Genomic DNA, 56,751 nt, shown 5'->3' with positions numbered 1-56,751 from the left:
GCGCCGTCTACAAGGTGATGGTGGGCCCCTTCAACGGCAAGGCGGCGGCCGACGCGGCCAACCGCAAGCTGCAGGGCTCCGGCATCAGCGGCTGCATCCCCAAGAAGGGGTGATCGCCGCTTGCCAGGCACAGGGCCGGGTGAACAACACCCGGCCCTGTTTCTTTCGACCCCCTTCCTGAGCCCCCCTCGTCCCTCCCCCGATCCGGTCACTGAACAGGCTTGAAAAGCCGGTTGGCCATCCCCATCTTTGTTGCCATGCACAGTCAGGCCGTCATTCGGCTCAAGCGAGGTAAATGAAGTGACTACCATAGTTTCAGTTCGCCGCAACGGTCAGGTCGTCATCGGTGGCGATGGCCAGGTCTCCCTTGGCAACACCGTCATGAAGGGCAATGCCCGCAAGGTTCATCGCCTCTACAACGGCAAGGTGCTGGCAGGTTTCGCCGGCGGCACCGCCGACGCCTTCACCCTGCTCGAACGCTTCGAAGCCAAGCTGCAGGCCCACCAGGGCAACCTGGAGCGCGCCGCCGTGGCGCTGGCCAAGGACTGGCGCACCGACCGCGCCCTGCGCCGCCTCGAGGCCCTGCTGGCGGTCGCGGACGAGCACAAGTCCTTCATCATCACCGGCAACGGTGACGTGGTGCAGCCGGAGCACGATCTCATCGCCATCGGCAGCGGCGGCAACTTCGCCCAGTCCGCCGCCATCGCCCTGCTGGAGAACACGGACCTCGACGCCAAGAGCATCGTCGAGAAGGCCCTCAAGATCGCGGGCGACATCTGCGTGTTCACCAACCAGCATCACACAGTGGAAGTGCTGGACTACAGCGCCAAGTAAGCGCCCCCTCTTCTTAGGGGCGGCCAGGCCGCCCCCGACACAGGAATCCCATCATGTCCGAGATGACCCCGAGAGAAATCGTCCACGAGCTGGACAGGCACATCATTGGTCAGGCCGATGCCAAACGCGCGGTCGCCGTCGCCCTGCGCAACCGCTGGCGCCGGATGCAACTCAATGAGGAGATGCGCCACGAGGTGACCCCGAAGAACATCCTGATGATAGGCCCGACCGGCGTCGGCAAGACCGAGATCGCCCGCCGCCTGGCCAAGCTGGCCAACGCCCCCTTCATCAAGGTGGAGGCGACCAAGTTCACCGAGGTGGGCTATGTGGGCAAGGAAGTGGACAGCATCATCCGCGATCTGACCGACGTCGCCATCAAGCTGGTGCGCGAGACCGAGATGGAGAAGATGAAATACCGCGCCGAGGAGGCCGCCGAGGAGCGCATCCTCGACGCCCTGCTGCCAAACCCGCGCAACAGCTGGGGCGAGGAGGAGAAAGCCGACAACTCCAACACCCGCCAGATCTTCCGCAAGAAGCTGCGGGAAGGCCAGCTGGATGACAAGGAGATCGAGCTGGATCTGGCCGCCACCCCCATGGGCGTCGAGATCATGACCCCGCCGGGCATGGAAGAGATGGCGAACCAGCTGCAGGGGCTGTTCCAGAACCTGGGCCAGGGCCAGAAGAAGAAGCGCAAGGTCAAGGTCAAGGAGGCCATGAAGGCGCTGATCGAAGAGGAAGCAGCCCGCCTGGTCAACCCGGAAGAGCTCAAGCAGAAGGCCATCGCCTCCGTCGAGAACAACGGCATCGTCTTCCTCGACGAGATCGACAAGATCTGCAAGCGCGGCGAGAGTTCGGGCCCGGACGTTTCCCGTGAAGGGGTTCAGCGCGACCTGCTGCCCCTGGTCGAGGGCTGCACCGTCAACACCAAGCATGGCATGGTCAAGACAGACCACATCCTGTTCGTCGCCTCCGGCGCCTTCCAGATCGCCAAGCCGTCCGACCTCATCCCCGAGCTGCAGGGGCGCCTGCCGATCCGGGTCGAGCTGACAGCGCTGACCACCGAAGACTTCGAGCGCATCCTGACCGAGCCGAACGCCTCCCTGACCGATCAGTACCAGGCGCTGATGGCCACCGAAGGGGTCAAGATCGAGTTCACCCAGGACGGCATCCGCCGTCTGGCCGAGGCGGCCTGGCAGGTCAACGAGCGCACCGAGAACATAGGTGCCCGCCGTCTGCACACCGTGATGGAGCGCCTGATGGAGGACATATCCTTCGATGCCTCCGAGCAGTCCGGCGCGACCTTCGTCATCGACACCGACTACGTCAACGCCCACCTCGGCAAGCTGATTGAAGACGAGGACCTGAGCCGCTTTATCCTGTAACAGGTTGAGCGAAGGCGAGGATCCGAGCTGTTTCATCCTGTCACGGGTTGAGCGAAGACGAGGATCCGAGCTGTTTCACCCTGTCACGTGTTGAGCGAAGACGAGGATCCGAGCTGCTTCACCCTGTCACGGGTTGAGCGAAGACGAGAGTCCTGAATCTTTGCGTGCCAGAGACAACAACGCCTCCCCAGTGGAGGCGTTTTCTTTCGTGGCTCCGGGCTCAGGCCGTGGTCAACCTCTCGCGGTGCCAGGCACCGGCCAGCCCGATCGCCGTCACCAGCAGCAAGGCCGTCAGGGCAAAGGTGACCCGGGTGGCAAACACCAGTTCGTCCGCCGCGGCCGTGGCGAGATCGGGCCGCCCCACCAGGGTGGCGAACAGGGCACCCAGCCCCGCCGCCCCCGTCAGCTGGCCCAGATTGCGCGACAGGGTCAGCAGGCCGGCCACGGCCCCCCTGCTCCGCTCATCCACACCACCCACCACGGCGCTGTTGTTGGCGGTCTGGAACAGGGCGTAGCCGGCGGTCAGCAGCAGGATGGGCAGCAGGTAGCCGAGGGGGCCGAGGGCCGATCCCGGGAGGACGAGACAGGTCACGGCCCCCAGCATGAGCAGCAGCCCCAGCCGCACCACAAAGGTCGCGCCGACCCTGTCCACCAGCCAGCCGGCGGGCATGCCGGACAGCGCCGCCAGCAGGGGGCCGCCCGAGATCATTAGGCCCACGGTGCCCATGTCGAGGGCGAAGACCCCGTGCAGGTAGAAGGGGCCGATGAGCAGGGTCACCACCATGACGCTGGCCACCAGGGCGCTGGCGACGATGCCGTTGCGCCGCCCGGCATCCCCCGGCAGCCCAGGCGGCAACAGGGGCGCGTGGGAGCGCGCCTCGAGGCGCACAAACAGCGTGGTCGCCAACAGGGCCCCCAGCCCAGGCCAGATCCCGGCCAGGCTACCCCACGTCAGCGCCAGCCCGTAGCAGAGCAGCGCAACCACCAGCGCCAGCAGGCCGGGGAGAGGGAGCCCGTCCCGGGACGGATGCCCGTCATCCGGCGGCAGACCGCCCCAGAGACACCCTGACGCCAGCAGCCCGAGGGGGAGCAGCAGCAGGAAGGGGGCCTGCCAGCCAAATCCGTCGATCAGCAGACCGCCAAACGAGGGGCCGAGCGCCGTGCCGCAGGCCGACAGGGTGCCGAGCAACCCCATGCCCCAGCCGCGCCGGGTCGGCGGCACCAGCTGCCCCACCATGGCCAGCGAGAGCACCAGCATGCAGGCCGCTCCCGCCCCTTGCAGTACACGGGCCGCGATCAGCCAGCCGATGGAGGGCGCCAGGGCGCACAGCAGGGAGGCCAGCACGAACACCCCGGAGCCCCAGAGCAGCAGGCGACGGCGGCCGAGACGATCGCCGAGCCGACCTGCCACCACCGTCAGGCAGGTGATCCCCAGCAGATAGGCCACCAGCACCCACTGCAGGCTGGCAAAGGGCACCGCAAATACCGGCCCCAGGGCAGGCAGCACCAGGTTGGCCATGCTCCCCGCCAGCATGGGCAGCAGGGTGGCGAGCCCGAGCCCCGCGAGCCCCAGGCGGTGCGTCACGGGAGGGGAAACGAGAGGCTTTGTGGACATGGCAGTATCTCCGGCAAGTGATGATGCCGACAAGGCTAGTGGGCACGCTGACAAGGCGGAAGACGCACGGCTTGCAGCGTATAGCTGCACCAGACGCCATATCAAAGAGCCGCAGCTCGCGTATGATGGGAAGACTCAGAAGTACCGGCTGCGAGGGCAAGACCATGACCACACCCGATCTCAACCTGCTGCTCACCCTGGAGGCCCTGCTGGAGGAAGGCAGCGTGGCCGGCGCCGCCAGACGCCTCTCCCTGAGCCCCTCCGCCATGAGCCGGGCCCTGGCCAGGCTGCGGGAGACCACGGGGGATCCCCTGCTGGTGCGGGCCGGCCGTGGCCTGGTACCGACCCCCAGGGCGCGGGAGTTGGGCGAACGAGTCGGCCGGCTGGTGCAGGAGGCCCGAAGCGTGCTGCGTCCCCAGCAAGCGGTGGATCCGGCGAGCCTGGTGCGCACCTTTCGCCTGAGATCCAGCGACGGCTTCGTGGAGGCGGTCGGTCCCGCCCTGCTGGCCCGCCTCGCTGCCGAGGCCCCCGGAGTGCGACTCCATTTTCTGGCCAAGCCCGACAAGGAGAGCGGCCCCTTGCGCCGCGGCGAGCTGGACTTCGAGACCGGGGTGATAGGCGCACAGACGGCGCCCGAGCTGCGTACCCAGGCCCTGTTTCAGGACCACTTCGTCGCCGTGGTACGCCCGGATCACCCGCTCTGCGACGGCCCCCTGACCGCGGCCCGCTATGCCGCCGCTCGCCACGTACTGGTGTCCCGCCGGGGTCAACTCCACGGCCCCGTCGACGAGGTGCTCGCCACGCAGGGACTGACGCGGACCATTGCGACCCTGGTGCCCGGTTTTGCCACGGCGCTGGCCCTGGTGCGCGGCAGCGATCTGGTGGCGACCGTGCCCAGATTGCACTGCGCCAGCCTGCTCGGCGACCTGGTCACCCTGCCCCTGCCCTTCTCGCTGCCCGGGATCCGGGTCGCCCTGCTCTGGCACCCCAGCCAGGATGCGGACCCAGCCCACCGCTGGCTGCGCACCTTGATACGCGAGACCTGCGCCCGTCCGCCTTATCGAACAAGGGTCGCCGACACGCCATAACACCGGCAGCGCGGCCTGAATCGGAGAGACCTGAGCCCGCCCTCCTTCTTATCGGACCGAGATCGCCGATACCCCATAGCGCCGGCTGCGCGGCCTGGATCGGTGAGCCCCCTCTTCCTTCTTATCGGACGGCGATCGCCGACCTCCCATAGCGCTCGCGGATCACACTGCTGAAAAAAATCCCGTCACCCGCTTCCGCTATTTTTATACGCACGTATAATTACGTGCAAAGTTTGTACACCAGGAGCGATCGCAGGATGCACCCGACCCGTCAGAAACTGCTCGATACCGGCCTTGCCATCGCCACCGACAAGGGGCTGCGCGGCCTCACGGTGCGCGAGCTGGCGACGGCGGCCGAGGTCAATCTCGGCACCTTCGTCTATCACTTCGGCAACCGCGATGCCTATATCGACGAGCTGGTGGAGCTCTGGTACGCCCCCCTCTACGACGAGCTCAAGGCGGTGGCGGCCCGCGGCGCCTACCCCTCTGCCCTGGCAACCTTCGAGGCCACCATGCAGGCGCTGATCACCCTGGTGGCCCGCCAGCGTGGCTTCATCAACCACCTGTTTGGTGATGCTCTGGCCGGCGAGAACGCGGCCCAGCGCTTTCTGCTGAGCCTGCCGCGCCGCCACCCCCTGCTGCTGCTCGAACAGGTGCAAAAAGCGCAGGCGGAAGGATCCCTGGTGGCGGCCAACCCCTTGCAGCTGATGATCTTCATCATGGGTTCCGTGGGCCTGCCCCTGGTGATCGCCGGTGGCGGGCGCCAACTCGGCTGGCTGCCCAGGGAAGCCGCGCCCTTCCTCGCCCAGATCGACAACCCCGAGGCTGCCCGGCAGCGGCTGGCGTGGGCCCTGCGTGGCCTGCGCCCCACCGAAGGAGAACGGGTATGAAACAACGCATTGCGCTGGTGGCCCTCCTACTGGCCCTGATCGGCGGCTACCTCTGGTGGCAGGGGCGGCCCGCCGACGGCTCCATCCTCTACGGCAACGTCGACATCCGCGACGTCAATCTGGCCTTTCGGGTCGGGGGGCGCGTCGAACGGGTGCTGGTGGATGAGGGGGACGGGGTGAAAGCCGGCCAGCCACTGGCACGCCTGGATCCGGCGCCCCTCACCCACAGCCGCGACAGTGCCCGCGCCAATCTGGTCGCGATTAGTGCCGCCAACGCCTTGATGCACAAGGGGTATCGCAGCGAGGAGACGGACCGTGCCCGGGCCGAGCTGGCGGCCGCCGAGGCCGCCGCGCTGGAGGCCGACAAGCAGTGGCGCCGCCAGAGCGCCCTGGCGGCCACCGGTGCCATCTCCCGCGGCCAGCTCGACAGCGCACGCTCCCAGCGGGATCAGACCCAGGCCAGGGTGCGCGCCGCCCGCGAGCAGCTCGCCCAGCTCGAAACCGGCTATCGCCCCGAGGAGATCGCCCAGTCCGACGCCCAACTGGACGGCGCCAAGGCGGCGCTGGCCAGCGCCGAGCTGGCGCTCGCCGACGCCGTGCTGACCGCCCCGAGCGACGGCATCATTCTGACCCGCGCCATCGAGCCAGGCACCCTGGTGCAGGCGGGGGCCACCGCCTTCAACCTCTCCCTGACCGCGCCGGTCTGGGTGCGCGCCTATGTGGAAGAGCCCTGGCTTGGCCACTTCCCGAGCGGCGCCAGGGTGCAGCTCACCACCGACTCGCGGCCGGACAAGCCCTATCAGGGGGTGGTGGGCTTTGTCTCGCCCACCGCCGAGTTCACCCCGAAATCGGTGGAGACGCCGGATCTTCGCACCCATCTGGTCTACCGGCTGCGCATCGTGGTGCAGGATCCCGACCCGGCCCTGCGCCAGGGGATGCCGGTCACCGTCAGGCTGGCCCCATGAGCGCCGCCATCCGGCTCGAGGGGTTGACCAAGCGCTTTGGCGAGCGCGTGGCGCTGGATGCCGTCTCGGCCACCATACCGAGCGGCGGCATCACGGGCCTGGTGGGACCGGACGGGGCGGGCAAGAGCACCCTGCTGCGCCTGCTCGCCGGCCTGCTGGTGCCGGAGGCGGGGCAGAGCCGGGTGCTGGGGCTGGATCCGGTGCAGGAAGGCGATGCCTTGCGCCAGCGCCTCGGCTACATGCCCCAGCAGTTCGGCCTCTATGAAGATCTCAGCGTGCTGGAGAACCTCGCCCTCTACGCCGACCTGCGCGGCGTGGTGGAGCCCGAGCGCAGCACGACGTTTGCCCGGCTGCTCGCCTTCACCGATCTCGCCCGCTTCACCGCCAGGCCGGCGGGCAAGCTCTCGGGGGGCATGAAGCAGAAACTCGGGCTGGCCTGCGCCCTGCTCGGCACCCCGGATGTGCTGCTGCTGGACGAGCCCGGGGTCGGGGTCGACCCCATCTCCCGCCGCGCCCTGTGGAAGATGGTGCGCGAGCTCGCCCAGGGAGGCATGACGGTGCTCTGGAGCACCGCCTATCTCGATGAAGCTGAGCTCTGCGATCACGTGCTGCTGATGGCGGACGGCGAGCTGCGCACCAGCGGCACCCCGGCGGAACTCATGGGGGCCATGGCGCACCGCTGCTGGCTGCTGGAGGCGGGTCAGCTGGATGGCCGGGAGCGGCGCGCCCTGCTGCGCCGGGCGCTGGCCCATCCTGCCGTGATGGATGGCGCCGTGGCCGGAGAGCGGGTGCGCCTGCTGCTGCACGCCGGCGTGGCAACCCCCTCGCTGGCGGAGCTGGGGCTCTCTGAGGGGGCCTTCGTACCGACCCCGGCCCGACTGGAGGACGCCTTCATCGACCTGCTCGGCGGCGGCCCCGGCGGAGAGTCGAGCCTGGCGGCCGGGATGCGCGAGGCCGCGCTGCCGGCAGGGGTCTCCCCCGAAGCGGTGATCGAGGCGCGCCACCTCACCAAGCGTTTCGGCGACTTCGCGGCCACCGACGACGTCAGCTTCGCGGTGCGCCGGGGCGAGATCTTCGGCCTGCTCGGCCCCAACGGCGCCGGCAAGTCCACCACCTTCAAGATGGAGTGCGGCCTGCTGCGCCCAAGCGGTGGCCAGGCCCTGGTGACCGGCATCGATCTGGCCCGCAGCCCCTCGGCGGCGCGCCAGCACCTCGGCTACATGGCCCAGAAGTTCTCCCTCTACAAGCAGCTCACCGTGGCCCAGAACCTCGCCTTCTTCGCCGGCATCTACGGCCTGTTCGGTCGTGCCCAGCAGGCACGCATCGACGCCATGGTGACGGCCTTCGCCCTCGCCCCCTGGCTCGATCAGAAGGCGGAGTCCCTGCCGCTGGGGCTGCGCCAGCGCTTATCGCTGGCCTGCGCCCTGCTGCACGCGCCGCCGCTGCTGTTTCTCGACGAGCCCACCTCCGGGGTCGACCCTGTCACCCGGCGCGAGTTCTGGTCCCACATCAACGCCCTGGCCGATCACGGGGTGACCGTGCTGGTCACCACCCACTTCATGGACGAGGCGGAGTATTGCGACCGCATCGCCCTCATCTACCGCGGCAAGCTGCTGGCCCTCGGCACCCCGGACGAGCTCAAGGGGCTGGCCGCCAAGGACACAAGCACCGCCTTGCCAACCATGGAAGAGGCCTTTATCACTTTGGTCGAGCGGGCCGACGAGGAAACCCCATGAGCATCAGCCGTCGCCGCCTGCTGGCCCTCTGCCGCAAGGAGTCGCTGCAGATAGTGCGCGACCCGAGCAGCATACTGGTCGCCTTCATCATGCCGGTGGTGCTGCTGGTGGTGATGGGGTACGCCATCAACCTGGACGTGGACCACCTGCGCCTCGGGGTCTGGCGTGCCGACGGCGGGGCGCCGGCGATCCGCTTAGAGCAGGCTCTGCGCGGCTCCACCGCCCTGGAGGTGCAGGGTGGCCCGAGCAAGGAGGCACTGCTGGGGAGCCTTGAGCACGGCAAGATCCGGGGGCTGCTGGTGATCGACGAGGGCTTCTCCCGCGCCCTGGCCGGCCAGGGAGGGGGGGCTGCGTCCATCGTCCTGCTCACCGACGGCACCGAGCCCAACACGGCGAACTTCGTCACCAACTACGTGCAGGGGATCTGGCAAGGCTGGCTTCTCGGTGAGGGCAAGCCCCAGAGCCAGCCGGTGGAGCTGCGCACCCGGGCCTGGTTCAATCCGGCGCTGGTGAGCCGCAACTTCTTGGTGCCGGGCTCCATCGCCGTGGTGATGACCATCATAGGCGCCCTGCTCACCTCCATGGTGGTTGCCAGGGAGTGGGAGCGCGGCACCATGGAGGCCCTGCTCGCCACCCCGGTGACCAGGACCGAGCTGCTGCTCTCCAAGCTCTTGCCCTATTACGGGCTCGGCATCGCCGCCATGCTCATCTGCCTGCTCTTCTCCGTGGTGGTGATGGGGGTACCCTGGCGCGGCTCCCTGGTCGTCCTGTTCTTGGTCACCAGCCTGTTTCTCGGCAGCGCCCTGGGGCTGGGGCTGTTTCTCTCCACCCTGATGCGCAGCCAGTTCAACGCCGCCCAGGCGGCCCTGACGGCGGCCTTCCTGCCGGCCATGATGCTCTCGGGCTTCGTGTTCGAGATCGCCAGCATGCCGCCTTGGCTTCGGGCCATCACTCACCTCATTCCGGCCCGCTACTTTGCCAGCTCGTTGCAGACCCTCTATCAGGCGGGCAACGTGCTGTCGATCCTGCTGGTCAACGCCCTCAGCCTGCTGCTGCTGGCGCTCTTCTGGCTCATCCTCACCGCCCGCAAGACGCGGCGCACCCTGGAGTAAGCATGCTGACTCGACTCTGGTGGCTGGTGCGAAAAGAGCTCGCCATCCTGCTGGGTAACACCCAGGGGCGCTTCCTGCTGATCATGCCGGTGCTGCTGCAGACCGCCCTCTTCCCCTTCGCCGCCACCCTGGAGGTGACCGGCAACATGCTGGCCGTCTACAACCAGGACGGCGGCGCCGAGAGCCGCGAGCTGATCGAGCGCCTCACCCATATGCCCGCCTTCACCACCATCATTCCGGTGCAAGGCGAGGCGGGCATGACCGAGGCCGTCACCGGGCAGCAGGCGCTGCTCGGGCTGATCATCCCCCCCGACTTCTCCCACCGGCTGGCCCGCGGCGACACAGCCCCGCTGCAGCTTGTCATCGATGGGCGTCGCTCCAACGGCGGCCAGGTGGCGGCGGGCTACATCAACCAGGTGATCGCCCGCTGGCAGAGCGAGGGGCGCGGCGCCCCCGAGCTGCCGGTGCGCCACCTCTACAACCCCAACATCGAGTTTCGTTGGCACGTGCTCCCCTCCCTGGTGGCCATCATCACCACCATAGGCTGCCTCATCGTCACCGCACTCTCGGTGGCGCGGGAGCGGGAGGAGGGCACCTTCGACCAGCTGCTGGTCTCCCCCCTCACCCCGGGCTGGATCATGGCGGGCAAGGCGGTGCCCGGCATCCTAGTGGCGGTGGGACAGGGCACCATAGTCGCGCTGGCTGCCCGCTTCGTCTATCAGGTGCCCTTTTCCGGCAGCCTGACCCTGCTGCTGGCCGGCATGGTCTGCTACGGCCTGGCGCTCGCCGGGATCGGTCTCTTCATCTCCTCCCTCTGCACCACCCAGCAGCAGGCGTTTCTCGGGGTCTTCTGCTTCATGGTGCCGGCGGTGATCCTCTCTGGCTATGTCTCGCCGGTGGAGAACATGCCGGCCCTGTTCCAGTGGCTGGCCGCCATCGACCCCCTCACCCACTTCATCGTGCTGCTCAAGGGGGTCTTCCTGAAGGGGCTGGGCTGGTCGGCCGCCTGGCCCCTGCTCTGGCCCCTGATCGCCATCGGCGGCATCAGCCTGTCCCTCGCGCTCGCCCTGTTCCGTCGCCATATTGCCTGACGCGCCACCTTGTTCAGCTGATGCCCATTGATACCGGTCTCGCCCAGTGCGAGACCGGCCTTTTTCCGACATAAGTTTTCACTCCCCGGCAGTTGGTAAACCAGGCTTTCCCTCCACCATCCCTCACCCCGAGCCAGCCCAGAAATCATTAACTGGTATACCTATTTTTGTATAGTGTTGAATTTTCTCGAATTACCCCTGAGGAGATATATAAATAGACACTTGATTTGCATCAATTGGCCGCCCCCTCCGACTGGGTAGCCTTGCCTCAGAATGATGTTTTATTACTCCAAACTTGAGGCAACTATGAGCAAAGTCAGACTGGTCGTTGTGGGCAACGGCATGGTGGGGCACCGCTTCATCGAAGAGCTGATCGAGCGGGCCGACCCGGGCCGCTACGAGATCACCGTCTTCGGTGCAGAACCCCGTCCCGCCTACGATCGCGTCCATCTCTCCTCCTACTTCTCCCATCACACCAGCGAAGATCTCTCCCTCGTCAAACCCGGTTTCTACGACAAGCACGGCATCCGCCTGCTGCTCGGCGAAGCGGTGAAAAAAATCGACAGGGCCAACCGCGAAGTGCTCTCCAACAAGGGCACAGTGGTCGAGTACGACAAGCTGGTGCTGGCCACCGGCTCCTACCCCTGGGTGCCGCCCATCCAGGGCAGCCAGCACCACGAGTGCTTCGTCTATCGCACCATCGAGGATCTGAAAGCCATCCGCAGCGCCGCCAAGAGCGGCAAGAGCGGGGTGGTGATCGGGGGCGGCCTGCTTGGCCTGGAAGCCGCCGGCGCCCTCAAGGCGCTGGGCCTCGAGACCCACGTGGTGGAGTTTGCTCCTGTGCTGATGGCCGAGCAGCTCGACGGTCAGGGCGGCCAGCTGCTGCGCCGCAAGATTGAATCCATGGGTGTGCAGGTGCACACCAGCAAGAGCACCAGCGAGATCCTGATGCACGGCGGTGAGCAGGCGAAACACCGCCTCGCCTTCGCCGACGGCAGTCAGCTGGAAGTGGACGTGGTGGTCTTCTCCACCGGCATCCGCCCGCAGGATACCCTGGGCCGTTACGGCGATCTGGCCATCGCCGAGCGCGGCGGCATCGTCATCGACGATCACTGCCTCACCTCCGACCCCGACATCTACGCCATCGGCGAGTGCGCCGCCTGGCAGGGCCGCTTCTTCGGGCTGGTGGCGCCGGGCTACAAGATGGCCCAGATCACCGTCGACCATCTGCTCGGCGGCAACAGCCGCTTCGAGGGGGCGGACATGAGCGCCAAGCTCAAGCTGCTCGGCGTCTCCGTCGGCTCCATCGGCGATGCCCACGGCCGCACCCCGGGCAGCCACAGCTATGTGTTCCAGGACGACCAGGCCGGCGTCTACAAGAAGATCGTGGTGAGCGAAGACAACAGCCGATTGCTCGGCGCCGTGCTGGTCGGTGACGTGGAAGATTACGGCAACCTGCTGCAGATGATGCTCAATGCCCTGCCCCTGCCGAGCCACCCGGACACCCTGATCCTGCCGGCCTACGCCGGTGCCAAGCCGACGCTGGGGGTGGATGCCCTGCCGGAGAGCGCCCAGATCTGCTCCTGCTTCGACGTCTCCAAGGGCGACATCGCCCAGGCCGTCGCCGAGGGTCACACCACCCTGGCCGCCATCAAGCAGCACACCAAGGCCGGTACCGGCTGCGGCGGCTGCGTGCCGCTCATCAGTCAGGTGCTCAACGCCGAGCTGGTGAAGCAGGGCATCGAGGTCAACAACCATCTCTGCGGCCACTTCCCCTACTCCCGTCAGGAGCTGTTCCACCTGGTCAAGGTGGAGGGGATCAAGAGCTTCGACGAGCTGCTGGCCAGGCACGGTCACGGCCATGGCTGCGAGGTGTGCAAACCGACCGTCGGCTCCATCCTCGCCTCCTGCTGGAACGACTATGTGCTGAGCCCGCTCAACACCCAGCTGCAGGACACCAACGACATCTTCCTCGGCAACATGCAGAAGGACGGCACCTACTCCGTCATCCCGCGCATGGCCGGCGGCGAGGTGACCCCGGAAGGGCTGCTGGCGGTGGCCGAAGTGGCCCGCGACTACAAGCTCTACACCAAGATCACCGGTGCCCAGCGCATCGGCCTGTTCGGTGCCCAGAAAGACGATCTGCCCGCCATCTGGCGCAAGTTGCTGGCGGCCGGCTTCGAGACCGGTCAGGCCTACGCCAAGGCGCTGCGCATGGCCAAGACCTGCGTCGGCAGCACCTGGTGCCGCTTCGGCGTGCAGGACAGCGTCGGCCTCGGGGTCTTCCTCGAGAACCGCTACAAGGGCATCCGCACCCCGCACAAGATGAAGTTCGGTGTCTCCGGCTGTACCCGCGAATGCGCGGAAGCGCAGGGCAAGGACGTCGGCATCATCGCCACGGACGCGGGCTGGAACCTCTATGTGGGCGGCAACGGCGGCATGAAGCCGCGCCACGCCGACCTGCTCGCCTCCGATCTGGACCGCGAGAGCCTGATCAAGCTGATCGACCGCTTTATGATGTTCTACGTCACCAGCGCCGACAAACTGCAACGGACCTCGGTCTGGCTCGGCAACCTGGAAGGGGGCGTCGACTACCTGCGCGAGGTGATCGTCGACGACAAGCTGGGACTGAATGCCACCCTGGAGCACGACATCCAGGTGCTGATCGACAGCTACGAGTGCGAGTGGTCCCGCACCCTGAATGAAGAGGAGCAACTCAAGCGCTTCAGCCACTTCATCAACAGCGGCAAGCGCGATCCGGACGTTCAGTTCGTCGCCGAGCGCGACCAGCACAGACCGGCTACCCCGGCCGAGCGCATCCCCGTCTACCAGATCGACATGGAGGCAAAGTGATGAAACTCGCATGCCAACTCAATGACATATTCCCTGGCACCGGCGTCTGTGCCCTGATCGAGGGTCGCCAGAATATGCCTGTTTCGCTCGATGTGGAGGTTCAATCATGAAATTCGCCTGCCAACTGAACGACATACTCCCTGGCACCGGCGTCTGTGCTCTGCTGGAAGGTCGTCAGATCGCCCTGTTCCGCCCGAGCGCGGCGGCCGAGGTGTTCGCCATCGACAATCGGGACCCCTTCTTCGCCGCCAACGTACTGTCGCGGGGCATCATCTGCGAACACGAGGGCGAGCTCTGGGTCGCCAGTCCGCTCAAGAAGCAGCACTTCCGTCTGAGCGACGGCCACTGCCTCGAAAATGCAGCCATGTCGGTGCAGGGCTACCCCGTCGAAGTGCGTGACCAGCAGGTCTGGGTCGCCGTCTAACAGCAGACCCCACCCCGGCCCTCCCCTTCGCAAGGGGAGGGAGCAAAAAGCCCCTCCCCCTTGACAAGGGGGAGGCTGGGAGGGGGTTCAAAAAACAGTCAGGGCTGCCCGCAGGCGGCCCTCTTGAAGGAACCAAAGATGTATACCGAAACCATCAACAAGTGCGCCGCCAACGCGGCCCGCATCAACCGCTTCGAGCGCAGCGACAAGCTCGGCTTCTGGCTCAGCTCCGCCATGGCGGGGGCCTATGTGGGCCTCGGCATCATACTCATCTTCACCCTGGGCAACCTGGTGGATCCCAGCGTGCGTCCGCTGGTGATGGGGGCCACCTTCGGCATCGCCCTGACCCTGGTGATCATCGCCGGCTCCGAGCTGTTCACCGGCCACACCATGTTCCTCACCTTCGGGGTGAAGACGGGCAAGATCGCCATGGGGGATCTGCTGCGCATCCTGCCGCAGACCTGGGCCGGCAACCTGATTGGCTCCGTCGTGGTGGCGCTCATCTACTCCTACGGCGGCAGCCTGCTGCCGGACGCAGGCAGCCTGGCCCACAAGGTGGCGCTGGCCAAGACCCAGGCACCGGCGCTGACCCTGTTCATGAAGGGCTTGCTGTGCAACTGGCTGGTCTGCCTCGCCATCTGGATGGCGCTGCGCACCGAAGGGGCCGCCCGCTTCATCGCCATCTGGTGGTGCCTGCTGGCCTTCATCGCCTCCGGCTACGAGCACTCGGTCGCCAACATGACCCTGTTCGCCCTCTCCTGGTTCGGTGCCCATTCCGAGGCCTACACCCTGGGCGGCATCGGCCACAACCTGCTGTGGGTGACCCTGGGCAACACCGTCTCCGGCGCCCTCTTCATGGGCCTCGGCTACTGGTATGCCACCCCCAAGGCTGAGCGCCCGGTCGCGGTGAGCGATGCCACCACCACTGCCAGCCAGACCCAAACCGCCTGATCAGGAGGCCCCATGGACTACTTGCCCATCTTTTGCCGACTCGACAACAAACCCGTGCTGCTGGTCGGCGGCGGCGAGGTAGCACAGCGCAAGGCGCGCCTGCTGCTGGATGCCGGTGCCCAGCTCACAGTAGTCGCGCCCGAGCTCGACCCCGAGCTGGCGGAACTGGCTGCCAACGGGAGCATCGAGTGGCTGGCCGGTGAATTCGCGCCGGCACAACTGACGGGCAAGTGGCTGGTGGTGGCCGCCACCGATCGGCGCGAGGTGAATGCACTGGTTTACCAGTGCGCCAACCGGGTGCGGATCTTTGCCAACGTGGTGGACGACCCGAAACGCTCCAGCTTCATCATGCCGTCGATCATCGACCGCTCGCCGCTGATGGTGGCCATCTCCTCCGGCGGCAAGGCCCCGGTGCTGGCCCGGCTGCTGCGGGAAAAACTGGAAGCACTGCTGCCCCAGCATCTGGGCGCCGTCACCGCCTTCGCCGGCAGCCTGCGGGATCGGGTCAAGGCGCGCTTCGCCACCATGGGGGAGCGGCGCCGCTTCTGGGAGCGGCTGCTCGGGGCGGACCGGCTCGGGCAGGCGCTGGCACGGGGGGATAGCGCCTCTGCCAATCGGCTGGCCGACAGCCTGTTTGCCGACGAGAGCCAGAGTGTTGGCGAGGTGGTACTGGTGGGGGCAGGCCCCGGCGATCCGGGCCTGCTCACCCTGCACGCCCTGCGCCAGATGCAGCAGGCGGACGTGGTGGTCTATGACCGGCTGGTCTCGGACGAGGTGATGGCGCTGGTGCGCCGGGATGCCAAGCGCATCTTCGTCGGCAAGCAGGCGGGCAACCACTGCGTGCCCCAGGAGGGGATCAACCAGCTGTTGCTGGAGGAGGCGAAGAAGGGCCAGCGGGTGGTGCGGTTGAAGGGAGGCGACCCCTTTATCTTCGGCCGTGGCGGCGAGGAGCTGGAGACGCTGGTCGGCAGCGGCATCGGTTTTCAGGTGGTGCCGGGGATCACCGCGGCCAGCGGCTGTGCGGCCTACGCCGGCATTCCGCTGACCCACCGGGATCACGCCCAGAGCGTGCGCTTCGTCACCGCCCACGGCAAGGGTGGGGCCCGGGATCTCGACTGGCCGCTGCTGGCCAAAGATCGGCAAACGCTGGTCTTCTATATGGGGCTTTCATCCTGCGGGGTAATCCGCGATCAGCTGCTGGCCCACGGCAAGGCGGGCGACACCCCGGTGGCGCTGATTGAGCGCGGCACCCAGCCAAGCCAGCGGGTCATTCGCGGCACCCTCGATCAGCTGCCCGAGCTGGCAGTGGGGGTCGAGAGTCCGGCCCTGATCATGGTGGGATCCGTCGTCACACTGGCCGACCAGCTTGCCTGGTTTGGCGAAGCACCACAGGTTCAGCGAGCCCTCGCCTGAGCCTTTTTCGTCACCGGATCCCGGCTGAGGGGATCCGGGGATGAATGGCCCAAAAACCCCGCCGAGACGGGCTGCCGAGAGCCACACCGTCAACATAAGTAAAAATATGGGCATTAACGGAAAATCCATAAAATAGATTTATACCGAACTATTGTCCCCCTCACTCCACCCTGCCCGCCTGTGCAGCGCCCCCGGCCGAATAAATGTCCGCACCGCTGCGCACCGTCATAACCTGTTGTTTTAAGTCTGGTATCCTATGGGGTGTGTCAGCCGGACCACCGAATTCAGGAATTCTGCTTCATGTCCCTCCCCGCCAAGAACAGCGCCAAACAGCGTGAACAAGACAGAGCCCGCATTCTCACCCTGCTGCTGGCCGACGATGCCCTCACCGACAGCCTGCTCGACCCGCAAGGGGTGCAGGACGCCGAGCTGCGGGATCAGGCTGGCGAACTCACAGCTCTGGTCAACGGGCTACCCGCCGCCGACGTCGCCGATGCGCTGGAGTCGCTGCCGCCCGATGAGCGTCATGCCCTGTGGGCACTGGTGGAGGAGGAGAAACGCGGCCAGATCCTGGTCGAGGCGTCGGAGACGGTATGGGACAGCCTCATCAGCGGCATGAGCGACAAGGAGCTGCTGCACGCCCTGCGCACCCTGGAGATCGACGATCAGATCTATCTGGGCCAGTACCTGCCTCGCAACCTGATGGGGCGGCTGCTCACCTCCATGGCCCCCGATCAGCGCGACCGGGTGCGGGAGGTGATCCGCTACGGCAAGCACACGGTCGGCGCCATGATGGACTTCGAGCTCATCACGGTGCGGGCCGAGGTGAGCCTGGCCACGGTGCAGCGCTACCTGCGCCTGCGCGGCAAGATCCCCGCCAACACCGACAAGCTGTTCGTCACCGACAGGCGCAACCGGCTGCAGGGGGAGCTGCCCCTCACCGCCGTGCTGCTGCACAAGCCGGAGACTCGAGTGGGGGACGTGATGGAGAAGAACCCCGTCACCTTCGATCCGGAAGACAACGACGAGGCGGCGGCCCGTACCTTCGAGCGGGACGATCTCGTCTCCGCCGCCGTGGTGGATGCCAGGGGCAAGCTGATGGGCCGGCTCACCGTCGCCGAGGTGGTGGATCTGGTCTATGAGGAGAGCGACACCGACCTGCGCCGCATGGGGGGGATCAGCGAAGAAGAAGACGTGTTCGCGCCCGTCTCCAAGGCGGTCAAGACCCGCTGGGCCTGGCTCGCCCTCAACCTCTGCACCGCCTTCGTGGCCTCCCGGGTCATAGGCCTGTTCGAGCACAGCATCTCGCAACTGGTGGCGCTGGCGGCCCTGATGCCCATAGTCGCGGGGATCGGCGGCAACACAGGCAACCAGACCATCACCATGATAGTGCGGGCCCTGGCGCTGCAGCACATCCAGACCGGCAACGTCTCCTTCCTGCTGTGGCGCGAGCTGGGGGTGGCCCTGATCAACGGCCTGGTGTGGGGCGGCACCATGGGGGTCGCCACCTACTTCCTCTATCAGGATGCGGCGCTCGGCGCCGTGATGACGCTCGCCATGATGCTCAACCTGCTGGTGGCGGCCCTGATGGGGGTCATCATCCCCATGACCATGAGCCGGCTAGGGCGCGACCCTGCGGTGGGGGCCAGCGTGATGATCACCGCCATCACGGACACCGGCGGCTTCTTCATCTTCCTCGGCCTGGCCACCCTGTTCCTGCTCTGAATCCGGTCTGCGATAAAAAGGGAGCCGCTATGGCTCCCTTTTTCCATCAGAAGGTCAGTCACACCCGGTACGGCTCCACCGCCCGATTCAGCAGCCTGGCCTGCTCGCTCAAGCCCTGGCTGGAGCTGGCGTTGTCTTCCGCCATCTGGCTCGACGCCTGGGCGATGTCGCGGATACTGCTGACGTTGCGGTTCACCTCGTTGGCCACCAGGCTCTGCTGCTCGATGGCGGCGGCGATCTGGGTGCTCATATCCATGATACGGGTGACATCTTCCGTTATCTGGCCGAGCAGCCCGCCGGCCACCCTCGCCTGCTGCGCGCTCTGGTCGCCCTGCTCCCGGCAGAGCGCCATCCTGGCCACTATGCTGTCGGTCTGCTGCTGCAGGGAGTGGATGATGACGGCGATCTCCTGGGTCGACTGCTGGGTACGGATGGCGAGGCTGCGCACCTCGTCCGCCACCACGGCGAAACCGCGACCCTGCTCCCCCGCCCGCGCCGCCTCGATGGCCGCATTGAGGGCCAGCAGGTTCGTCTGATCGGCGATGCCGCGGATCACCCCCAGCACCGAGCCTATGGTCTCGCTCTCCTGCTGCAACCGGGCCACCTCGCCGGACGCCTGCTCCAGCTGGATCGCCAGAGCGTGGATCTGGTTGACGGTCTGCTCGACCGCGCCACGCCCCTCGCTGGCCTTGTGGTTGGTGGCCGCGGCATCGCTGGCGGCCTGTTCGGTGTTGCGGGCTATCTCCTCTATGGTGGAACCCATCTCGGTGGAGGCGGTCGCCACCTGATCCGTCTCCAGCAGCTGGCGCTGGGCCCCCTCGCTGGTGCGGCGCACATTGTCAGAGAGGTGATCCGCCGCCCCGGTCAGGGTGTTCACGCTCTGTTTCACGTCCCCTATCAGATGGCGGAAGCCATCCAGCATCACATCGAGATTGCCCGCCAGCTGCGCCATCTCGTCATCCCCCTTCAGGGCGATGCGCAGGCGCAGGTCGTTGTCCCGGCGGATGCGGTTGACGGTGTCATTGACCCGCGCGATGGGCCTGTCGATGCTGCGGCCCAGCAGCACGCTCATAAAACCGATGGCCAGGATGATCAGGGCGCCACAGGCCAGCATCAGCCGGTTGAAGCCCTTGGTCTGGCGGGCCAGCTCATCGGCGACCTGCTGGCTGGCGCCCTTGAGGGCCTGCTCGGCCTGCTGCACCAGGGTGTGCATTTGGCCGCGCAGTCCGGACGTCTCCTTCAGCCCCAGCACCTGCATGCCCTGCACCAGGGCGACGAAATCCTGCCGGTACTGCTCGCTGGCCTGCTCCAGCTCGTTGCGCTGCGCCTGTGGCAGGCCGCCGAGCCCCTGCTGGAAGGCGGCATGCAGGGTCTGGAAACGCTCGAGGTACTGGATGTCCGAGCGCAGCATGAAGTCCTTCTCCGCGCGCCTCAGCTGCAGCATGGTGATGAGCAGAGTCTGCTGATCCTGCGCCTTGAGTGCCTCTTCCACCTTGTGCACCGCCGCCCTCAACCGGCCATAGAGGCCATCCTCCGGCCCCAGCCCTATCTTCTGCTGCTGGGCCACCAGCTCGTTGAAGGCCTTGCCATAGGCACCGAACTGGCGATCCAGGCCCGTCAACCCGGCCCGGGCGTTGCCCAGGCGATCGTCCGCCTCCAGGGTCTGCTCCAGGGAGTGCACATCCGCCAGCACGGCGTTGAACCGGTCGACGTCGGCCGGATCCTTGTGCAGCAAGAAGTCCTGCTCGGCCCCCCTCAGTTGCAACATGGCGCGTTCGAATGCATCGACGCTGCGCTGCGCCTCCATCATGTGCCGACTCTCCTGGCTGGCGTAGAAGAAGAGCCCGCTCAGGGTCAGCATGGCCGTGGCAACCAGGGCGGTATTCAATATCAACTTGTGGCGGATCAGCACGATAAACCTCTGGGGATCTGGGGGTGGACTGCATCGATCGCGGGCAGAATACGTTATCCATATGTCCGTTCAAGGAATATTCATTGAAATGCCAACCCCACTCCTTATACTGGATCCACCTGTTTCCAGCGGTGGATCTGACACAATGGAATACAACACTTCAGAACTGTGCGACATCTATCAGGACATGGTGGATGTGCTCGAACCCATGCTCTGCTCCTTCGGCGGCCGCGCCTCTTTCGGCGGCGTCATCACCACGGTCAAATGCTTCGAATCAAACGGCCTGATCCGTGAACTGGTCAAGGAGAACGGCGCCGGTCGCGTGCTGCTGATCGACGGCGGCGGCTCCATGCGCCGCGCCCTGATCGACAGCGAGATCGCCACCACGGCGGCGGAGAACGAGTGGGAAGGGATCGTCTGCTACGGCTGCGTGCGTGAGGTCGACATTCTGGAAGACTTGGATATCGGCATTCAGGCGCTGGCTGCCATTCCGGTGGGTGCCGACAGCAAGGATATCGGGGAGACCGACCTGCCGGTCAACTTCGGCGGCGTTACCTTCCTGCCAGACGATCACCTCTACGCCGATACCACAGGGGTAATCCTCTCCCCCGATGCCCTCGACATCGAGTAAGCGGACACAGACTGAAGATGGGAGCCCTGGCTCCCATTTTTTATGGCCGAGCTCAGTCTGCAAGGGTCTGAAAAAGAACAAAAAAGAGGGCCAGTAAACTACTGGCCCCTTAACTGGAAGCAATGTGAGCAATGTCGTGCCTTCACAAGAAGTCCATCACGTTGGAACAAATGAAGTCTTTCCCGGAAAACAAGGTAACAATAATCATTCTCATTTAACTGTGCAAGCCTTATTTGCAAGAAATGCGAAAAAAATGACCACCCCAGGGTGGTCATCCTCCATCAGGCTTGACGGGCCGCGGTTTGCAGGCCGGCCAATCCGGCCTCGCCCACCAGCTTGCGGCTGAGATAACGCAGCAGCACGCCGTAGAGCGGCACAAACAACCCCAGGCTTATCAGCAGCTTGAACACGTAGTCCACGGTCGCTATCTCGACCCAGTGCTCGGCCATGAAGGGATCCGTGCTGCGCCAGAAGGCGATGCTGAAGAAGGCGATGGTGTCCACCAGGTTGCCGAACAGGGTGGAAGCCGCTGGCGCCACCCACCAGGCTTTCAGCAGGCGCAGGCGGTTGAATACCACCACGTCCATGAACTGGCCCACCAGATAGGCCATAAAGCTGGCTAACGCGATCCGGGCAACAAAGAGATTGAACTCCGCCAGGTTGCCCACCCCCTGGAAACTGCCCTCGAAGAAGAGCACCGAGAGCACGTAGGATACGGTCAATGCCGGCAGCATCACGGTCTGGATGATCCTGCGCGCCAGGCCGGCGCCGAAGATCCGCACCGTCAGATCCGTGGCCAGGAAGATGAACGGGAAGCTGAAGGCGCCCCAGGTGGTGTGGAAGCCAAAGATGGTGATCGGCAGCTGCACCAGGTAGTTGCTGCCGGCGATGATCAGGATGTGGAACAACGAGAGACGCATCAGTGCCGTCTGGTACTGAGCCGGAGTCAGGTTCATATTGTGACCTTTTTGGTTAATGGGGTTAGGGAACCCATATCGCCACCATGGCGATAATCGAGGGGCGCGATTATACGCCCCAATACCGATAGTTCAATCTTTATGCTGTCGCGCTGGCTCGCCACGGCAGTCGCCAAAGGACGACGTCATGGGCTCCGCCAGCCACGGCTCACCCTTTATGCCGTCGGCCCAGCCAGAGCACGACCTCGCCATCGGCGGGGTGCACAGCCGTCAGCCAGCAGCCGCTGTGATGTTCATACTCCAGCCGCAGCCGGCTGCCTTCGAACTCCAGCAGCCAGCCGTGGCGATCGGCGCCCCACTCCCGCTCGATCGCCGCCAGCTCCCACTCCCGCAGCAGCCCCTCGGCCAGGGCCGGAAAGTTGTCCCAGTCAAGGCCCGGGCAATCCAGCATCAGCACGCCAGCGCCCTCATCAATGCCCACCACTTGCCAGTTCATCTCTTTCATCCGGGTCCTCAACTGCTGCAAGAGAGCTCGCCGCCGCAATACCATGCCGGTTGCGGAGTAGCGAGATCCTCGTATTCGGGCTGCTCTGCATAGGGCTGCTGCAGGGCCGCAAACAGCCGCTCGAACGGCGCCATCTCACCTCCCTCGGCAGCCTCTATCACCCGCTGGGCCAGGGCGTTGCGCAGCACATACTTGGGGTTGACGGCATCCATGCGCGCCTTGCGCGCCCCATCCTCGCTCCCTTCCCTGGCCAGGCGCGCCCGATAGGTTTCGAGCCATTCCTGCCAGGCGGCCGGGTCCGGCAACAGCGCCAGCAGAGCGGTGGGCCAGGTCCCTTGTACGGTCAGCTCCCCGAGCCTTCGCAGGAAGAGGTGGTAATCCACCCCGTGCACCGCCAGCAGCCGGAACAGCTCGCGGAACAGGGCAGGATCCTGATCCTCCCAGCTCGCCAGTCCCAGTTTTTCGCGCATCAACTCGGAGTAGTGCAGCATCAGCTGGTGTTCATACTGGGCCAGGGCCGCCGCCAGGGCGTCGCCATCCACATGACCGGCCAGCGCCTGGGCCAGCTTCTGCAGGTTCCAGTACCCCACCGCCGGCTGCTGATCCAGCGCATAGCGACCGCCCGGATCCGAGTGGTTGCAGACGAAGTCCGGCACATAGGCGTCGATGAAACCGTAGGGGCCGTAATCCAGGGTCAGGCCGAGCAGGGACATGTTGTCTGTGTTCATCACTCCGTGGCAGAACCCCGCCGCCTGCCACTTGGCGATGAGGCGCGCGGTGCGCCGCACCACCTCGGCGAACAGCTCTGCGCCATCGGTCAGCTCGGGGAAGTGGTGACGCAGCGCATAGTCGATCAGCAAGGGGATCTTCTCCCCCTGACCGCTCCAGGCGAAATACTCGACGTGGCCAAAGCGCAGGTGGCTGGGTGCGGTGCGCAGCACGGTCGCCCCCGTCTCGACCTGCTCCCGGTAGACCGGCTCCTGGCTCCCCACCAGCACCAAGGCGCGGGTGGTGGGGATGCCGAGGGCATGCAGCGCCTCGGAGGCGAGGTATTCGCGAATGCTGGAGCGCAGCACGGCGCGGCCGTCGCCGAAACGGGAGAAGGGGGTCTTGCCCGCTCCCTTGAGATGCAGGTCCCAGCGGCTGCCATCCGGCGCCGCTTGCTCCCCCAGCAGCAACGCCCGGCCATCGCCGAGGCGGGGGCTGTAGCCGCCGAACTGGTGGCCCGCATAGACCTGGGCCACCGGCTGCATGCCGGACAGGGGCTGCCCCAGACCACAGCAGGCCAGCCAATCGGCCGCGCTGACCCGGTCCAGTCCCAGCTCCCGCAGCAGCCCCTGGTTGAGGTGCAGCAACCTGGGCTCATGCAGGGGCTGGGGCGCGACGGGCTCGCAGGCCCAGGGCAGCTCGGTGGCGAAAGTGTTGATCAGCTTCATGGTGATGGGGGTTGTCCCTGCGTATGCTCGTGTCACCTTTATACCGCCGCCAGCCCCTTGAGGCTAACAGGCGATCGCGATTATTCATTTCAAGGAGAAGAAGATGCCAAAGTGGGTCTATACCCTGCCCCTGCTGGCGCTGACCTGGGGACATCAGGTCAAGGCCGCCGACATCGACGCGGGCAAGGCCAAGGCGGCGGTCTGTGCCGCCTGCCACGGCGTGGATGGCAAGGCGAGCGTGCCCGTCTATCCCCACCTGGCTGGCCAGAATGCCGCCTATCTGGTGAAACAGCTGAAGGCCTTCAAGGATGGCAGCCGCAAGGAGCCCCTGATGGTGCCCTTTATGGCGGCCCTGACCGAGGCGGACATGGAGAACCTGGCAGCCTATTACGCCAGCCTGAAGTAGCCTGGCGACGCCCTATCCCCGATGCGGTCGATTACGCTGCGCTAATCGACCCTACCGCCGGCAGTAGTCGATGATAAGGTCCATAAAGGCCTCACCGAAGCGTTCCAGCTTGCGGTGACCGACGCCGTTGACCGCCAGCATCTCGTCTTCGGTCATCGGCATGAGCTGCGCCATCTCCACCAGGGTGGCGTCGTTGAACACCACGTAGGGCGGCACCGCCTCCTCCTCGGCAATCTGCTTGCGCAGGGCGCGCAGCTCCTTGAACAGCCGCTTGTCGTAGTTGGCGCTGTCGAGCAGACCGTTGCGCTTCTCCTTGCGGCTGGAGATGGGCTGCAGACGCGGCACAGCCAGAGCCAGCTTCACCTCGCCGCGCAGCACGGGGCGGGCCGCCTCGGTGAGCTGCAGCACCAGATTGCGGGTGATGTTCTGGGTCAAGAGCCCCTTGTGGATCAGCTGGCGGATGACGCTCATCCAGTACTCGTGGCTCTGATCCTTGCCGATGCCGTAGGTGGAGAGCTTGTCGTGGCCGTGATCCTTGATGCGCTGGTTGAGCGAGCCGCGCAGCACCTCGACCACGTAGCCCACCCCGAAGGCCTGCCCCACCCGCCAGACGCAGGAGAGCGCCTTCTGGGCATCTTCGGTGCCGTCATAGCTCTGGGGCGGATCGAGGCAGATGTCGCAGTTACCGCACGGCTTGTCGTTGTACTCGCCGAAGTAGTTGAGCAGCACCTGGCGCCGGCAGGTCTGTGCCTCGGCGAAGGCCGCCATCACGTTGAGCTTGTACTGCTCCACCTGCAACTGCTGGGGGTTTTCGATGTTGTCGAGCAGGCGCCGCACCCGGCCGATGTCGGCGGGATCGTAGAGCAGCAACGCCTCGGCCGGGGTGCCGTCACGCCCGGCGCGGCCGGTCTCCTGATAGTAGGACTCGATGTTCTTGGGGATGTCGTAGTGCACCACGAAGCGCACATTCGGCTTGTCGATGCCCATACCGAACGCCACCGTCGCCACCACGATTTCGATGTCGTCCTTGAGGAAGGCCTCCTGGGTCTGCTGGCGCAGCTCCAGCGGCAGGCCAGCGTGGTAGGGGGCCGCCTTGCAGCCGTGGCGGGAGAGCCGCTCGGCCACCTCCTCCACCCGGTTGCGGCTGGAGCAGTAAACGATGCCGCAGTTGCCCTTCTGGCTCTGCACATAGCGCAGCAGCTGTTCCGCCGCCTTGAACTTCTCCACCAGGCTGTAGCGGATATTGGGCCGGTCGAAGCTGGCGGTGTGGATAAAGGGATCGCTCAGTTCCAACCGGTGCAGCATATCGCTGCGGGTCGCCTCGTCGGCGGTGGCGGTGAGCGCCACCACGGGTACCTGGGGGAACCACTGCTTGAGCCGCCCCAGCGCCGCGTATTCCGGCCGAAAATCGTGGCCCCACTGGGAGACGCAGTGAGCCTCGTCGATGGCGAACAGGCCGAGCGGCAGCTCCGCCAGCCGATCCATGAATTCGTGTTGCAGCAGCCGCTCGGGGGAGACGTAGACGATCTTTATCTCGCCGCGGCGCATGGCGGCGAAGTTCTGGATCATCTCCTCCCGGCTCAGGGCCGAGTTGATGTAGACCGCTGCCACCCCGTTGGCGCGCAGACTGTCCACCTGATCCTTCATCAGCGAGATAAGCGGCGAGACGACCACCCCCAGGCCGGGGCGCAGCAGCGCCGGGATCTGGTAGCAGAGGGACTTGCCGCCACCGGTGGGCTTGAGTACCAGGGCATCGCGCCCCGCCACTATCTGCTCGATGATCTCGAGCTGGCCCGGCCTGAATTGCTGATAGCCAAACACCGCCTGCAGCAGGGCAAGGGGGGTATCGGGCAAGGTATCGGCAATCGCGGTCATGGGCTCTCCTTTGGGGTCGCCATTCTAAAGCAGCCGCCGCTCACAATAAACCTGGCATTGCGACTGTTAAGGAAGTGTTGCAGACTGGCTGGAGTTTTTACTCGGCTTTGATGACAGGGATCGGACTCAGAGAATGAAACAGATGCTCAAGAAGATGGCGCTCAGTGGCATTGCCAACCTGTTCGCCGAGAAGATGCCCTTCAACAAGCTGATCGGCATGCAGGTGACCCACTACGACTTCGACAGGGTGGAGCTGCGCATCAGGATGGAGGAGAAGCTGGTCGGCAACCCCTTCCACAACATCCTGCACGGCGGCGTCACCGCCAGCCTGCTGGATGTGGCCGGCGGCATGATAGTGGCGGCCTCCTGCATCGACGAGCTGGAGGACTTCTCCCCCAGCTACCTCAAGGAGCGCTTCTCCCGCCTCGGCACCATAGACCTGCGGGTGGACTACCTGCGCCCGGGGCGCGGCAACGAGTTCATCGCCACCGCCCACATCATCCGGGCCGGCAGCAAGGTGGCCGTCGCCCGTATGGAACTGCACAACGAAGAAGGGACCCACATCGCCTTCGGTACCGGCACCTACCTGGTCGGCTAGTGGCCTTTATTGAATAAAAAGTGCGCTTCTAAGCCGATTTTAATCATTAGAATTGCTACCCCCCTCCGTCGGCCAAGGTCCATACTGAAAGTCGGGATTCTGTGCAGAGGGAGGATTGCAGACGATGAGCGCGACACTGGCTACCCAACCATCCAGAGCCTTGTTGACACAGCTCGAGGCCATGCGCGAACAGGTGCAGACGCCTGAGTGTCGTCACTGGTTGGAACAGGAGCTGGAGGGGTATTCTCTCTGTTCACCCCTGCCCTGGTATCGCATCATTGCCTGTCGGCAACGCGGTCACTTCCTGAATCTGAAGACGGGAAAATATCTGACTTGCCACATCGGCAGCCAAACGCTAAGCCAACGCGACCTGGCCCAAGTTCAGTTCATCTATGCCCGTGAACCCGCCGCCCACTATTTGCTGCGTCATGATTCCCATATCGAGCCCTGGCCAGAACAACTGCTGGAAGCGTATCGAGAGCAGTTGATCCCCGGCCATCTCTGCCTGCAAGCCTGGCATGAGCCCGTGTCTTCGTTGCGCTCACAACTGGTGGAGGGTCTCGAACACTTCATCAGCGAGTACCCCAAGCATGCGGCTCTGCAAACTCAACACGGCTTCAAGGCATTGCGCCATCAACACTGGCATATCTGATCACGCGCCTGGCGCGCAAGGAGGGCACCATCGACAAGACCCACAACGAGATTGCCACAATCTAGAGTGCCGGAGTCAGGATCAGACTCCACCCGTGGGGCCACCGAGCGGTGGCCCTTTTAATTGGGCGCCATGCCCCGTCCATCTCCCCGCCATTCAGACACGCCAGTCAGTGCCGAATATCCAACTGCACGCGATGCGGCCCTTGGTGGAGAGCTGTCAGCAAGACCCCAGGTCCGGGACAGCATCACCCCATGTTCCCCACGATCCCTGCAGACAGGCTGCCATGGGGGTGAACCGCCTCAGAGCGACAAGATGACGGCAGGCACCGACTCCCACAAGCCGCCGGCTGGCGCGCTGGTGCCTCATCTTGTCGAAGCTCGCCGATGCTCTGCCAACCCGGCTCCCTCACGTCTGGCCGTCCGTATGCCGGCCACAAGACACCAGCAGCAGCCCTGCCCCCTGTCTGACCGCACAGTGGCAAGGCACCGAGCAGGTGCTGCCAAACCCACCACATACAACCACCGCCTTGCCCGCCAGATTAAAAAGAGGGCCCAGCTTGCGCCGGGCCCTCGCTGGACACCTTGTGTGCGGCCTCTTTACGGCCCGGTACACAGGTAGTTGTTGTTGTACTGGTCAAGCGACGTGGCGAGGTTGTTCGCCTCGGTCGCAAATTGACCCTTCTTCGGATAATCCCCCATCCCGGTGAAGCTCACCGCATAGCTCGGCGGTGCGCCATCGAGGATGGCCTGGCCAGCAACCATAGCCGTGGCCGCATTCGGGCACACACCGGCCCCGGCCTGTGCGTTCAGCTTCGCGGCAAGCAGTTGCGCCGCCATGTTGAACGCCGGATCGCTCGACTTCTGCTTGCCGCTCCCGACATCCTGCTTGCTCAGGATACGTACGGCCTCCTGGCAGGTATCCACGAACAGGTTGCCGATGTAGACTCCGCCACCGGCGAAGGAGGCCAGCGTCTGGTCAAGCACGGGGTTCTGTTTGCCATTGGATTTGGCGCAGGACGCCCAGTTCCGCCAGAAACCGATGGTCAATGCACGACCCCCTGGGGGCGGTGTGTTGTCGATCCTGAACACCTTGGTTTCGCCCGGACCCACCTCGAAGTCGCCACAGAGTATGCTGTTGTCGACATTCGGGTTGATGACGACACCATCCGGTGGCATGAAGGCATTCGGCACGAAGGTTCCGAAGTTGGTGAGCCACCCCGGACCCACGATCTCGCAGATCTGGTAGGTCTGGCCGGGGATGAGCTCCTGCGTAAACGCCAGGGTGCCGCCGTTCCCGGCATTGGCCGACATCGACTCCAGAGTCTCGCCGATGGAGAAGGTAGTAGCCCCCTGCCGCAGCACGAAGGTGAACGAGTAGCTGCCCAGATCGCCGCTGCCGTTCAAGGTCTTGAGGACCTGTGCCCTGCCGCGTTCCCGGTTCAGGAACGAGCAGGAGAAGACCTTGCCTGCATCCTCCGGATAGTCGACCGTGAAGTCGCAGACCTTGTCCTGGATCGGTGAGTCCGGATTGGCCGAAATCAGATCCCAGCCCGCCTTGGTGGTCTCCACGACCGTGTAGGTACCCTCGGTCATGAGCAGCAGGTCACCACCGCCCCCCTGGAAGGTACCGTAACCCGCACCCGCGCCGACTTCTTGCGTGCTCAGCAGCGCGCCGCCCGGACCATACAGCTTGAAGGTCCAGTAGTAGTCGTCATCCGAGCTTTCCAGCGCCGGCTCCGTGGTCTTCTCCACCTGTGCCTTGGCAGGCTCGTCCGTCGGCTCGTTCTGGAAGTCGACGGTTGCCGAGCAACGGGTCGCCATGCCGTCTTCGAGCTGGAGGTTCACCGTCCTGGGATTCGGGTACACCGTTGGATCGCGCGGATCGGCCAGACCGATGGGAACGCCCGTGTCGCTGCCGGCGGCGAAGAACATGCTGCCCTGCTCCTCGACGTAATAGGTGTCGGGAACCAGGCCCCATGCCGTGACGGACTGCGTCGTCGCGCCACCGCCCGTGAAGGTGATGACCTTGGTCTTGCTGAATGTGCCATCATTGGCGCGGGTAATGTGGAACGTTATCTCGAGCTTCTCGCCCGTATCCAGGAAGCTGGGGATGCTCTTCTCGATGGTGAGTTTGGCCTTGGCCGAGGAGGCGATCGGGATCTGCAGCTCGTCGGTGCTGGCTGCGAATCCGTCCGACGCGGTCAGGTAGGCGGTATCTCTCAATACGCCTGTCGTGACCCGCTTGGGATCATCGAGGTAGACCTCCTTGTTGAAGGTAATGGAACCGCTGTCTGTCTGGCCTGTCACCTGCCACCCTACCACGCCATCCGTCTTGTCGCCCGCGAGGTAGCCGTCCAGGAAGCCGCCGAGTGACGGTGTTGCGACTGAATAGGTCAGGCCATCGCCGTCGATCTCCTCCACGTCCTTGATGGTCGTCGAAGCATTGGTGATGGCGCCCTGCTGGATCTGGGCGTCCGCGACCGCCGTCGTCGTGCCCGGCACCGCGATGCCGGTTGCCTTGTCCGTATAGACTCCTGACACCTCGTTGTGCAGCCAGTCGCCGACCTTGCCCGCCGTGGCCGCATCGAATTCGACCGTGAATTCGGCGACCATGCCGTTGAAGCCGGGGGCGAGGTCGAACGGACCCTCATTGTAGGTGCCCAGCAAGGTGCCACTGTTGTTCGAGCCCTTATAGAGCTTGTCCGTCAAGTCGATGGTGATGGTGCGCGCGGCCGGGTTCTTCGCGTTCAGCACTATGTTGACCGCGACCTTGCCGCCGATGACCTCCGCCTTGGTCCAGGTCACCGTGATCTGGACGGGCAGGGATGCCGGCGCGTCACTGCGACAGACGTTGCCGAAGTCCAGAGTATCTTCGGTTCCCTTGGAGATATTCCAGGTCTGCTCCGCCCCCTGGTGAGCCGTCATCGTCTTGGATATTTCCTGCGGTTCGATCTCCTTGACGGGGATCGACACATCCCGTGCGCCAGCGCCCCCCGTGCCGAGATCCTCGGCCAGGAGATTGGCGTGCAGCGACGAGCCCGGGAACAGGTGCGACCCCAGGGCCAGCCGGCCGTAGTAGTCGTAAACGCAGGTGGTGTTTTTCGCCTGAGTGACCGTGATCAGCCGGTAAATCGAGACGTCGGTTCCGCCGATGCCGGGATCCAATGGCGTTTGCTGTGTCGATTGGGCCGCCACGCAGGATGCGCTCGACTTGCCCACATTCAGCACGGGGGCCGACAGGATGTCATATCCGGGTTTGCCTGCATCCTCGTTGTCCAGTACCACCCCCAGGGTGTACTGCTGGTTGGCCGGGGCCGAGTTGCCGGCCTGCAGCGTGATGCGGTAAGGAACGAGGTCGAGTTCGTTCCACGTCTTGCCTAGGTTGCCTGTGGTGTAGTCCTCGTCGGGGCAGATGAAGGGGCCGCCATCGGGGAAGGTGAAGCTCGCATCTTTGCGGCAGCCCTCCAGCGTAGTCTGAACCCCAACGGGGTCGGCGGCCTGTGCTGGCGTCGTGCCGAGCAGTCCGAGCGTGAGCACGGCCCCCAGCATAGTCGCCCATCGTTTACTGACGAACATGTCGATCTCTCCTTGACGTTGTCCTCGTGTGGCCGGGTGGCGCCGATCAACACGGACACCTGCGACCGCCTGTCGTCATGACGAGAGCGATGGAGCAAGCCATATGCCAGCGGGTGGAGAGTGAAAAAACAAGGGGTTACAGGAACTGATGCCGAGACCTGTCACAGGCCTGAAACAGGGGGCCCCCCGCAACCCGTCATGGGGAACGGCAATGCGTTGATAAATAAACCAAACGAACCAGGCACACACTGTATCGGGATTGATACTGGGGAGGAGAAGAAGGGGGCGAAGAGGGCATGCCCACCAGAACTGGAAGGCCGGAAAAGCACAAGGGCCTAGCCGAAGCTAAGCCCTTGTTGAATTTGGTCGGTGTGAGAGGATTCGAACCTCCGACCCCTTCGTCCCGAACGAAGTGCGCTACCAAGCTGCGCTACACACCGATGTCTGCGGGGCGAGAATTTACCGAAAGCCCCGACCCGACACAAGCCTTTTTTTGCATTCACATCAAAAAAATGGCTTTCCGCTCAACAATTCAGCGCATCGAGGAAAAAACGAGCGCGACCGTCCTCCTGCGACGTCATCACGCCTGCGGCGGCACCTGGAACTCGGCCGGCCCCAGCAGACGCCGGCGCCAGTCCGCCACCACACCATGCTCCAGCCAATGAGCCGCATGCTGGCGCCAGTTGGGAGAGAGGGCAGGATTCTCCAGCAGCAGTTTCAGATCCTCCTCGTTGCGGGTCTGGTTGAACAGGATGTCGGCGGTGCGCTTCACCGTCAGCTCGGGGTAGGGCCTGTCCACCAATACCAGCTCGGCCTGGGGGGCCACCCTTCCCTCTTCCAGCACCCGCAGCAGCCAGCCGCAGCGACCATTGAGCTGCATCACCTGGGACAGCTGACCATAACCGAAGCGCTGGTTGAGCTTGAAACAGGGGGATCTCGGCTGGCTGATCTGGATCAGAGCCTCACCGAGACGATAGACATCGCCGATGCAGGCCTGCGTCTCGCCGAGCCCCAGGCCAGAGAGATTCTCGCCGAAGGCGGCGGGCTGCCAGGGGGTGCGGGGCGCGGGCAGGCCCAGCGCGGTTTGCCAGGTCTTCCACCAGGGGTAGTGATCAGCGGGGTAGTAATGGAGAGCCCGCTCCGGACCGCCGTGGTGGCGCCGGTCGCTCTGCTCATCCCCGCGAAGGCCGAGGAAGCCGCACCACAGGGGTGTGTCGACAGGCTGCTTGTGGATGGCGCTGACGAGGCCGGGAGCCTGTTCGGGGTTCAGTTCGGCGCTCTGGCCGATAAAGAGGGAGATCCGCATTCCATTCTCCTGACGGATGGGGGAATGCGGATCTTATCACGGGGCAGGTCAGGCCACTGCCTGCATCTGGGTGGTCATGGCGATCTCGGCGCGGCGACGCTTCTCCGCCCTCGCCATCAGGTACCAGCTACCGAAGGTGAACAGGGATACGGACAGCAGGATCAGGCTCGCGATGGCGTTGATCTCGGGCTTCACCCCGAGACGCACCGCCGAGAACACTTCCATCGGCAGGGTGGTCGACCCCGGACCGGAGACGAAGCTCGCCAGCACCAGGTCATCCAGCGACAGGGCGAATGACATCATGCCACCCGCCGCCAGGGACGGGGCTATCATGGGGATGGTGATCAGGAAGAACACCTTCCACGGCTTGGCCCCCAGGTCCATGGCCGCCTCCTCGATGGAGAGATCCAGCTCCCGCAGTCGCGCCGACACCACTATGGCCACGTAGGCGGTACAGAAGGTGGTGTGCGCTATCCAGATGGTCAGCATGCCCCGCTCGGCGGGCCAGCCCACCAGCTGGGCCATGGCCACGAACAACAGCAGCAGCGACAGACCGGTGATCACCTCGGGCATGACCAGGGGCGCCGTCACCATGCCGCCGAACAGGGTCCGGCCACGGAAGCGGGGGATCCGGGTCAGCACGAAGGCAGCGACCGTCCCCAGCGCCACCGCCGCGATGGCGGTGTAGAAGGCGATCTCCAGGGAGCGGAACACGGAGCCGATCAGCTGCTTGTTGTCGAGCAGGCCGAAGTACCACTTCATGGACCAGCCGCCCCACACCGTCACCAGCTTGGAGGCGTTGAAGGAGTAGATCACCATGATGATCATGGGCAGATAGATGAACAACAGCCCCAGCCACAGCATCAGCTTGGCAAAACCGAAACGTCTCATGCCTTGCCCTCCGGCTCTTTGGCCTGGCTACCGTTGAACAGGAATGACAGGGGGACTATCAGCAGCAGTTCCTTATTCATGCCTTGCCCTCCAATTCCTTGGCCTGGTTGCGGTTGAAGAGAATGATCGGAACGATCAGCACCGCCAGCATCACCACCGCCAAGGCGGAGGCCACCGGCCAGTCACGGTTGTTGAAGAACTCCTGCCACAGCACCTTGCCGATCATCAGGGTCTCCGGGCCGCCCAGCATCTCGGGGATGACGAACTCCCCCACCACGGGGATGAAGACCAGCATGCAGCCGGCGATGATGCCGTTCTTGGAGAGCGGCACCGTGATCTGCCAGAACCGGGTCAGGTTGCGGGCGCCGAGGTCGGAGGCCGCCTCCAGCAGGCTCTGGTCATGCTTGACCAGGTTCGCGTAGAGCGGCAGCACCATGAAGGGCAGGTAGGAGTAGACGATGCCGATGTAGACCGCCAGGTTGGTGTTGAGGATCTGCAGCGGCTCGCTGATGAGGCCCAGCTCCAGCAGCAGGCCGTTGAGCAGGCCGTTGTTGCTGAGGATGCCCATCCAGGCGTAGACCCGGATCAGGATGGCCGTCCAGGTCGGCATCATGATGAGCAGCAGCAGGACGGTCTGGGTCTCCTTGTTGGCCTTCGAAATGGCGTAGGCCATGGGATAGCCGATCAGCAGGCAGAGGATGGTGCTGACCAGGGCCATCTTGAGGGAGCCGAGATAGGCCGCGATGTAGAGCTCATCCTCCTCCAGCAGCAGGTAGTTGCCCATGTTGAGCAGTATGGTGAGCTGGTTGTCCGCCCAGCTCACCACGTCGGTGTAGGGCGGGATCGCCACGTCCGCTTCGGCGAAGCTGATCTTCACGACGATGATGAAGGGCAGCAGGAAGAAGAGGAAGAGCCAGAAGAAGGGGATGCCGATCACCAGCTGGCGCCCCCCCGCCTGTTGCAGTCGTCTCAATGCCTTCATGATTGCAGCACCACGCCGCTGTCATCTTCCCAGTACAGGAACACCTGGTCATCCCAGGTCGGCCGCTTGCCGTGGCGCTCGGCATTGGCGATGAAAGCCTGAACGATTTTGCCCGAGGGCAGCTGGATGTGATAGACGGAGTGGCCGCCCAGATAGGCGATGTCGTAGACCTCGCCCTTGGTCCAGTTGAAGTCCGGATGCTCGATCTCCTCCGGCTTGTGCAGGCTCATCAGCAGCTTTTCCGGACGCAGGGCATAGGTGACCTTCTTGTTCTCGGCGCGCGAGCTGATGCCGTGGCCCACGTAGATGGGCTGTTCCAGATCCGCACAGGCGATGGTGGCGTGGTCCTGCTCATCCTCCACCAGCAGGCCGTCGAACAGGTTGACGTTGCCGATGAACTCGCACACCAGCCGGCTGGCCGGGGTCTCGTAGATGTCCATGGGGCTGCCGATCTGCTCGATGCAGCCCAGGTGCATGATGGCGATCCGCTCGGCCATGGTCATGGCCTCTTCCTGGTCGTGGGTCACCATGACGCAGGTCACGCCGACCCGCTCGATGATCTCCACCAGCTCCAGCTGCATGGTGGAGCGCAGCTTCTTGTCGAGCGCCCCCATGGGTTCGTCCAGCAGCAGCAGTTTCGGACGCTTGGCCAGGGAACGGGCCAGGGCCACCCGCTGGCGCTGGCCGCCGGAGAGCTGGTGCGGCTTGCGGCGGGCGTACTGGGTCATCTGCACCAGCTTGAGCATCTCCTCCACCCGGGCGTCGATCTCCGCCTTGGGCAGGCCGTCCTGCTTGAGGCCGAACGCAATGTTCTGCGCCACCGTCATGTGGGGGAACAGGGCATAGGACTGGAACATCATGTTGATGGGGCGCTCGTAGGGCGGCATGTCGGTAATGTCGACACCGTCGAGGAACAGCCGTCCCTCGGTGGGGCGCTCGAACCCCGCCAGCATCCTCAGCAGGGTGGACTTGCCGGAGCCGGAGCCCCCCAGCAGGGCGAAGATCTCGCCCTTGTGGATGTTGAGAGACACGTTGTCGACCGCCAGCGTTTCGTCGAACTGCTTGCTTACCCTCTCTATTTTGACCAGCACTTCTTTACGCTGCTGGCTGCCCTCGAGGGCTTTCTTGTAGGCACTGGAGGCTATCGCCATTACCAAACTCCCAAAGGTGAGATCGGCCTGGGCCGATCCATCAATACAATCTGGCGCCCCGGGATGGGCGCCAAGGTTAGGTTCCGGACTTGATCTTGGTCCAACTCCGGGTGATCAGACGCTGCACCGAGCGGGGATGCGCTTCCTGCACATAGAGCCGCTCAAGCACCGCCTGGGGGGGATAGACCGACTCGTCCTCGCGGACGGCCTTGTCCATGTACTCGCCCGCCTTGATGTTCGGGTTCGCGTAGCCCACGTAGTCGCTCACCTTGGCGATCACCTGCGGCTCGAGAATGTAGTTGATCAGGGCGTGCGCCTCTTTCACGTTGGTGGCATCGGCCGGGATCGCCATCATGTCGAACCAGAGGTTGCCACCCTCCTTGGGGATGCTGTAGGCAATCTGGATCCCCTTGCCCGCCTCCTCGGCCCGGGCCGCCGCCTGCAGGATGTCGCCGGAGAAACCCGCCGCCACGCAGATGTCGCCGTTGGCGAGATCGCCGATGTACTTGGAGGAGTGGAAGTAGGTCACGTAGGGACGCACCTTCAGCAACTGCTCCTCGGCCCGCTTGAGATCCGCCGGCTCATGGCTGTTGGGGTTGAGCCCCAGGTAGTTCAGCGCGGCCGGGATCATCTCGTCCGCCGAGTCGAGGAAGGCCACCCCGCACTGGGAGAGCTTCTTCATGTTTTCAGGTTCGAAGATGACGGCCCAGGAGTCGATCTTGTCGACCCCGAGCACCGCCTTGACCTTCTCGACGTTGTAACCGATGCCGTTGGTGCCCCACAGATAGGGCACGGCGTACTGATGACCCGGATCCACCTTGTCGAGCTGCTTGAGCAGCACGGGATCCAGGTTGCTCAGGTTTGGCAGCAGGGCGGGATCCAGCTTCTGGAAGGCTCCCGCCTTGATCTGCTTGGCCAGGAAATTGTTGGAGGGCACGACCAGATCGTAACCGGTGCGTCCGGTCAGCAACTTGCCTTCCAGCGTCTCGTTGGAGTCGAAGACGTCGTAGACGGTCTTGATCCCGGTCTTCTGCTGGAAGTCGCTGAGGGTGGTCTCGCCGATATAATCGGACCAGTTGTAAAAATGAACCACAGGGGCTGCCTGGGTCAGATTTGCAAACCCCAGGGCCAGGGCCAGCGTTGCCATCTTGGTCATGTGCACTTGTCAGTCCTCATTGGTGTGATTTTGCCAGTCGCGCATCCTTACGCGCCGTCCAACCTGTCGGGTGGTCACTCCCCTCCCGGCCGAACTGCGGACCGGGAGGGGTACTGCTCGTCTTGCTTACTTGCCTGACTTGATCTTGGTCCAGCTGCGGGTCATCAGACGCTGCACCTTGGCCGGCAAGGCCGGGAAGGTATAGATCTTCTGCAGGGTCGCCGCATCGGGGTAGACGCCCGGATCCGAGCTGATGGCCTTGTCCACCAGCTGGGTGGACGCGCTGTTGCCATTGGGCGCATGGATCTGGTTGGTGATGTTGGCGATCACCTCGGGCTTCATCAGGTAGTTCAGGAACACGTGGGCCTCTTCCACGTTCTTCGCATCGGCCGGAATGGCCAGCATGTCGAAGAAGCTGCCAGCCCCCTCCTTCGGAATCACGTAGGTCAGATCGACCCCGTTCTTGGCCTCGATCGCCCGGGCCTTGGACTGTTGCAGGTCCATGGAGTAGCCGACCGCCACGCAGATGTTGCCGTTGGCCAGATCCGAGATGTACTTGGAGGAGTGGAAGTAGGCGGTGTAGGGACGGATGGAGAGGAACAGCTCCTCAGCCTTCTTCAGCTCGTCCGGCTTCTGGCTGTCCGGCTTGAAGCCCAGATACAGCAGGGCGGCCGGCAGCATTTCGGTCGGCGAGTCGAGGAAGGAGACACCGCACTCCTTCAGCTTGGCCATGTTCTCCGGCTTGAACACCAGATCCCAGGAGTCGACCGGCGCGTCCTTGCCCAGCACGGCCTTCACCTTGTCGATGTTGTAGGCGTAGCCGATGGTGCCCCACAGATAGGGCGCCGAGTACTGGTTGCCCGGATCGCTCGGCTCGAGCGCCTTGAGCAAGGCGGTATCCAGGTTCTGCCAGTTGGAGAGTTTGGACTTGTCCAGCTTCTGGAAGACGCCCGCCTGGATCTGCTTGGCCAGGAAGGAGTTGGACGGCACGACGATGTCATAGCCCGAGCTGCCCGCCAGCAACTTGGCTTCCAGCACCTCGTTGCTGTCGAACACGTCGTACACCACCTTGATGCCCGTCTCCTTCTGGAAATCTTCCAGCGTGTTTGGCGCGATATAGTCGCTCCAGTTGTAGACGTGCAGCACCTTCTCGTCGGCCATCGCCCCGGAACTCATCATGGCCAGCGCCACGGAAGCAGCCATCATTCCCTTTTTAAAAGACATAGTCCTTGTCTCCTAAGCAAATTGTATGCGTAAGCCAACCCAGCCTGGCACGGCCTATTCCCGCAGCTTTTCCGCCGTCAGGTCCAGACTGAGCCTGGCCAGTTTGACCAATTCATCCACCTGTTCCTCGGTGATCACCAAGGGGGGCGATATGATCATGGTATCGCCGACCGCCCTCATCACCAAGCCATTGTTAAAGCAGAACTCCCGACAAGTCATCCCGGCATGGCGTTCGGCCGGGAAACGACGTTTCGTCTGCTTGTCCTGGACTATTTCCAGCGCGGCGACCAGGCCCTTGCCCCGGGTTTCTCCCACCAGAGGGTGATCGGCAAGCTCGCTCCAGCGGCGCTGCAAATAGGGGCCGATACTATCATGAACGCGCTTAACTATGCTCTCCCTTTGCATAAGCTGGATGTTGGCGATGGCCACGGCGCAGGCCACCGGATGACCGGAGTAGGTGAAGCCGTGGTTGAACTCGCCTCCCTCCTCCACCAGCACCCTGGCGACCCTGTCCCCCACCATCACGGCCCCCATCGGCAGATAGCCGGAGGTGATGCCCTTGGCCAGGCACATGAGATCCGGCTTGATGCCGAAACCTTCGCTGGCAAACCAGTGGCCGGTGCGACCGAAGCCGCAGATCACCTCGTCGGCGATGAGCAGGATGCCGTACTTGTCGCAGATGCGCTGGATCTCGGGCCAGTAGCTGTCGGGCGGGATGATGACGCCGCCGGCGCCCTGGATGGGCTCGCCGATGAAGGCCGCCACCTTGTCCACCCCCAGCGCCAGGATCTTCTCCTCCAGCTGGCGGGCACGGGCCAGCCCGAACTCGTGGGCGCTCATCCCCTGCCCCTCGCCGAAGTGATAGGGCTGGTCGATGTGCACTATGCCGGGGATGGGCAACCCGCCCTGGGCGTGCATACCCTTCATGCCACCCAGGCTGGCACCCGCCACCGTAGATCCGTGGTAGGCGTTGTGTCGGCTGATGATCACCTGCTTGTCCGGCTGCCCCTTGCTGGCCCAGTAGTGGCGCACCATGCGCAGCACGGTGTCGTTGCACTCGGAGCCCGAGCCGGTGAAGAAGACGTGGTTGAGGTGCGGGGGCGTGATCTCGGCCAGCAGGGTCGCCAGTTCGGCGGCGGGGGGGTGGCTGGTCTGGAAGAAGAGGTTGTAGTAGGGCAGTTGCTGCATCTGCCGGGTGGCGGCGTCCACCAGCTCCTGACGGCCATAGCCCAGGTTGACGCACCACAGGCCCGCCATCCCGTCCAGGATTCGCTTGCCTTCGGAGTCTTCCAGATAGACCCCCTCGGCCTTGGTGATAATGCGACTGCCCTTCTTGTTCAGGGCCTGAAAGTCGGTAAAGGGGTGCAGGTGGTGGCTGGCTTCCAGTTGCTGCCACTCACGGGTGGTGTGCTGCATTGCTTGCTCCTCGGTTCCTTCGATTCGGCGGTCATTGCCGCCCATTGATGAGGTTGCGGGCCCCCGGTCACTGCCAGTCGCGGGTATGCTGCCTCGCCTGCTCCTCGATGCCTTTCCATGTGGCGATCGTCGCCGCCCGTCCATTGAAGGCGCTCGGCACGGTCACGCGGCTTCGCGCACGCCGTCGCGAGGCCGGCACCGTCTGCCGGCACTCACGAGTCCAGTGCCCTCTTGCTTGCGATCTGACGGGAGAGGCCGACGCCTCTCCCCAAAACGGGTCACACGTTCAACAGCAGGAACTCGCGCTCCCAGCGGCTGATCACGCCGAAGTAGGTCTCGTACTCCTTGCGCTTGACCGCGACGAAGGCTCGGATGAAGCGCTCGCCCAGCATGTCCTTGATGGGCTCGCACTGCTCCAGATGGCTCAGTGCCTCCTCCAGGGAACGGGGCAGGCTGTAGGGCAGGTCGTAGGCGCTCGCCTTCATCTCCTGCATGGGCTCCAGCTTCTCCAGCATGCCGAGATAGCCGCAGGCCAGGGTGGCGGCCAGGGCCAGATAGGGGTTGGCATCGGCGCCGGCGAAGCGGTTCTCCACCCGGCGCGCGCTGGGCTCGGAGAAGGGCACTCGCAACCCGCAGGTGCGGTTCTCCACCCCCCACTGCACGTTGCGTGGCGCGCTCTCGCCGAAGGTGAGGCGGCGGTAGGAGTTGACGTTCGGCGCCAGCAGGGCGGTCACCGCCGGGGTGTACTTCTGCAGGCCGGCGATGAAGTGCATGAAGAGGGCGGAGTTGCCCCCCTCGCTGGTGCCGAACAGGTTGTTGCCGTCCATGTCCTCCAGGCTCTGGTGGATATGCATGGCGGAGCCCGGCTCGTTGCTCATGGGCTTGGCCATGAAGGTGGCATAGATGCCGTGGCGATGGGCCGCCTCGCGCATGGTGCGCTTGAACAGGAACACCTGGTCGGCGAGATCGATGGCATCGCCGTGCAGGAAGTTGATCTCCATCTGGGCGGCGCCGGACTCGTGGATCAGGGTGTCCACCTCCAGCTCCTGGGCCTCGCAGTAGTCGTACATGTCTTCGAAGATGGGGTCGAACTCGTTCACCGCATCGATGCTGAACGACTGGCGGGCGGTCTCCGGGCGGCCGTTGCGACCCACCGGCGGCACCAGCGGGTAGTCGGGGTCTTCGTTGCGGGTCACCAGGTAGAACTCCAGCTCCGGCGCCACCACCGGCTTCCAGCCCTGCTTCTCGTAGAATGACAGAACCCGGCGCAGCACGGAGCGCGGCGCGATGTCGATCAGCTTGCCGTTGACGTCGAAACAGTCGTGGATCACCTGGGCGGTGGGCTCCAGCGCCCAGGGGACGAAACGAATGGTGTTGGGATCGGGATAGAGCTGCATGTCCCGCTCCAGCGGGTCTATCATGCTGTCGTCATCCGGGTATTCGCCGGTCACCGTCTGGGTGAAGATGACCTCGGGCAGCCGCATGCCCCCCTCGCGCAGAAATTTGTTGGCTGGAATGATCTTGCCTCGGGCATTGCCGGTGAAATCCGGGAACAGGCACTCCACTTCCGTGATGCGATTGCTCTCCATCCAGCCCTTGATACTGTCCATGTTAAACCCCGACTCTACGGTTGTCATAGGCAAGGGTGTCTAATATAAGGAACACCCTTGTTAAGAAAATGTAATCGACCACACCATAAAAGCCCGCCATAAAGCCCTTTGTCAAGCGGTGGTGTTTAAAAAACTATAAACAACGGCCTGTAAAATGACCAGGACGGCACCAAATACTAAACACTCTGTGCCACGATCAGCCCACTGCAAGCCGGATGCCAACAGCGGGCAGCCGCCGCGCGATACTCAGTCAGCCCCTGTCGGAGAAGGCTCATTTCTTTGCAAGGGCGCACACTCCTTATCCAATTTTCTTTGCATGCCTGCATTTTTTTGGTACAAGGCCCGCCCTGATTTGCACTCTCCTGCCTGGATTTGGTGCAAATCGGGATACAAGGGCTTGGTCTGAAGACAGACAGCCCCCATAAATGGGAAAAATTGGGAAACTGACTGGTAGCAAACCATATGTGTGATTTCATGACTGAAGACCAACTGGCCTTTTACAAGGGCCAGATCGAGCGGCAGATCCTCGAGCTCGAAGAACGTCTCAACTCCCAGGCCAGCCAGGCTATCGCCACCGATACCAACGAAATGGCGGACGAGATCGATCGCGCCAGTGTCGAGGAGGCCCGCCGTCTGGAGCTGAACCGCATCGAGCACGACAAGCTGCATCTGCGCAAGCTGAAGGGGGCGCTCAAGCGTATCAATGAAGGGGATTTCGGCTACTGCGAATCCTGCGGCGACGAGATCTCCCTCAAGCGGCTGCAGGCGCGGCCCGAATCCCGCTTCTGCGTCGAGTGTCAGAGCACCAAGGAATTCAACGATACCCACGTGTTCCGCCGCGTCGCCTGATGCTCCGACAGGCCCCCCGTCCCGCCTGGGCCAGCCCCGCAGGCCGGGGGCCGTGTCGCCAGCGGCGAGCCTGACCCCCACCCACGGCGTCACGCAAGAGCGTGACAACTTCTGTTAGACTCCGGGCAGGCCCCGGACTCTACAGGAGATCAAAGCGTGAAATGGCTCATCAGGCTGTGCCTGTGCCTGCCGCTGCTGGCACAGGCACAGACCCTCACCGTCAAGGTCCCCAGCCGACCGATCAACGACCTCGACAACGAGTACCAGCTCAAGCTGCTGGATCTGGCCCTCACCCGTGCCGGTCAGCCCTACAAGCTGGAGCGGGTCGACCTCAACCTCAATCAGTACAGCCTCCAGCAGGCGCTCGCCAGGGGCAAGACCATCAATGTGTTCTGGATGGGAACCTCCAGCGCCCTCGAATCCTCCCTGATCGCCGTCCCCATTCCGCTGTTTCGCGGGCTGGAAGGGCTGCGCCTCTCCTTCATCCACGCCGACGCCCAGGAGAAGTTCAACCAGGTCAACACCCTGGCGGATCTCAAGAAGCTGAAGGCGGCGCAGGGGGTGGGCTGGGCCGACAACAAGATCCTGGAGCAGGCGGGCATTCCCACCTATGCGGGGCGCTACAGCAACCTGTTCCGCCTGATGAATGACGGCGACAAGCTGGACTTCTTCCCCCGCGGCCTGGTGGAGATCTTCGCCGAGCGCAGCGAGCTGGTGGCGCAATATCCCAACCTGGTCATCGATCAGCACCTGCTGATCCGCTACCCCTTCGCCGAGTTCTTCTTCGTCAGCCCGGAGTCGCCCAAGCTGGCCAAGGCGATCCAGACCGGGCTGGAGCGGGCCTACGCCGACGGCAGCTTCATGAAGTTCTTCCACGAGAATCCCAAGATCCGCGAGGCCCTGGCCAGCGCCAACCTGGAGCAGAGGGTCACCATCTCCCTGCCCAACCCGGACATGACCCCCTTGCTCAGGAGCATACCGGCCCAATATTGGGAATACCCCCCGCAGGGATGAAGATTCGGCCACCTCGACCGGGGTGGCACAAGCCGCGCGCCAGGGAGGTGCCATGAAACGACTCGACGAATGGTTCAGCGACTACGGCCAGAGCCACCGCCACCCCGTCAATGTGGCCATCCACAAGGTGGCGGTGCCCGGCATCTACCTCTGCGCCCTGGCCCTGCTCTGGTGCCTGCCGGCCGGGCCCTTGCCGCCCTCCCTGAACTGGGCGGCGCTGGTTGCCATGCCGGTGCTGGCCTTCTATCTGCATCTGTCGTTTTCGCTGTTTGTGGGGATGGCGGCGCTGACCGCCCTGGGGCTGGCGTTCTGTTACACCTGGCAAGGCCCGCTGCTGTGGCCCGCCCTGGCCGGTTTCGTGCTGCTCTGGCTGGCCCAGTTCGTCGGTCACCGGATCGAGGGGAAACGCCCCTCCTTCCTCACCGACCTGCAATTTCTGCTGGTAGGCCCCGCCTGGGTGCTGGCCAGCCTCTATCGTCGCTTGGGCATCCCCTACTGAGGGAGCCTGAAGGAGAAACCATGACACACCCTTCCCCCCTCGCCCGTACCCTGCCCCTGATGCTGGCGCTGCTGGCCGGCCCGGCGCTGGCCGACAAGGCGGACCCCGTCGGCGAGGTGAGCACCGCCTTCAAGCTGGTCGGCCCCAACCACAAGATCCTGGTGGAGGCGTTCGACGACCCCAAGATCGCCGGCGTCGCCTGCTATCTGGCGCGTCCCAAGACAGGGGGCGTCAAGGGTGGCCTGGGGCTGGCGGAGGATCCCTCCCACGCCTCCCTGTCGTGCCACCAGATCGGCCCCATCACCCTGCCCGCCAGGCTGAAGGCGGGGGAGGAGGTGTTCGACGTCAGCACCTCCCTGGTGTTCAAGGAACAGAAGGTGGTGCGTTTTTACGACGAGAAGCGCAAGGCCCTGGTCTATCTGACCTACAGCACCAAGCTGGTGGATGGTTCTTACAAGAGTGCGGTGAGCGCCGTGCCCATCATGCCCTGGGGCTGAATCCCCGCCATTTATCCCGTGATGACGGCCCATATTTGTTGTAATTTAACCACATCATTATCTGCGGAGAGCGCACCATGAGAGTCGCCGTTTTCAGTACCAAGAGCTACGACAAGGAACACTTCCACCAGGCCAACAGCCAGTACGGTTTCGAGCTGGAGTTCTTCGACGTGCGGCTGGAGGCCAAGACCGCCCGCCTCGCCCACGGCTTCCCCGTGGTCTGCCTGTTCGTCAACGATGACGCCGACCGCGAGGTGCTGACCGAGCTGGCACAATACGGCACCCAGGTCATCGCCCTGCGCTGCGCCGGTTACAACAACGTGGATCTGGTGGCCGCCAAGGAGCTGGGACTCAAGGTGGTGCGGGTGCCCGCCTACTCCCCCGAGGCGGTCGCCGAACATGCGGTGGGCCTGATGATGACCCTCAACCGCCGCATCCATAAGGCGTATCAGCGCACCCGCGACGCCAACTTCTCCCTGGAGGGGCTGGTGGGCTTCAACATGCACGGCCGCACCGCCGGCATCATAGGCACCGGCAAGATCGGCATCGCCACCCTGCGCATCCTCAAGGGCTTCGGCATGCGCCTGCTGGTGAGCGATCCCTACCCGAACCAGGCGGCCATCGATCTCGGCGCCGAGTACGTGGACATAGACACCCTGCTGCGCCAGTCCGACGTCATCAGCCTGCACTGCCCCCTGTTCAAGGAGAACTATCACCTGCTGAACAAGGAGGCCTTCGCCAAGATGAAGGACGGGGTGATGATCATCAACACCAGCCGGGGCGGCCTGCTCGACGCCAACGCCGCCATCGAGGCCCTCAAGACCGCCCGCATCGGCGCCCTGGGGCTGGACGTCTACGAGGAGGAGGAGGATCTCTTCTTCGAGGACAAGTCCAACGAGGTGATCACCGACGACGTGTTCCGCCGCCTCTCCGCCTGCCACAACGTGCTGTTCACCGGTCACCAGGCCTTCCTGACCCGGGAGGCGCTGCACGCCATCGCCGACACCACCCTCAGCAACATCCAGGCCATCGACAGCCAGGGTCGCTGCGACAACGAGGTGGAATAAGCCCTCCTCGCCTTTCGCTCACCATTCAGACTCGCCGGGTTGTGAGACCCGGCGCCTTCGGGTAGGCTACCAGCCCTTTTTTGTGCAGGAGTCTGGCCGCCCATGTTTATCGGATTTGATTACGGTACCTCCAACTGTGCCGTCGCCGTGATGGAACAGGGCAGCCCCAGGCTGCTGACCCTCTCCGGTTCCCATTACCTCCCCTCCACCCTGCACGCCCCGCACCGGGATGCCATCGCCGGCCTGCTGGCCGAAGGGCTGGCTCCCGCCCAGCAGGCGGAGTACCTCAAGCTGCGCGGCCCCGTGGTGACCCGGGCCCAGGCGGTGCGCCGCCAGATGCGCGAAGAGGGACTGAGCGACGAGCTCAGCTTCGGCGGCGCGGCGCTGGAGCGCTATCTGGAAGAGCCGGACGAGGGCTACTACATCAAGTCGCCGAAATCCTTCCTCGGCGCCTATGGCCTCAAGGCCCCCCAGATTGCCCTGTTCGAGGACATCGTCTGCGCCATGATGCTGCACGTGCGCCAGCAGGCGGAGCAACAGACGGGCGCCCCCGTCCGCCAGGCGGTGATCGGCCGGCCGGTCAACTTCCAGGGGCTGGCGGGGGAGGAGAGCAACCGCCAGGCCATCGCCATCCTGAGCGAGGCGGCCCGCCTCGCCGGGTTCGAGCGGGTGGAATTCCTCTACGAGCCGGTGGCCGCCGGCTTCGAGTTCGAGGCGCGCCTCAGCGAGGATGCGGTGGTGCTGGTGGTGGACATCGGCGGCGGGACCACGGACTGCTCCGTGCTGCGCATGGGTCCGAGCCATCGCGAGCGGCTGGATCGCAGCGGCGATCTGCTCGGCCACAGCGGCCAGCGCATCGGCGGCAACGACTTCGACATCCGCCTGACGGTGGAGGGCATGATGCCGCTGCTCGGCATGCACGAGACCCTCAAGACCGGCAAACCGCTGCCCCACCCCCTGTTCTGGGACGCGGCAGCCATCAACGACGTCAGCGCCCAGAGCCGCTTCTACAGCCTGGAGACGGGCCGCCAGCTGCAGGATCTCCAGCTCGACAGCCAGCCCGGCAGCAAGCTGCCCCGTCTCGCCAGCCTGCGGGCCCACAAGCTGAGCCACCAGCTGGTGTGGCGCGCCGAGCAGGGCAAGATCGCCCTCTCCGAACACGAGCGCAATCACCAGACCCTGAACGAGCTGGAGAAGGGGCTGGAGGCCGAGCTGGGGCGCGACCAGCTGGCATCCGCCTCCGCACCGCTGCTGGAGAAGATAGGCGAGCTGATGGAGGAGGCGATCCAGGCCGCCGGGGTGCAGCCTGACCGGATCTTCATCACAGGCGGCAGCGCCCGTTCGCCCCTCATCAAGGCCTTCATCCAGCAGAAACTGCCCAGGGTACCGCTGGAAGGGGGAGACGACTTCGGCTCGGTCGCCTCCGGCCTCGCCCGCTACGCCGAGCGGCTGTTTGCCCGCTGATGGGCAGGCTCGCCAAGGCGCAGGGATAGCAGGGGGCCACATCGTGGCCCCTTTTGTGCGTGACGAGGCTCGCCCGGGGCAAGTGTTGCCATTTACCGACACCCCCTCTTCCCCCGGGGCGACAGAAGCGGTCGGGCACCTCCCCCCTCGCCCTGCCTCGCAGGCCCCGGGACGGGTATGCTTGTCCTACCCATCACCGGAGCCCCTTCAATGCCCAGATACCTGCTACTGCTGCTCGCCCTGCTTCTGCTCAGTGCCTGCAGCAGTACTCCCCGCTTCGCCTCGCACGATCTGCAGCACCACCACTGGGTGCTCGACCGGCTGGATGGCCAGGCCGTCACCGACAGCCGCGTCAATCCCCCCGATCTCGAGATCGGGGAGCACTTCACCGTCAACGGCATCGCCGGCTGCAACCGCTACTTCGGCCAGGGTCACCTCAAGGGGAACCGGCTCTGGGTCACCAGCCTCGGCAGCACCGCCATGGCCTGCCCCTCCGGGCTCGACCAGGTCGAACAGGCCGTGCTCGCCACCCTGACGGAGGGGGCCACATTGAGCGGTTCCACCCAGACCCTGATCCTGCAGGGAAAACGGCACCGTTTGGAATACAGACTGCAAGACTGGGTGTACTGAGGCCGACGAAACCAGATCCGGTACAGGAACAACTGGCCAGGCTGTGGCACAATATGAGGCACTGTTAGCAATGGAGGCTGCCTCAGCCATGTCGATGGATCGCCTGTTTGGCAAGATCAAGCAACTGCCCACTATCCCCAAGCTGCTGCACGAGCTGATGCAGAGTTTCAACGACGAGAATGCCCGCATCGACGAGATCGCGGCCAAGATCGCCATGGACCAGGTGATCAGCGTCAAGGTGCTGCGGATGGCCAACTCCGCCGCCCTGCGCCGGGGCAACGAGGTGACCTCCATCGAGCAGGCGGTGATCCGGCTCGGCTTCAACCGGTTGCGCTCCGTGGTGGTCGCCTCCGGCATCATCAGCAGCTTCAAGGCCCCCCCCGGTTTCGACAAGCACCACTTCTGGACCCAGACCTTCCAGGTCGCCACCATAGCCCGCACCCTGGCCCAGCAGACCAGGGCGGTGGATCCGGAGACCGCCTTCACCTGCGCCCTCATTCACAACATCGGCGAGCTGCTGATCCAGAGCACCCTGCCGGAGGAGGCCGGGCTCATCAACCTGGCCATCGAGAAGGGGAGCAGCCGGGTCGAGGCCCAGCGGGAGATGCTGGGTTACGACTATGCCCAGCTCGGCGCCGAGCTGGCGCGGCGCTGGAACCTGTCGACCGCCTTCGTCGACGCCATCGCCCAGCAGCTGGACCCCCTCTCCCACGAACCGGTCAGCAAGGAGGCCGTGCTGATCCGGCTCGCCGTCTTCGTCTCCTTCGCCTGGCATGCGGGGGTACCGGCCCAGGCCATCATCGCCCGCTTCCCCAGGCCCCTGGCCGACCAGCTGGGGCTGGATCCCGCCAGCCTGGCGGATCAGCTCGAACAGCTGCACGAACAGGGCAATGCCCTGGCCGATTTGCTGACCCAGTAGATGTACAACGGCCGATCAGCAGGAGCCGGATCCCCGTCTCATTCTGGTGGATCAGCTCGAACAGCTCCACGAGCAGGGCAATGCCCTGGCCGAGCTGCTGACGCAATAGACTCACGGCTGGCCGACCCGCGGAGCCGGGGCAACCGCCTCATTCTGGTCGGTCGTCACATACTCAACCCCATGGGCAGGCTAGGATAGCCCTCGTGCATCCCCTGACCCGGTAGCCTCTCTGACACAGTAGACACCATGACCCATCCCTTCCTGTTTCACCCCCAGGCGGCACCCTGGTTCAAAGAGAGTGCCGACACCCTGCAGCTCACCCTGTTCAGCGAGCTGGACGCCCCCATCCGCGAGGTGTGGCTGCGCCACGAGCCGGACAACGAGGAGTACCTGGTCGCCATGACACCGGTCGCCACCCGGGACAGGCTCCAGGTCTGGCAGGTCGAGCTGCCGCTCGCCAGAGGGCAGGAGATCCACCTCTACTGCTTCAAGTGCCTCACCGACGAGGAGCAGTGGTGGCTGCACGGCGCCGGCGTCAGCGCCGCCATGCCGCCGCGCGAGCAACATTTTCGCTTCAACAGCCGCCACCAGCCGCCGGCCTGGGTGCAGGATCAGGTGTTCTACCAGATCTTCCCGGATCGCTTCTGCAACGGCGATCCGTCCCTCAGCGTCAAGCATCACGAGTACGAGTACAGGGGCAAGGCGGTCATCAGCAAGGCCTGGGGCGAGCCGGTCAGCCGTCACGAGGAGGGGCACGGCGCCTGCGAGTTCTACGGCGGGGATCTGGCGGGCATCGACGCCAAGCTGCACTATCTGCAATCCCTGGGGGTGACGGCGCTCTACCTCAACCCCATCTTCGATTCGCCGAGCAATCACAAATACGACACTCAGGACTACTTCAAGGTGGATGCCCACCTCGGCACCAACGCCCAGTTCGCCGAGCTGACCCGCAACCTACACCAGCGCGGCATGAAGATCATCCTGGATGCCGTGGTCAACCACACCTCCACCGAGCACCCCTGGTTCTGTCCGCCGCTCGGTGCCCAGAGCAACCCGGACTCCCCCTGGCGCAGCTTCTACACCTTTGACCAGGAGGGGGACTACGTCAGCTGGAAGGGGATCCGCAGCCTGCCCAAGCTCGACTTCGCCAGCGAACAGGTGCAGGACGCCGTCTACCGGGCAGACAACGCCATCCTGCGCTACTGGATGCGGGCGCCCTACCAGATCGACGGCTGGCGCTTCGACGTCATCCACATGCTGGGGGAGCGTGGCACCGCCGAGGGCAACCGTGGCCACGTGCGCGCCATTCGCGGCGCCGTGAAGCAGGAGAACCCGGACGCCTACGTGCTCGGCGAGCACTTCTTCGAGGCGAGCCAGTGGCTGCAGGGGGATCAGGAGGACGGTGCCATGAACTACTACGGCTTCGCCCACCCCGTCCGCGCCTTCCTGGCGGGGCAGGACATCGCCTACCACCCCATCAAGATCAGCGCCACCGAGCTGGACCACTGGCTCAAGCTGGCGCGGGCCCATATCCCGTTCAAGAACCAGCTGGCCCAGTTCAACCTGCTGGACAGCCACGACACCGCCCGCTTCCTGCACCTGCTGGGGGAGGACAAGCAGCGGATGCGGCTCGCCGCCACCCTGCTGATCACCTACATAGGCGTGCCCTCCATCTACTACGGCGACGAGGTGGGGCTGTCGGGAGGCAACGATCCGGACTGCCGCCGCTGCTTCCCCTGGAACACCACGGACTGGGATCACGTGCTGCACGACCACTATCGCCGCCTGATCCAGCTGCGCAAGCAGCGCCCTGCCCTGCGCCGCGGCGACATCCAGACCCTCTACGCCGGCCCCCACAGCTATGTGTTCGCCCGCACCCTGCAAAGCGATCAGGTGGTGGTGGCCTGCAACCGCCACCCCACGGAGCCGCGCACCATCAGCCTGCCCCTGTGGCAGACCGCCAGCCCCGCCAGCCGCTTCACCGACGCCTTCAACGGCGACAAGTTCGAAGTGGTGCAGGGGGAGGTGCAGCTCACCATCCCCGCCAACTCGGCCAGGGTGCTGCTCTCCAGCTGAATGCGCTGTTGGCGCGCTGAAAAGCAAAACCGGAGCCCAAGGCTCCGGTTTTTCTTTGTGCCGCTTCGGCAAATCCCGGCGACCTCAGTAGTTGATGCTGACATAGGGGACTTCGGTCACATCCCACGCCTGCTTGAGGTAGACGGTGAGCACGAAGAAGAAGTTGGCCAGCAGGTTGGCGAAACGGTAGAGGATGGGGTCGAAGCGCACGTCGCTCTCCTCCAGGCGCACCAGCAGGCGCACCACCTTCTTGCTGCCGCAGCGGCACAGGTGCAGGGTGGGGATGGGCTGGGGGCCCTGGGGCAGCACGAAGCCGGTGACCCGGCCACGGCTCGCCTCGTTGTAGTGATCGTAACGCCCCTTCAGCCACGCCAGATCCTCCTCGAAGATCCCGAGCCTGCCCCGCACCGAGCCGTTGAGGTTGTAGATGAGCCGCTGCAGGGTCGCCAGATCCGCCATCATGGGTCGGGTATCCTCATCCGCCACCAGATGAGAGAGCACGGCCCCCACCTGGCAGCAGAGCTCGTCGGTGGCGATCTCGTAGTCGCACTGGAACTGGGTCTCGAAGATGAAGGGGTAGCAGAGTTCGCGCTTGTCTCTTGGCTTCTTGGGGTTCATGGCATGATCTGGCTGGGGAAAAGGGCAGTGTGCCAGCCCGGGGGCAGGCTGGCAAACGGCCCGCCCTCGGGCACATCAGGGTCGATGCGGCGAGACTAGCCCGCGGCCATCTGCTGGCCGAGCAGCCGCATGGCTTCCAGCATCCGCTGATTGAAGCCCATGAAGCCGGCCCCCGTTGCCCCGTCCTGGCCCCGCGCAGCCAGCACGGCCGGCGTCAACGCCTGCTGCTGGGCGGTCGGCAGCAGGGCATCGGCCTGCTGCTGCACCCGGCTCAGCCGTGGCAGGTAGTCCGCCAGGGGCTTGAGGCTCTCCTGCAGGGAGTGGGCCCCCTGATAGGCCTGGCTCAGCTTGGCCGACTGCTTGAGCTTGAGGGAGTAGGAGACCAGCTGGCTGTCGTCCAGCTGCAAGCCCGCCAGCCTGTCGGCCAGGGTCTTGCCATCCGTTCCCCCGAAGAACTGGCCGGCCAGTTCGTCCAGCCCCTTGACCAGGGTGCCGATGGCCTCCATCTCGGCACCGTCGAGATCGCCCTCCAAGGAGAAGTCGAAGCTCTGGCTCGACTTCAGGCTGAACTGGCTGCCGCTCCCGTCGTTCCGGGACCTGAACTGCCAGCTGTCGCTGAAGCGCAGCATCACCTTGTCACCGTCCCGGGTCTCGATCTCGAGGAAGGCCTGCTGCCGACTGGCCATCCTGGCCGCCCCCAGATCCGTGGTCGAGACCTCGCCGAAGAACTCCTTCTCGAAGGACTCCAGCCCCTCCTGGATCAGCTTGTAGCTCTGATCCATGCCGGTCTTGATATCCTCGTTGTCCGCCCAGTCGCCGAGCTGCTTCCTGGCGTCGCCAAACCCCATGTCCACCCCCTTGCGGGCCTGGGCCATCATCTCGGCCAGATCCTCGTCGCTCTTGCCATCGGCACGGGCCGCGCCGAGCCGTCCGGTGACGAACTGCAGCACGTTGTCCGCCACCGTCTCGTAGTCGAACAGGGTCTCCGGGGTGATCGCCTCCGGCGATTCCAGCTTGAACTCCTGACTCCTGGGGGCCTGATAGTGCTGGCCGTTGATCTCCAGTGCAAATTGCAGCGCCTGCTGGAGCAGCACCTGGGCCCACTTCGGAGGCTTGTTCAGGGAGACCTCCTCCCCCTTGTCCGCCGCTTTCGACGCCGTCTGTTGGGGCGATTTGGGAGCAGAGCCCACTCCCTTGGGTTGGGCCGCGCCCATGCCATCGATCTGCATCATCACTCTCCCGCCTATAGTGGTGGATCGGTTATCGGCCCGACTGACCACTTCTTGACCACAAAAAACTTGGACAATCCGCGGCGGCCTTTTAAAATCCCCACCCTTTGGTTGGCTGTTGCTTGGCTGCGGCCCTCCCCCGGTCTTTACCCGGCTCTGCCGGCGCATGCGAGGTATCCATGACTCAATCCCAGCCATCTTCCGCCGACACCCAGGCCAGACGGACTCCCGCCGACTACCAGGCCCAGCTCGACGAGAAGCGCGATCGCCTCGCCCAGCAGTTCGCCGCCTTCAACCCGCCCGCACTGGAGGTCCATGCCTCCCCCGCCGAGCACTACCGGATGCGCGCCGAGTTCCGCATCTGGCACGAGGGGGATGACCTCTACCACTGCATGTATGCACCGGCCACCAAGGAGATCATCCGGGTCGACCAGTTCCCCACCGCCAGCCTGCTCATCAACCAGCTGATGCCGGTGCTGCTGGCCGGGCTGCGCCCGCACCCGGTGCTGCGCCGCAAGCTGTTCCAGATAGACTACCTCTCCACCCAGTCCGGCCAGATCTGTGTCAGCCTGCTCTATCACCGCAAGCTGGAAGCCGAATGGCAGCAGGCCGCCGAGGCCCTGCAAGCCGACCTGAGAGCCCAGGGCTTCGATCTGCAGCTGATTGGCCGCGCCCACAAGCAGAAGATCTGCCTGGGGGAGGAGTTCGTCATCGAGCGGCTCAAGGTGCAGGGACGCGAGCTGGTCTACAAGCAGGTGGAAAACAGCTTCACCCAGCCCAACGCCGCCATCAACGAGCAGATGCTGGGCTGGGCGCTGGACGTGACCAGGGGGAGCGAGGGGGATCTGCTGGAGCTCTACTGCGGCAACGGCAACTTCTCCATCGCCCTGGCCCGGAACTTTAGCAAGGTGCTGGCCACCGAGATCGCCAAGCCGAGCGTGGACTCCGCCCAGTTCAACATCGCCGCCAACGGGGTGGACAACCTCATCATACTGCGCATGTCGGCGGAGGAGTTCACCCTGGCGATGCGCGGCGAGCGGGAGTTCAACCGCCTCAAGGGGGTGGATCTCAAGAGCTACCAGTGCAACACCATCTTCGTGGATCCCCCCCGCGCCGGGCTGGACGATGCGACCGTCAAACTGGTGCAGGAGTACGACAACATCCTCTACATCTCCTGCAACCCCGAGACCCTGCAGGCCAACATGCAGGTGCTCGGCGAAACCCACGAGATCGCCCGCTTCGCCCTGTTCGATCAGTTCCCCTGGACTCACCATATGGAGGCCGGGGTCTATCTCAAACGCAAGGCGGGCTGATGCCGCAGGGGACACCGTTCCCCGCTCGACCAGCAAGACAAGAACAGGGCCCGCGGGCCCTGTTTGATTAGTTATACCGGTGCAGGGCGCGGGCGCAGCCGTTATGCTGGCGACACGCGCATTCGCGCCATGATCGGGGGGCCACGCCACCATGCCACGCGTTCTGTTTGTTGAAGACGATCCCGAGATAGGCCAGCTCATCAGCAGCTGGCTCGGTCGCCACGACATCGAGGTGCTGCTGGAGACCCGGGGCGATCGGGCACTCGCCAGGGTGGAGGCCGAGCAGCCGGACCTGGTGCTGCTCGACATCATGCTGCCGGGGCAGGACGGCCTCTCCCTGTGCCGGGATCTGCGCCCGCGCTTCAAGGGTCCCATCGTCATGCTCACCTCGCTGGACAGCGACATGAACCAGATCCTCAGCCTGGAGCTGGGCGCCAACGACTACATCCTCAAGACCACGCCGCCCCCCGTGCTGCTGGCCCGGTTGCGGGTCCAGTTCCGCCAGCAGGGACAGGCTCCCCACCCCGTGGCCCCGAGTCCCCCGCCCCAGCGCCTGCAGTTCGGCCGCCTGCGGATCGACGGCCCGGGCCGGGACGTGCGCCTCGATGGCGAGAGCATTCCCCTCTCCACCGCCGATTTCGACCTCTTGTGGGAGCTGGCCTGCCACGCCGGCCAGATCCTGGGGCGGGAGGCGCTGTTTCGCAGCCTGCGGGGGCGCGACTACGACGGCCAGGATCGCAGCATGGACGTGGCCATCTCCCGCCTGCGCCGCCGGCTGGGGGATGACAGCAACAACCCGACCCGGATCAAGACGGTGCGCCAGAAAGGCTACCTGCTGGTGCCCCAGGCCTGGGAATAAGCCCGCCGAATGACCTTGATGCTCTCTGCTCCCTTCTCCCCTTGCGGGAGAAGGGTTGGGGATGAGGGGCAACAAGGCAATGCCCGACGCAATCCAGGCAAGAGGAGAGCCCCCCGATGCGACGCCTGTTTATCCAGTTCTACCTGCTGCTGATGGGCTGCTTCGCCCTAGCCATCCTGCTCATCGGCCTGGTCTATCAAGTCAGCGCCGAGCGGGCGGGGGATCGCTACCTGGAGCGGATGATGCAAGGCTCACTCGGCCTGCTCACCGGCGAGCTGGCCCGGCTGCCACCGGCGCGCTGGCCCGCCCGCACGGCGGAGCAGAGCCGCCAGCTCAACCTGCCGCTGCAGGTTGGTCCCCTCGCCAGCCAGCCCCTCGCCCGCGAGGATCGGGCCTTCCTCGCGGCGGGCAACATCGTCATCGTCGAGGAGGATGACACCTTCCTGCAGCGCATCCCGGGCACGGACCGGGTGCTGATCGTCGGCCCCGTCCCCTACCTCTCCTACCTGCACGAGCTGCGCTGGGTGGACGTGGGGCTGCTGCTGCTCATCGGTCTCTCGCTGGGCCTGCCCATCCTGCTCTGGCTGCGCCCCCACTGGCGCGGCTTGCAGCGGCTGGAGCAGACCGCCCGCCGGGTCGGCGACGGGGATCTCTCCTGCCGCACCGACCTGCCTGCGGGCAGCAGCCTGGCCCGGGTCGGCCGCACCTTCGATCAGATGGCCGAGCAGCTGCAGGCCATGCTGGCCAGCCGCAAGCAGCTCACCGACGCCATCGCCCACGAGCTGCGCACTCCCCTGGTGCGGCTGAGATACCGGCTCGCCATGCTGGAGCGGGCCCCCTCGGCCGAGGAGCAGCAGGGGCTGGAGCGGGACCTCGGCGCGCTGGACGCCCTGATCGAGGAGATGCTCACCTACGCCAGGCTCGATCGCCCCGAGCTGCCGCTCCAGTGCAGCGAACTGGAGCTGGGCCACTGGGCCGGCAGCCGCCTCGCCGACTGGCAGGCGCTGCGCCCCGAGATCCGGCTCGAACTCGATTCCCCCGTCGATCCCCTGCCCTGGCGCGGCGACACCCGCTTGCTGGATCGGGCGCTGGAGAACCTCATCGGCAACGCCCTGCGTCACGCCGCCGGCCGGGTGACCCTCAGCATGACGCGTCAGCAGGATCACTATCTGCTGGAGGTGGCCGACGATGGGCCCGGCATAGCTCCCGCACTGGCGGGCCAGATCTTCGAGCCCTTCGTGCGGCTGGATCAGAGCCGGGACAGGCGCACCGGCGGCGCCGGCCTGGGCCTGGCCATAGTGCGCAGCATTGCCCGCCACCACGGCGGCGAGGTGCAGCTGCTGCCCAGCCCCAGCGGCGCCCGTTTCTGCCTGACCCTGCCCGTACATTTGGATACACACCGTCACCACTCCCTCACTGAAGCAAACCGGGGGCAGCCTTAGGATGAACTCATGGAGAAACGCTCCATGCCATCAACCCGAACGAGGAACTGGAATATGAACAAGCTGATCCCCCTGAGCCTGGCCGCCGTCTTCGCCCTGACCTCCGGCTTCACCATGGCGGCCACCCCGACCAAGGCCGCCGCCCCCCAGGCGACCCAGACCAAGGTCGTGAAGAAGCACCACAAGGCCGCCAAGGCGCCGACCGTCCAGGTGGCTCCCAAGACCAAGTAATCCAGCCACAAGCTTCCCGCAATGAAGAGGGGCCCCATCACGGGGCCCCTCTTGTCGCTTGTCCTGCCCTCATCGGCTCAGGTTCACCCCAGCATATAGTCCGCCGGCAGCGCCACGCGCGCCACCCCGGAGGCCACCGCCGCCAGCGCCACGGCGCGGGCGACCCGCGGCAGCAGGCGGGCATCCATCGGCTTGGGAATGACGTACTCCTTGCCAAACGCCAGCTCGCTCACCCCGGCGGCGCTCAGCACCTCGGCGGGCACCGGCTCCCTGGCCAGGGCGCGGATCGCCTCCACCGCCGCGATCTTCATGGCATCGTTGATACGGCTGGCACGGGCGTCCAGGGCACCGCGGAAGATGAAGGGGAAGCAGAGCACGTTGTTGATCTGGTTCGGGTAGTCGGAGCGGCCCGTCCCCATGATGAGGTCGCCGCGTACCCCGTGAGCCAGCGCCGGCTTGATCTCGGGGTCCGGGTTGGAGCAGGCGAAGATCACCGGGTTGGGGGCCATCAGGGCCACCGCCTCGGCGGGCAGCACGTCCGGGCCGGAGACGCCGACAAACACGTCCGCCCCCTCGATCACCTCCATCAGGGTGCGCAGGGGCGTGTCGTTGGCGAAGCGCTGCTTGTACTGGTTGAGATCGGTGCGATCGCTGTGGATCACCCCCTGGCGGTCCAGCATGAAGATATTCTCGGGCGCAGCCCCGCACTTGATCAGCAGGTCCATGCAGGCGGTGGCGGCGGCGCCGGCGCCCATGCAGACGATGCGGCTGCTGCCGATCACCTTGCCCTGCACTTCCAGGGCGTTGAGCAGGCCGGCGGCGGTGACGATGGCGGTACCGTGCTGGTCATCGTGGAACACCGGGATGTCGCAGCGGGCGATCAGCGCCTCTTCAATCTCGAAGCACTCGGGGGCCTTGATGTCTTCCAGGTTGATGCCGCCGAAGGTGTCGGCGATGGCGGCCACAGTGTCGATGAACTGGGCGCTGGTCTCGTGCTTCACCTCGATGTCGATGGCGTCGATGCCGGCAAAGCGCTTGAACAGCAGGGCCTTGCCCTCCATCACCGGCTTGGAGGCCAGCGGCCCCAGGTTGCCCAGCCCCAGGATGGCGGTGCCGTTGGAGATGACGGCCACCAGGTTGCCCTTGCCGGTGTAACGGTAGGCATCGGCCGGGTTGGCGGCGATCTCGCGCACCGGCTCGGCGACACCCGGGCTGTAGGCCAGCGCCAGATCCCGCGCGGTCTCGGCGGGCTTGGTGAGGGCGATGGCGATTTTGCCCGGCACGGGCTGGGCATGGTAGTCGAGTGCCTGTTGGCGGAGATCGTGCTGCTGATCGGACATGGGGGACCCCGATACGGAAGTGAATGAGTGGTGCATTGGCTCGCCGATGGGCGAGGGCTGGGGATCATAAAGAAAACCCGCCCCCTTTCACAGCAGAAAGTATTGCCCAGATCTACTGATGAGGGGCTTGTCAGCAGGTAACACCAAACTTTAATACCCATTTAGTTATAGATGTGGTTTCAGTCCATCACGGGTATGCCGGCCCTCTCCTCTGCCTGGCGGGCGATGGCCTCCGTCATCCCCTGGAAGATGAAGAGGTGGAAGGGCAGCATGGCGAGCCAGTAGGCCAGTCCCCAGGCCCCCTGCGGGTGCCAGTGGGCCGTCACCCTGAGCCGGGTCAGACCGGACTCCAGCGGCTGGATGTTGAACTCCAGCCGCC

50 protein-coding genes and 1 tRNA gene (2 of these 51 cut by a window edge) are annotated in these 56,751 nt (G+C 64.9%); 31 read left to right on the top strand and 20 right to left on the bottom strand.

All coding sequences use genetic code 11. The features are described 5' to 3' along the window. From R2B70_RS00860 to hslU, 3 genes are all read left to right on the top strand, one after another. On the top strand, positions 1-113 hold the final stretch of the coding sequence (locus tag R2B70_RS00860) for an SPOR domain-containing protein (RefSeq protein WP_318162410.1). Its footprint begins 736 nt before the window's first position; the window shows 113 of its 849 coding nt (coding positions 737-849); its start codon lies off the left edge, out of view; the stop codon is at positions 111-113. A gap of 187 nt (positions 114-300) precedes the next feature. After that, positions 301-834 carry an ATP-dependent protease subunit HslV gene (gene hslV, locus R2B70_RS00855; protein ID WP_042078734.1) on the top strand — a complete coding sequence of 178 codons (534 nt, stop codon included), beginning with the start codon at positions 301-303 and terminating at the stop codon, positions 832-834. A gap of 53 nt (positions 835-887) precedes the next feature. Further along, the gene (gene hslU, locus R2B70_RS00850) at positions 888-2,216 is read left to right on the top strand and encodes an HslU--HslV peptidase ATPase subunit (protein WP_042078733.1); all 1,329 of its coding nucleotides are present in this window, start codon (positions 888-890) and stop codon (positions 2,214-2,216) included. A 220-nt stretch (positions 2,217-2,436) separates the two neighbouring features. Here the strand turns inward: hslU and R2B70_RS00845 are convergent, their stop codons facing one another. After that, the gene (locus R2B70_RS00845; protein ID WP_318162409.1) at positions 2,437-3,831 is read right to left on the bottom strand and encodes an MFS transporter; all 1,395 of its coding nucleotides are present in this window, start codon (positions 3,829-3,831) and stop codon (positions 2,437-2,439) included. 164 nt (positions 3,832-3,995) lie between these two features. On the opposite strand from R2B70_RS00845, the gene R2B70_RS00840 reads away from it, so the two are divergent. The 11 genes from R2B70_RS00840 to mgtE all read left to right on the top strand — a co-directional run bounded on the left by R2B70_RS00840 (position 3,996) and on the right by mgtE (position 18,079). Beyond that, on the top strand, positions 3,996-4,919 hold the full coding sequence (locus R2B70_RS00840; protein WP_216991766.1) for a LysR family transcriptional regulator: 924 nt from the start codon (positions 3,996-3,998) through the stop codon (positions 4,917-4,919). Positions 4,920-5,176: 257 nt separating this feature from the next. Then, on the top strand, positions 5,177-5,809 hold the full coding sequence (locus R2B70_RS00835) for a TetR/AcrR family transcriptional regulator (protein WP_318162408.1): 633 nt from the start codon (positions 5,177-5,179) through the stop codon (positions 5,807-5,809). Further along, positions 5,806-6,774, top strand: coding sequence for a secretion protein HlyD (gene hlyD, locus R2B70_RS00830; RefSeq protein WP_318162407.1), 969 nt, complete (start codon positions 5,806-5,808; stop codon positions 6,772-6,774). The genes R2B70_RS00835 and hlyD overlap by 4 nt, the downstream gene beginning before the upstream one ends. Further along, the gene (locus tag R2B70_RS00825) at positions 6,771-8,510 is read left to right on the top strand and encodes an ATP-binding cassette domain-containing protein (RefSeq protein ID WP_318162406.1); all 1,740 of its coding nucleotides are present in this window, start codon (positions 6,771-6,773) and stop codon (positions 8,508-8,510) included. The genes hlyD and R2B70_RS00825 overlap by 4 nt, the downstream gene beginning before the upstream one ends. Then, complete coding sequence (locus R2B70_RS00820; RefSeq protein WP_318162405.1) at positions 8,507-9,622, top strand: ABC transporter permease; 1,116 nt, start codon at positions 8,507-8,509, stop codon at positions 9,620-9,622. The genes R2B70_RS00825 and R2B70_RS00820 overlap by 4 nt, the downstream gene beginning before the upstream one ends. Positions 9,623-9,624: 2 nt before the next feature. Beyond that, positions 9,625-10,713, top strand: coding sequence for an ABC transporter permease (locus tag R2B70_RS00815; protein WP_318162404.1), 1,089 nt, complete (start codon positions 9,625-9,627; stop codon positions 10,711-10,713). Between the two features lie 306 nt (positions 10,714-11,019). Next, the gene (gene nirB / locus R2B70_RS00810; RefSeq protein WP_318162403.1) at positions 11,020-13,566 is read left to right on the top strand and encodes a nitrite reductase large subunit NirB; all 2,547 of its coding nucleotides are present in this window, start codon (positions 11,020-11,022) and stop codon (positions 13,564-13,566) included. A gap of 106 nt (positions 13,567-13,672) precedes the next feature. Next, positions 13,673-13,990, top strand: coding sequence for a nitrite reductase small subunit NirD (gene nirD / locus R2B70_RS00800; RefSeq protein ID WP_318162402.1), 318 nt, complete (start codon positions 13,673-13,675; stop codon positions 13,988-13,990). 138 nt (positions 13,991-14,128) lie between these two features. Next, on the top strand, positions 14,129-14,941 hold the full coding sequence (gene nirC, locus R2B70_RS00795; protein WP_318162401.1) for a nitrite transporter NirC: 813 nt from the start codon (positions 14,129-14,131) through the stop codon (positions 14,939-14,941). Between the two features lie 12 nt (positions 14,942-14,953). Further along, positions 14,954-16,354 (top strand): siroheme synthase CysG, encoded by a 1,401-nt coding sequence (cysG, locus tag R2B70_RS00790; protein ID WP_318162400.1) that lies wholly within the window; start codon positions 14,954-14,956, stop codon positions 16,352-16,354. A gap of 300 nt (positions 16,355-16,654) precedes the next feature. Further along, entirely contained in the window at positions 16,655-18,079 is a 1,425-nt protein-coding gene (mgtE, locus tag R2B70_RS00785) for a magnesium transporter (RefSeq protein WP_318162399.1), read from the top strand. 58 nt (positions 18,080-18,137) lie between these two features. On the opposite strand, the gene R2B70_RS00780 is transcribed toward mgtE, so the two are convergent. Then, the gene (locus R2B70_RS00780; RefSeq protein ID WP_318162398.1) at positions 18,138-19,991 is read right to left on the bottom strand and encodes a methyl-accepting chemotaxis protein; all 1,854 of its coding nucleotides are present in this window, start codon (positions 19,989-19,991) and stop codon (positions 18,138-18,140) included. A 145-nt stretch (positions 19,992-20,136) separates the two neighbouring features. On the opposite strand from R2B70_RS00780, the gene rraA reads away from it, so the two are divergent. Continuing rightward, positions 20,137-20,622 carry a ribonuclease E activity regulator RraA gene (gene rraA, locus R2B70_RS00775; RefSeq protein ID WP_042077135.1) on the top strand — a complete coding sequence of 162 codons (486 nt, stop codon included), beginning with the start codon at positions 20,137-20,139 and terminating at the stop codon, positions 20,620-20,622. Between the two features lie 281 nt (positions 20,623-20,903). On the opposite strand, the gene R2B70_RS00770 is transcribed toward rraA, so the two are convergent. The 3 genes from R2B70_RS00770 to R2B70_RS00760 form a co-directional block, all read right to left on the bottom strand. Beyond that, entirely contained in the window at positions 20,904-21,578 is a 675-nt protein-coding gene (locus tag R2B70_RS00770) for a 7-cyano-7-deazaguanine/7-aminomethyl-7-deazaguanine transporter (RefSeq protein WP_318162397.1), read from the bottom strand. A 169-nt stretch (positions 21,579-21,747) separates the two neighbouring features. Beyond that, entirely contained in the window at positions 21,748-22,035 is a 288-nt protein-coding gene (locus R2B70_RS00765) for a DUF3630 family protein (RefSeq protein WP_042077132.1), read from the bottom strand. A 17-nt stretch (positions 22,036-22,052) separates the two neighbouring features. Continuing rightward, on the bottom strand, positions 22,053-23,480 hold the full coding sequence (locus R2B70_RS00760) for a protein adenylyltransferase SelO (RefSeq protein ID WP_318162396.1): 1,428 nt from the start codon (positions 23,478-23,480) through the stop codon (positions 22,053-22,055). Positions 23,481-23,583: 103 nt separating this feature from the next. On the opposite strand from R2B70_RS00760, the gene R2B70_RS00755 reads away from it, so the two are divergent. After that, complete coding sequence (locus R2B70_RS00755; RefSeq protein ID WP_318162395.1) at positions 23,584-23,886, top strand: cytochrome c; 303 nt, start codon at positions 23,584-23,586, stop codon at positions 23,884-23,886. 51 nt (positions 23,887-23,937) lie between these two features. On the opposite strand, the gene recQ is transcribed toward R2B70_RS00755, so the two are convergent. Further along, positions 23,938-25,761 (bottom strand): ATP-dependent DNA helicase RecQ, encoded by a 1,824-nt coding sequence (recQ, locus tag R2B70_RS00750; RefSeq protein WP_318162394.1) that lies wholly within the window; start codon positions 25,759-25,761, stop codon positions 23,938-23,940. A 133-nt stretch (positions 25,762-25,894) separates the two neighbouring features. Between recQ and R2B70_RS00745 the strand changes: the two genes are divergently transcribed. Next, positions 25,895-26,359 carry a thioesterase family protein gene (locus R2B70_RS00745; RefSeq protein WP_042077125.1) on the top strand — a complete coding sequence of 155 codons (465 nt, stop codon included), beginning with the start codon at positions 25,895-25,897 and terminating at the stop codon, positions 26,357-26,359. 124 nt (positions 26,360-26,483) lie between these two features. Further along, positions 26,484-27,011, top strand: a complete 528-nt coding sequence (locus R2B70_RS00740; protein ID WP_084202773.1) for a hypothetical protein — start codon at positions 26,484-26,486, stop codon at positions 27,009-27,011. Between the two features lie 599 nt (positions 27,012-27,610). On the opposite strand, the gene R2B70_RS00735 is transcribed toward R2B70_RS00740, so the two are convergent. From R2B70_RS00735 to R2B70_RS00690, 10 genes are all read right to left on the bottom strand, one after another. After that, positions 27,611-30,589 carry a hypothetical protein gene (locus R2B70_RS00735; protein WP_318162393.1) on the bottom strand — a complete coding sequence of 993 codons (2,979 nt, stop codon included), beginning with the start codon at positions 30,587-30,589 and terminating at the stop codon, positions 27,611-27,613. Between the two features lie 363 nt (positions 30,590-30,952). Beyond that, positions 30,953-31,029 (bottom strand) — tRNA-Pro (locus R2B70_RS00730). A gap of 140 nt (positions 31,030-31,169) precedes the next feature. Then, positions 31,170-31,895, bottom strand: a complete 726-nt coding sequence (locus tag R2B70_RS00725) for an MOSC domain-containing protein (RefSeq protein WP_219143106.1) — start codon at positions 31,893-31,895, stop codon at positions 31,170-31,172. A 48-nt stretch (positions 31,896-31,943) separates the two neighbouring features. Then, entirely contained in the window at positions 31,944-32,786 is an 843-nt protein-coding gene (locus R2B70_RS00720) for an ABC transporter permease subunit (RefSeq protein ID WP_042077122.1), read from the bottom strand. 76 nt (positions 32,787-32,862) lie between these two features. Then, the gene (locus R2B70_RS00715; RefSeq protein WP_042077120.1) at positions 32,863-33,768 is read right to left on the bottom strand and encodes an ABC transporter permease subunit; all 906 of its coding nucleotides are present in this window, start codon (positions 33,766-33,768) and stop codon (positions 32,863-32,865) included. Beyond that, positions 33,765-34,919, bottom strand: a complete 1,155-nt coding sequence (gene potA / locus R2B70_RS00710; RefSeq protein ID WP_318162392.1) for a polyamine ABC transporter ATP-binding protein — start codon at positions 34,917-34,919, stop codon at positions 33,765-33,767. The genes R2B70_RS00715 and potA overlap by 4 nt, the downstream gene beginning before the upstream one ends. A gap of 76 nt (positions 34,920-34,995) precedes the next feature. After that, complete coding sequence (locus R2B70_RS00705; protein ID WP_412055155.1) at positions 34,996-36,075, bottom strand: polyamine ABC transporter substrate-binding protein; 1,080 nt, start codon at positions 36,073-36,075, stop codon at positions 34,996-34,998. A 126-nt stretch (positions 36,076-36,201) separates the two neighbouring features. Then, a complete protein-coding gene (locus R2B70_RS00700) occupies positions 36,202-37,299 on the bottom strand; it encodes a polyamine ABC transporter substrate-binding protein (protein WP_201996861.1) in 1,098 nt (365 codons plus the stop codon). Between the two features lie 54 nt (positions 37,300-37,353). Continuing rightward, positions 37,354-38,715: an aspartate aminotransferase family protein gene (locus R2B70_RS00695; protein WP_219143107.1), complete on the bottom strand. Its 1,362-nt coding sequence runs from the start codon at positions 38,713-38,715 to the stop codon at positions 37,354-37,356. Between the two features lie 278 nt (positions 38,716-38,993). Continuing rightward, on the bottom strand, positions 38,994-40,325 hold the full coding sequence (locus R2B70_RS00690) for a glutamine synthetase family protein (RefSeq protein ID WP_042077110.1): 1,332 nt from the start codon (positions 40,323-40,325) through the stop codon (positions 38,994-38,996). Positions 40,326-40,787: 462 nt separating this feature from the next. Between R2B70_RS00690 and R2B70_RS00685 the strand changes: the two genes are divergently transcribed. The 9 genes from R2B70_RS00685 to malZ all read left to right on the top strand — a co-directional run bounded on the left by R2B70_RS00685 (position 40,788) and on the right by malZ (position 49,340). Next, complete coding sequence (locus R2B70_RS00685; RefSeq protein WP_042077108.1) at positions 40,788-41,174, top strand: TraR/DksA family transcriptional regulator; 387 nt, start codon at positions 40,788-40,790, stop codon at positions 41,172-41,174. Positions 41,175-41,330: 156 nt separating this feature from the next. Beyond that, positions 41,331-42,188: a hypothetical protein gene (locus tag R2B70_RS00680; RefSeq protein ID WP_042077107.1), complete on the top strand. Its 858-nt coding sequence runs from the start codon at positions 41,331-41,333 to the stop codon at positions 42,186-42,188. A 52-nt stretch (positions 42,189-42,240) separates the two neighbouring features. Continuing rightward, complete coding sequence (locus R2B70_RS00675; RefSeq protein ID WP_318162390.1) at positions 42,241-42,687, top strand: DUF962 domain-containing protein; 447 nt, start codon at positions 42,241-42,243, stop codon at positions 42,685-42,687. A gap of 20 nt (positions 42,688-42,707) precedes the next feature. Next, entirely contained in the window at positions 42,708-43,184 is a 477-nt protein-coding gene (locus tag R2B70_RS00670) for a CreA family protein (protein WP_318162389.1), read from the top strand. 77 nt (positions 43,185-43,261) lie between these two features. Next, a complete protein-coding gene (locus R2B70_RS00665; protein WP_219143109.1) occupies positions 43,262-44,251 on the top strand; it encodes a 2-hydroxyacid dehydrogenase in 990 nt (329 codons plus the stop codon). Between the two features lie 102 nt (positions 44,252-44,353). Beyond that, positions 44,354-45,715 (top strand): molecular chaperone, encoded by a 1,362-nt coding sequence (gene yegD / locus R2B70_RS00660; RefSeq protein ID WP_318162388.1) that lies wholly within the window; start codon positions 44,354-44,356, stop codon positions 45,713-45,715. Between the two features lie 210 nt (positions 45,716-45,925). Next, positions 45,926-46,345, top strand: coding sequence for an META domain-containing protein (locus R2B70_RS00655; RefSeq protein ID WP_318162387.1), 420 nt, complete (start codon positions 45,926-45,928; stop codon positions 46,343-46,345). Positions 46,346-46,415: 70 nt separating this feature from the next. Then, positions 46,416-47,264 carry an HDOD domain-containing protein gene (locus tag R2B70_RS00650; RefSeq protein ID WP_209794387.1) on the top strand — a complete coding sequence of 283 codons (849 nt, stop codon included), beginning with the start codon at positions 46,416-46,418 and terminating at the stop codon, positions 47,262-47,264. Between the two features lie 246 nt (positions 47,265-47,510). After that, entirely contained in the window at positions 47,511-49,340 is a 1,830-nt protein-coding gene (gene malZ / locus R2B70_RS00645; protein ID WP_318162386.1) for a maltodextrin glucosidase, read from the top strand. An 84-nt stretch (positions 49,341-49,424) separates the two neighbouring features. Here malZ and R2B70_RS00640 read toward each other — a convergent pair whose 3' ends face one another. Both R2B70_RS00640 and R2B70_RS00635 read right to left on the bottom strand, forming a co-directional pair. Further along, positions 49,425-49,958, bottom strand: coding sequence for an ATP--cob(I)alamin adenosyltransferase (locus tag R2B70_RS00640; RefSeq protein WP_318162385.1), 534 nt, complete (start codon positions 49,956-49,958; stop codon positions 49,425-49,427). A gap of 95 nt (positions 49,959-50,053) precedes the next feature. Beyond that, on the bottom strand, positions 50,054-51,187 hold the full coding sequence (locus R2B70_RS00635; RefSeq protein WP_318163308.1) for a DUF5610 domain-containing protein: 1,134 nt from the start codon (positions 51,185-51,187) through the stop codon (positions 50,054-50,056). A gap of 179 nt (positions 51,188-51,366) precedes the next feature. On the opposite strand from R2B70_RS00635, the gene trmA reads away from it, so the two are divergent. From trmA to R2B70_RS00615, 4 genes are all read left to right on the top strand, one after another. Continuing rightward, entirely contained in the window at positions 51,367-52,500 is a 1,134-nt protein-coding gene (gene trmA, locus R2B70_RS00630; RefSeq protein WP_318162384.1) for a tRNA (uridine(54)-C5)-methyltransferase TrmA, read from the top strand. 151 nt (positions 52,501-52,651) lie between these two features. Beyond that, positions 52,652-53,359: a two-component system response regulator RstA gene (rstA, locus tag R2B70_RS00625; protein WP_216991430.1), complete on the top strand. Its 708-nt coding sequence runs from the start codon at positions 52,652-52,654 to the stop codon at positions 53,357-53,359. Between the two features lie 116 nt (positions 53,360-53,475). Beyond that, positions 53,476-54,801 carry a two-component system sensor histidine kinase RstB gene (rstB, locus tag R2B70_RS00620; protein ID WP_318162383.1) on the top strand — a complete coding sequence of 442 codons (1,326 nt, stop codon included), beginning with the start codon at positions 53,476-53,478 and terminating at the stop codon, positions 54,799-54,801. Between the two features lie 54 nt (positions 54,802-54,855). Next, on the top strand, positions 54,856-55,032 hold the full coding sequence (locus R2B70_RS00615) for a hypothetical protein (protein WP_210549623.1): 177 nt from the start codon (positions 54,856-54,858) through the stop codon (positions 55,030-55,032). 83 nt (positions 55,033-55,115) lie between these two features. On the opposite strand, the gene R2B70_RS00610 is transcribed toward R2B70_RS00615, so the two are convergent. Both R2B70_RS00610 and R2B70_RS00605 read right to left on the bottom strand, forming a co-directional pair. Further along, a complete protein-coding gene (locus R2B70_RS00610) occupies positions 55,116-56,372 on the bottom strand; it encodes a malic enzyme-like NAD(P)-binding protein (protein WP_318162382.1) in 1,257 nt (418 codons plus the stop codon). Between the two features lie 179 nt (positions 56,373-56,551). Next, positions 56,552-56,751, bottom strand: partial view of a DUF2867 domain-containing protein gene (locus R2B70_RS00605; protein WP_209794402.1) — the final stretch only. It continues 1,234 nt past the right edge of the window; only the last 200 of its 1,434 coding nucleotides appear in the window; the start codon falls outside the window, past its right edge — the gene reads right to left on this strand; it ends in the stop codon at positions 56,552-56,554.

This window comes from Aeromonas sp. XH (assembly GCF_033348475.1).
Classification (GTDB): domain Bacteria; phylum Pseudomonadota; class Gammaproteobacteria; order Enterobacterales; family Aeromonadaceae; genus Aeromonas; species Aeromonas sanarellii.
This window is presented reverse-complemented; position numbering and strand designations above follow the sequence as displayed.

Bases quoted from the DNA above. Each gene is read 5' to 3' on its own strand.
- R2B70_RS00610 (WP_318162382.1), bottom strand. From the start codon at position 56,372: ATGTCCGATCAGCAGCACGATCTCCGCCAACAGGCACTCGACTACCAT.
- malZ (WP_318162386.1), top strand. From the start codon at position 47,511: ATGACCCATCCCTTCCTGTTTCACCCCCAGGCGGCACCCTGGTTCAAA.
- R2B70_RS00745 (WP_042077125.1), top strand. From the start codon at position 25,895: ATGAAACAGATGCTCAAGAAGATGGCGCTCAGTGGCATTGCCAACCTG.
- R2B70_RS00655 (WP_318162387.1), top strand. From the start codon at position 45,926: ATGCCCAGATACCTGCTACTGCTGCTCGCCCTGCTTCTGCTCAGTGCC.
- R2B70_RS00820 (WP_318162405.1), top strand. From the start codon at position 8,507: ATGAGCATCAGCCGTCGCCGCCTGCTGGCCCTCTGCCGCAAGGAGTCG.
- R2B70_RS00720 (WP_042077122.1), bottom strand. From the start codon at position 32,786: ATGAGACGTTTCGGTTTTGCCAAGCTGATGCTGTGGCTGGGGCTGTTG.
- R2B70_RS00770 (WP_318162397.1), bottom strand. From the start codon at position 21,578: ATGAACCTGACTCCGGCTCAGTACCAGACGGCACTGATGCGTCTCTCG.
- rstB (WP_318162383.1), top strand. From the start codon at position 53,476: ATGCGACGCCTGTTTATCCAGTTCTACCTGCTGCTGATGGGCTGCTTC.
- cysG (WP_318162400.1), top strand. From the start codon at position 14,954: ATGGACTACTTGCCCATCTTTTGCCGACTCGACAACAAACCCGTGCTG.
- R2B70_RS00765 (WP_042077132.1), bottom strand. From the start codon at position 22,035: ATGAACTGGCAAGTGGTGGGCATTGATGAGGGCGCTGGCGTGCTGATG.
- R2B70_RS00845 (WP_318162409.1), bottom strand. From the start codon at position 3,831: ATGTCCACAAAGCCTCTCGTTTCCCCTCCCGTGACGCACCGCCTGGGG.
- potA (WP_318162392.1), bottom strand. From the start codon at position 34,919: ATGGCGATAGCCTCCAGTGCCTACAAGAAAGCCCTCGAGGGCAGCCAG.
- R2B70_RS00755 (WP_318162395.1), top strand. From the start codon at position 23,584: ATGCCAAAGTGGGTCTATACCCTGCCCCTGCTGGCGCTGACCTGGGGA.
- R2B70_RS00665 (WP_219143109.1), top strand. From the start codon at position 43,262: ATGAGAGTCGCCGTTTTCAGTACCAAGAGCTACGACAAGGAACACTTC.
- R2B70_RS00840 (WP_216991766.1), top strand. From the start codon at position 3,996: ATGACCACACCCGATCTCAACCTGCTGCTCACCCTGGAGGCCCTGCTG.
- R2B70_RS00695 (WP_219143107.1), bottom strand. From the start codon at position 38,715: ATGCAGCACACCACCCGTGAGTGGCAGCAACTGGAAGCCAGCCACCAC.
- R2B70_RS00670 (WP_318162389.1), top strand. From the start codon at position 42,708: ATGACACACCCTTCCCCCCTCGCCCGTACCCTGCCCCTGATGCTGGCG.
- rraA (WP_042077135.1), top strand. From the start codon at position 20,137: ATGGAATACAACACTTCAGAACTGTGCGACATCTATCAGGACATGGTG.
- R2B70_RS00760 (WP_318162396.1), bottom strand. From the start codon at position 23,480: ATGAAGCTGATCAACACTTTCGCCACCGAGCTGCCCTGGGCCTGCGAG.
- R2B70_RS00635 (WP_318163308.1), bottom strand. From the start codon at position 51,187: ATGCAGATCGATGGCATGGGCGCGGCCCAACCCAAGGGAGTGGGCTCT.
- yegD (WP_318162388.1), top strand. From the start codon at position 44,354: ATGTTTATCGGATTTGATTACGGTACCTCCAACTGTGCCGTCGCCGTG.
- R2B70_RS00705 (WP_412055155.1), bottom strand. From the start codon at position 36,075: ATGACCAAGATGGCAACGCTGGCCCTGGCCCTGGGGTTTGCAAATCTG.
- rstA (WP_216991430.1), top strand. From the start codon at position 52,652: ATGCCACGCGTTCTGTTTGTTGAAGACGATCCCGAGATAGGCCAGCTC.
- mgtE (WP_318162399.1), top strand. From the start codon at position 16,655: ATGTCCCTCCCCGCCAAGAACAGCGCCAAACAGCGTGAACAAGACAGA.
- nirB (WP_318162403.1), top strand. From the start codon at position 11,020: ATGAGCAAAGTCAGACTGGTCGTTGTGGGCAACGGCATGGTGGGGCAC.
- R2B70_RS00690 (WP_042077110.1), bottom strand. From the start codon at position 40,325: ATGGACAGTATCAAGGGCTGGATGGAGAGCAATCGCATCACGGAAGTG.
- R2B70_RS00650 (WP_209794387.1), top strand. From the start codon at position 46,416: ATGGAGGCTGCCTCAGCCATGTCGATGGATCGCCTGTTTGGCAAGATC.
- R2B70_RS00835 (WP_318162408.1), top strand. From the start codon at position 5,177: ATGCACCCGACCCGTCAGAAACTGCTCGATACCGGCCTTGCCATCGCC.
- R2B70_RS00825 (WP_318162406.1), top strand. From the start codon at position 6,771: ATGAGCGCCGCCATCCGGCTCGAGGGGTTGACCAAGCGCTTTGGCGAG.
- R2B70_RS00725 (WP_219143106.1), bottom strand. From the start codon at position 31,895: ATGCGGATCTCCCTCTTTATCGGCCAGAGCGCCGAACTGAACCCCGAA.
- R2B70_RS00735 (WP_318162393.1), bottom strand. From the start codon at position 30,589: ATGTTCGTCAGTAAACGATGGGCGACTATGCTGGGGGCCGTGCTCACG.
- R2B70_RS00675 (WP_318162390.1), top strand. From the start codon at position 42,241: ATGAAACGACTCGACGAATGGTTCAGCGACTACGGCCAGAGCCACCGC.
- nirC (WP_318162401.1), top strand. From the start codon at position 14,129: ATGTATACCGAAACCATCAACAAGTGCGCCGCCAACGCGGCCCGCATC.
- trmA (WP_318162384.1), top strand. From the start codon at position 51,367: ATGACTCAATCCCAGCCATCTTCCGCCGACACCCAGGCCAGACGGACT.
- hlyD (WP_318162407.1), top strand. From the start codon at position 5,806: ATGAAACAACGCATTGCGCTGGTGGCCCTCCTACTGGCCCTGATCGGC.
- R2B70_RS00700 (WP_201996861.1), bottom strand. From the start codon at position 37,299: ATGTCTTTTAAAAAGGGAATGATGGCTGCTTCCGTGGCGCTGGCCATG.
- recQ (WP_318162394.1), bottom strand. From the start codon at position 25,761: ATGACCGCGATTGCCGATACCTTGCCCGATACCCCCCTTGCCCTGCTG.
- R2B70_RS00715 (WP_042077120.1), bottom strand. From the start codon at position 33,768: ATGAAGGCATTGAGACGACTGCAACAGGCGGGGGGGCGCCAGCTGGTG.
- R2B70_RS00615 (WP_210549623.1), top strand. From the start codon at position 54,856: ATGAACAAGCTGATCCCCCTGAGCCTGGCCGCCGTCTTCGCCCTGACC.
- R2B70_RS00740 (WP_084202773.1), top strand. From the start codon at position 26,484: ATGAGCGCGACACTGGCTACCCAACCATCCAGAGCCTTGTTGACACAG.
- R2B70_RS00640 (WP_318162385.1), bottom strand. From the start codon at position 49,958: ATGAACCCCAAGAAGCCAAGAGACAAGCGCGAACTCTGCTACCCCTTC.
- R2B70_RS00815 (WP_318162404.1), top strand. From the start codon at position 9,625: ATGCTGACTCGACTCTGGTGGCTGGTGCGAAAAGAGCTCGCCATCCTG.
- hslU (WP_042078733.1), top strand. From the start codon at position 888: ATGTCCGAGATGACCCCGAGAGAAATCGTCCACGAGCTGGACAGGCAC.
- nirD (WP_318162402.1), top strand. From the start codon at position 13,673: ATGAAATTCGCCTGCCAACTGAACGACATACTCCCTGGCACCGGCGTC.
- R2B70_RS00685 (WP_042077108.1), top strand. From the start codon at position 40,788: ATGTGTGATTTCATGACTGAAGACCAACTGGCCTTTTACAAGGGCCAG.